We start from the raw sequence: 55,541 nt of genomic DNA, 5'->3' as shown, positions 1-55,541 counted from the left end.
ATCTGCAGGGCAAAGACAAAAATGAACGCTGATTCCCGGCCACGGAAGTTGCCCCACGCGAAGATGTAGGCAGCCATGGACGCCAGCACCAGGACGAACACGGTGACTGGAATGACGATTGCCAGCGAGTTCACGAAGTATTGCGAGAGGTTGGCCGATTGTGATCCGGCCGCAGCCGTGACATCCACGTAGTGCTTGAACGTGAACTGCCAGTCAGTGAAGAAATTCCACCAGCCGTCGGCGCGGGGACCCACCTGCTTGGTTGCGGGCCTGATGGAGGAAATGAACAGGCCAAAGGTGGGGATGGTCCAGACAACGGCGATGACCAGGGCGGCTGCCGTCGCCCAACGGGAGGTCAGGCGTTGCTTGACACGGCGCGCCATGGGGGCTGAATCGTCCGGACCCCCGGGGACCCTGCGTGACTTGATCTTGGTACCGGTATTGTTCGCTGCCGCATCCGGCGCTGGCATGACGGTCATCGGATTTCCTTTTGCTGACGAAGGACGCGGGCGTTGTAGACAACGATGGGCAGGACCATCAGGAAGAGAATCAGTGCCAGTGCCGCACCCCGGCCGGGCTCACCGGCGCGGAACGCCTGCGTATACATCTCGTTGGCCACAACCGAGGTCTCGTAGTTTCCGGCTGTCATGGTCCTGACGATGTCGAAGACCTTGAGCGTGGCGATGGTTATGGTGGTCAGGACCACCACCAGCGAGCCGCGGATGCCGGGGATGGTGACGTTGCGAAACTGCTCCCAGGCGTTGGCGCCGTCCAGCCGGGCCGCCTCTACCAGTTCCACAGGCACCCCCTTGATGGCTGCGGACAGGATCACCATGGCAAAACCAGTCTGGATCCAGACCATCACGATGATGAGGAAGATGGTGTTTTCCGGTGCGTCTAGCAGGAACTGCTTGGGTTCCATTCCGAACATCACCCGCAAAGCGTTCAGCACGCCCGTTTGTTCAATACCCGAACCGCGGAAGTCGTACACCAGCTTCCAGATGATGCCCGCGCCGACGAAGGATATGGCCATTGGCATGAAGACCAAGGCTTTGAGGACCCGCTCACCACGGGCCTTATCGATGAACACCGCGTAGGCCAATCCGAACACCGTGGAGAGCAGGGGCACCAGGACGGTCCAGATGAGGGTGTTCCGCAGGGTGATCAGGGCCTCCGGCTGCGTGAACATCCAGACGAAGTTGTCGAATCCGATGAGCTTGCCGCTGGGGTCCGTGAAGGCCAGGTATGAGGTACTGACGGCCGGATAGACGAGCCCGACGATAAGTAGGATTGCTGCCGGTGCCAAAAACCCGGCGATAGTTACTTTGTCTTTGGCGGACTTGGGAGCCTTGTCCACCAGCAACATGATGAGTCCGATAATCGCGGCAAAGACTGCCAAGGCGATGAGGACCTGAAGGAATTTTCCTCCGATAAACTCCATTGCCCAACCTCCGTGGTGTGCGTGGATCCGTATGGTCGCGGTACGTCACACCCCCGGGACGGAAGGCCCCGGGGGTGTGACGTGGAGGCGGGTCAGCTAGCGGGCCAGCTGCCTTCGATGCTGTCGGTTACCTGCTCTGCCGGGGTCCCGTTGATCCAGGCAACGATTCCCTTCCAGAAGGAGTTGGAACCAACGGCGCCGGGCATCAGGTCAGAGCCGTCAAACCGGAAGACGGTATCGGGATTCTGAAGCAGCTCGATCGAGAGCTTGTCCAGCTCGGTCTGGGCGTTCGCCGGGTCGAGACCCTTGTTTGCACTGATCACGCCGCCGAGCTTGACGCGATCATTGGCGAACTCGGGGCTGGCCATGTAGGCCTGGAAAGCCTGGACCTCAGGGGTGTCCTTGTAGGCGCCGACCATTTCGCCGCCACCGGTGATGGTCTGGCCAAGGCTCTCGTCGATGGGCGGAGTCATGAAGGCCCAGACGTCGCCGTCGGGAGCGACAACAGTTCCTTCAGGCCAGTTGGAGGCCTGGAAGTTGGCCTGGTGGTGCATGGCGCACTGGCCGTCCAGCACCGGCTGGCCCGCCTGTGCGAAGCCGGTGGTGAGGATGGAGCGGACGTCGCCGAAGCCACCGTTAACCATCTTGTCGTCCAGCAGGATCTCGCCGGTGGTGTTGAACGCTTCAACGATTTTCGGATCATTGAACGGGATCTCGTGGCTGACCCACTGGTCGTAGACCTCGGGACCGTGGGCGCGAAGCACAACGTCCTCGACCCAGTCAGTGCCCGGCCATCCGGTAGCTTCACCGGATTCGAAACCCGCACACCAGGGCTTCATGGCACCGGCATCGGCGATCGTGTTGGACAGTTCGATCATCTCGTCCCACGTGGCAGGAACTTCCCAGCCGTTGTCCTCGAACGTCTTGGGCGCGTACCAGACGAAGCCCTTGACGTTGGCGAGCATGGGGGCGGCGTAGAAGGTTCCGTCGACCGTGCCGTACTTCTTCCAGTCTTCTGACCAGTTCTCGTCTACCGCGTCGGAGACAGTCTGCGGCGCTGGCTTCAGGTTGCCGGCGCGGGCCTGGTCTGCCATCAGACCGGGCTGCGGGAAGATGGCGATGTCCGGGGCATTACCGGACTGGGCGCGGACGCCGATCTGGGTTTCGAATTCCTTGCTGCCCTCATATTTGACGGTAGCGCCGGTGCATTCCTCGAACGCGGCCCAGGTCTGCTCCAGGTTGGTGGCCTCAACGTCCACGATGGTGGAGTAGACGGTAATGGTCTTGTCTTCGTGTTTACCGTAGGACTCGTAGGCCGTGCAGTCGACCTCGGTGGTTGTTTCGGTTCCGCCCTCGGAACTGCACGCAGAGAGCGTGAGCGCAAGGATGCCGGTAGCCGCTATGGGCAACAGGTACTTTCGGTTTTTCATGCTTCTGACTCCTCGATGAGTACAAGAAAAATTGGCCCGCATTGATGTGGTGACCATCACCCTAGTAAGGTTATTGGAAGAAATGCAAGCGTTTACACAGAATTGTTCCCTGAAGGAGACCTATGCCGCAAGCGACGATCCCCACCCCCGGTTCAGAGCTCGACACCTGGTGGGCTGACGCCGTCGTCTACCAGATTTACCCGCGTTCATTTTCTGATGCCAACGGTGATGGCCTGGGCGATCTCCGAGGTGTGACGGAACGGCTCGTGCACCTCAAACGTTTGGGCGTTGACGCTATCTGGCTGTCCCCCTTCTACCGGTCTCCGCAGGCCGATGCCGGCTACGACGTCGCTGACTACCGGGCCGTCGACCCGATCTTCGGCACCTTGGACGACTTCGATGTGATGCTGGAACAGGCTCACGGTCTGGGCCTTAAGGTCATTGTTGACCTGGTTCCCAATCACACTTCTGACGAGCACGCCTGGTTCCGGGAAGCCCTCGCCGCACCGCCCGGATCCCCGGCGCGGAGCAGGTACATCTTCCGGCCCGGCAAGGATCAGGTACCGGGTTCGGGCGACGGCCTCCTGCCGCCCAACAACTGGCAGTCGATTTTCGGCGGTAAGGCGTGGACCCGGATCACCGAGGCCGATGGCACCCCGGGTGAGTGGTACCTCCACCTTTTCGACACCAAGCAGCCGGACCTCAACTGGGACAATCCCGAGATCCATGACGAGATGCGCTCCGTGCTGCGGTTCTGGCTGGACCGCGGGGTAGACGGCTTCCGCGTCGATGTGGCCCACGGCCTGGTCAAGGCGGAAGGGTTGCCCGACTGGGCGGGTGCGGCCGCCATGGTGGAAGGCGGCCGGACTGAGGAGATCGAGCCCGGCGACGCCCCTGGTGCCCACTCTGATGCAGAAGAACCACACCGTGCCGGCTCACCCCAGATGCCGCCCTCGCCGTATCTTGACCAGGACGGCGTCCATGAAATTTACCGTGCATGGCACCAGGTACTGGCGGATTACGACGGCGATCGAATGATGGTCGCCGAAGCCTGGGTTGAACCGGCCGAAAGGCTGGCGCGCTACATCCGGAAGGACGAATTCCAGCAGGCCTTCAACTTCGATTTCCTGCTGTCCGGATGGGATGCCTCCAGGATGTCAGCGGCCATCGAGGCCTCGCTCGTGTCCGCTGCCACGGTGGGCGCCTCCTCCACCTGGGTTCTCAGCAACCATGACACTGTCCGGCACACCAGCCGCTTCGGCTTGAAGAATCCAACGACGTTTCCCAAGGGAATCGGCGAAGGAGACGAACAGCCGGACCCGGAACTCGGACTCGCCCGGGCGCGCGCCGCCACCTTGGTTTCGCTGGCACTGCCGGGTTCCGCCTACCTTTACCAAGGCGAAGAACTGGGGCTGCCCGAGCACGCCACCCTGCCAGACACCGCCCGCCAGGATCCGTCTTTCTTCCGTACCCTGGGCGCTGAAAGGGGACGGGATGGCTGCCGGGTTCCACTCCCCTGGCAGGCCGCAGCCCCGGGTTATGGTTTTTCCTCAGCGCCGCAGCCTGCCGCCCCATGGCTGCCCCAGCCGGAATCCTTCGGCGAGCTGGCAGCGGATCTCCAGGACGGCGTCGAAAGCTCCACCCTGGAGCTTTACCGCGCGGCGCTGAATTTCCGGCGCAGTCATTCTCTGGGATCCGGCGACTTCCGCTGGGCCGATGCCCATGATCCCGAGCGCGGCGTCCTGGCCTTCCATAACCGCGACATCCTGGTCCTGGCGAACATGGGCGCCGCTCCGGTAGAACTCCCGGAGGGTTACACCGCGCTGCTTTCCAGCACTTCCGACGCCGGTACAACTGCTGCGGTGCCGACTGCCTGCACCGTCTACCTCACAGTTGCCGCGGATGCCCAAATGAAGTGAAAGTCCGGTAGGAGGACACGTGGTGCCATCAAAAGCCGCCAAGCTCCAGGGAAGTTTCAACGTGGCCAGCGGGATCTGGCCGCTGGCCCACATGCGCAGTTTCGAGGCGGTAACGGGCCCCAAGACGGACAAGTGGCTGGTCCGCACGGTAGCCGGCCTGTTGATCACCGTAGGCGTGGCCCAGCTTCGGGCGGCCAACCAACCCGGTGGTGTGGGCTACGCGAAATTTCTGGGGATCGGGACTGCCGCCACGTTGGCAGCAATCGACATTACCTATGCGGCACGGGGGCGGATCAGCAAGATCTACCTCGTGGACGCCGCCGTCGAACTCCTGATAATCCGAAGCTGGCTCCGGAAGAGGTAGCGGCGGATTTATCCACAGGCTTGTCGGGGTGACTGGCAGAGCCAGCCTGCAATGGGGACGATGTAGCAGTGAGCAACCCGATCCATGTTGACCCTCTGGCCATCCAGCCCCTTGCCTGGACGCTGGAGCGCAATGCGACGAGCCTCCGTTCAGCGTCTGCCTGGAGCGCCGATAACTGCGGCTCGCCGCATACCGCCGCCATCCTGCGGGAAAGCGGTGACGCGGCCAAGGCGGTTCTGGGTTGTTTCGCAGCGGAGTTGGACGAGCTGGCCAAGGACATCCGGCTGGCAGGGAGGGAGTACCAGTTCGTCGACGACGCCACGGCTGCGGGTTTGCTTGGCAGGCTGCTCCCCGACCGGCTCGGATAAACCGCCGGAAGATGCCAATGGCGCCGGCATTCCCTTTTAGCGCACTCGTTCGGCCCGGCTCAACCGCGTGCGCGCGCCGGTACTGATGTGGATGAGGACGGGTATCCGCTGGCCCACCAGGTCCTCCAGCGCCTGTACCAGTTCGGCGACCTCGGCTGCCAGCAGTTGCGGAGCAACCCCCTGCCTGGGGTGCAGCCGGACCCGCAGCGCCGGGCTGCCCTTAATGCTGTACGTGGCGACGGAAGACCCGGCAAGGTCAGCACGCCCGGCCAATGCCCCTCTGATGGCCTGTTCGGCAACACTTCCGGCAATCCGGATGGTTCCCGGGACATCGCCGTCATCCCGCGGGGCGACCAGGAGATCAGCCCTGCCCTTGCCCTGCTGCGCCACCCAGGCGATGAGGAGACCAATAACAAGGGCAAGGACTGCCGCCACGACCATCCACAGCCAGCTCTCGCGGCGACCCGGCAGGGGCGTCCGCTCGAAGGCTTGCAAAGCCGCCCCCCATGCCTCGGCCGACCACGCCTGCCACCAGTCGGCGACAGCAGGAACGGCGGCGAGCAGCAGTAACAGGACGCCAATGGCCAACAATTTCACGCCAAGGATGCCGATCAGGACGCGGTTCAGGACCCGCGGTGTGCTGTTCATGCGCCAATCACCCCGGAACTGGCCACGAGCACGCGGACGTCAGGGAGCGGCAGCGGAGCCATGTCTTCCAGTTCATCGCGGACAGCGGCCAGGATTACGTCTGCGCTGACAGGCGCCCCGGAAGTGGGCCGCACGTTGACCAGCACCTGCTTCTGCGAGACCACCACCATCACCTGTTCCGGTGTGACGTTGGCAGCAAGTCTGGCGCGCCGGGCAAGGGCCGAAGCGATGGTTTCGTCGTCAACCACAACGGCAACGGACTCGGTGGGAATGCCCAACCGCCCTCCGTCCAATACGTGGCGCGCGCGACGGCCGGGGAGCACTGCCTGCAGCAGGAAAAAGAGGCCCGCCATGGCAATTACGGCGCCTGCAGCGCCCAGCAGCGCAGGGGAAATCCCGTCGGGAAGCGCTGTGATGCGCTGGGCGGCCAGATGCGGTTCGATCAGCCATGCGGGCTGGCCGATTGCATGAACGCCTGCTTCCAGCAGCCCGTAAGTGGCCGCCAGTCCGACCAGAACGGCAGCCAGGATAGCAGCGAAGGCGCGGGTGGGACGCATCTCCCGGCGCACCACCCTGTCGAGGTCAACGGCCAAGCCATTGGAGGTCTGCGCGTTCCTTTCCGAGGCGGCTTCCGCGGGCAACTGCTCGTGATCCAGGCTCAACGTACCCTCCCGCCATTGGTAATCTTTACTCCGCTGATCCGGATATCCACCCTGCTAAGCTGAGCACCGCTCAGTGCTGTGACGTTGCCCAGGATGTCAGATTTTGCCGCCACAACGCGGTCCAGAATAGACCCGCCGAATCCGCGGAGCCGGCCACTATCCCGGGCGACGGCTGCCAGCGGCGGGACCAGCACAGGCGAGACAAGGGACAGGGCCAGCAGGCCGTCGTCGTCCGCCCAGTCCACGCGGATCTCGTGGGCAGGCACCCCAAGTGCCTTGGAAGCTGAGGCCTTCGCGAGGCTGCTCAGCGCCTGGGTGCTGATTCGGTTGTGGCCGTTCAGCCGGCGGCCGGTGCCGGGGGTGTCCGGGCCGCCTGGCTGCGTTACCGGCCCAGCTGCCATGCTCATGAGGAAGAGCGGCGGCCGGTGATGGCGTCCAGGACCCCTCGCAGGTCCAGTTTCCCTTCGGCTGCACGGCCCAGCAGGGCGCCGATGGCCATAAACAGCACCGATGCCAGGAAACCCCAGGGCCCGAAGGCGAAGGACATGAAGGCAAGGAAGGCGCCGGCGGCAATACCCACTACTGTCAGGCTCACGCGAGTACCTCCCGGTCAGCGCCGGGCCTTGCCGGCGCGGCAATGTAGACATCGTTAATTTCTACGTTCACTTCGATGACCTGCAGGCCCACAAGTTCCTCAACGGCGCGGTACACGGCGGCGCGGACCCCGTTGGCCAAGGAGTGCAAGGGTGTGCCGTAGTCGGCGACGAGGTTGATGTCCACGGCAACCTGGGTTTCACCGACCTCGGCATGGACGCCGGCAGCATGGTCCGAACTGCCCACGGCTTCACGGATGGCGCCAAGCGCACGGGTGGATCCGGTGCCAAGCGAGTGGACACCCGGCACGGCACGGGCGGCAATGCCGGCAACCTTTTCCACTGCAGTCTCGGAAATAACAGTGCGTCCGCGGGCCCCCGGCACCTCCGCGGCAGCAACTGTGCCGGCAGCGACAGAACGTGTGGCACTGGCTGGTGCGGCCGTGCTGCCGGAAGTTTCAGTACGGCCGGGATTAACAAGCACACCGGGTTCGGATTGCGGGTCCGGATATTCCATGAGGCACTCCCCCTTCTATTGCTTCAACCCTATCCCTTGGCCAGGACATCGTGTCTAGGGCCGCGGCAGGGGCCTGAACCGATTTTGGTTGGGAGCTGGCCGACACTGCCGGGATAGGCTTCTTCGGGACCGGAACAAGCATCATGGAACTGTAAAGGCACGGGAATCCCTTGGATCTACTGGGCGGCATAAGCCACGACCAACTCCGCATCTTTCCCTGGGTTGCCGCCCTGGCCTTCGGGTTGGTTGCCGGTATCTGGCGTCCCCGGCGCCTCCATTGGACTGTGGTTGGTTCCGTCCTGCTCTTCGCAGCCCTCAACGCAGGTGCCGGGGTCTACGTCCTGAACCACATCGGAGATCCGCGTTGGTCTCCAGAGGGGGATGCTCAGCTGACCGTTCCGTCGTTAGCCGAGACGCCCCTCGTGGGGCAGTTCCTGGGTCCCCTGGACTCTGCTTTGGCCGGAATGGCGGGCGGCGTGAACGACTTCCTGACATTCAAGGCCGCACTTCCCGTGGCGCTTGATTTCTTTGCGGCGTCTGGCTGGGCCCTGCTGGTGTCGTTCCCGTTTGCCATCATCGCCGCTGTCATCAGCTTCTCCGTGGCAAGACGCCGCATGGCGGAGTTCGAAAAATACCGTGCCACCGTTGACGTGCTGAAAGAGGAACTCGAGCAGGTCAAGCGGCAGATTTCGTCAGGGAATTTTGTTGCTGGCCGACGGCCAGAAGAGGACGGCGGCCCCTCCTAGCGCCGAAGTTCCAGCGCGCGCTTCTGCCTGCCGGAGATGCTGGAAGCGTAGCCACAGTTAGCACACGTGATGAGGTAGGACCGTGACGTGGTGAAGACCGGGATGAAGAAGAGCGTGAATTTGGTGGCCCGCTCCTCAAGGTGGTGGTGGCCGAAGAAGCGGCAGCGCTGGCAGGTTGCAGACTTGCCGGCCAGCGCCTTAACGGCTGTCTTGAAACCAAAAAGAAGGATCATCGGTTTTGCCTTCCGGAGTCGTGCTGTCAGCTGTTGGCAACTCGGTTTTCTAGTCCTCTGTGGGAGTGGTACGGCTTGGCTGGTAGTCACGCCAGGTGTGCTCCGGCTCAAAGCCCAGCAGACGCCGCGCCTTATCGATTGACAGCATGGTCTCATGCTCGCCCAGCTCCTTTGTCACCCTGACGTCGGGGAAGACGGCAGCGGCCAGGCTGGCGCTGGAACGGGTCATGACGGTGTCCGCGTTGGCGATGATGAACACCTCGAAGCCGGGCTTGCCCTTGTCCAAAGCGCGTGCCACCGCCTGGGCGCCATCGCGGCCGTCGATGTACCCCCACAGGTTCCATTTCCGCAGCAGCGCATCGGAATCAAAGGACGGGAACCGTTCGTAATCCTCTGCATCCATCACATTGGAAAAGCGCAGGGCGGTGATACTCAATTCCGGGTCCCAGCGCGTGAGTTCAATGGCCATTTGCTCTTCCAGATGCTTCACCAGCGAATAGGTACTTTCCGGCCTGGCAGGGTATTCCTCGTCCACCGGGATGTAGGGAGGGTCGGCGTCGAACGGCAGGCCCAGCACCGTCTCACTGGAGGCATACACCACCTTTTTGATCCCGGCCCTGCGCGCGGCCTGGAAGACGTTATAGGTGGAAAGCATGTTGTTCTCGAAGGTAGCGGCGTCCGGAACGATGCCAGGGGCAGGGACCGCTCCCAGGTGGACGACGGCGTCGAAGCCCTGATGCCGGTCTTCCAGCCCGAGGAGTACATCCAGGACCTGGCCATACTCACGGAGGTCCACTATTGCCACAGTGGAGCTTCTTTCCCCGGCCCGGTCCAGGTTTAGCACCTCGTGGCCGTCATTGTTCAGCCTGCGCACTACGTGGCGGCCAAGTTTTCCACTGCCACCGGTTACTGCAATTCTCATATTGATCCTTACCTCATTCCAAAGGCTACGCTGACAACTCCAGCTAAGGCTAAGGGCACCGGCGTGCGTCTGGTAAACCGAGGGACGACAACCCGACAAAGGACTGCACCGTTAGGTGCGGCCCCTTCCGTTTGTGCATGCTCCAGGTCGACCAACTCAATTGTCGGCGTTGACGTCCGTATCCGCTATCTGACCTGACGCGATGCTGGCGGCCACCTCATAAGGCAGCTTTGTGCATCAGCTGATGGACGGAGAATTGATCCGCCTTGGTCCTAATTTGCAGTACTGCAAAAATTTTTCACTCTGCGAGAGAGTGAGCGCCATCCTTACGGTATGACAAGCAAACAGGTATGGGACGTGATCGTTGTCGGTGGCGGATCGGCGGGATTGAGCGGGGCGCTGACTCTCGTGCGGGCTCGTCGCCAGGTACTTGTTCTTGATACAGGGCAACCACGGAACAGGTTCACGCATCACATGCACGCCGTTCTCGGTCGGGATGGTACTGCTCCTGCCGTCTTGATGTCCGACGGGCGCCGCGAGGTCGAGCAATACGGTGGTGTGATCCGTACCGGCGTGGTTCAAAGCATTAGGGGCACTGCCGGTGAATTCGAGGTCAGCACCGATAGCGGTGTGGAGACGGCTCGACGGGTACTCGTGGCCACGGGCGGACGAGATGAACTTCCTGCCGTGGAGGGCCTCGAGCGGTTTTGGGGTCGCGGCGTGGCGGTGTGCCCTTACTGCGATGCCTATGAAGTGCGTGATCAGGCGATCGGCATCCTCGCTACCGGGCCGGGGAGTGTCTTTCAAGCTCAGCTGCTCAGACAGTGGAGCGAGAAGATCGTCTACCTCACTGATCATGTAGAGGCGCCGATCGACGAGGACCGCAAGAACTTCGAGGCACGTGGCATCGAGGTCGTTGAAGGGGCCGTCGCGCAGGTGAGTGCCGGCAGTGATGGAACGCTATCCGGGGTGGACATGGCGGACGGTCGACACGTCAGTCTGGCGGCGATCTTCACCGCCCCCCGACTCGTTCCCGCCGATCACTTCCTGCAGGCACTTGAGCCGAAGAAGGTTCCCATGCCCGGCGGGGAGTTCCTGCAGCTCGACGGCACTGGGCAAACGAGCATCCCGGGGATCTGGGCGGCAGGCAACGTTGCCAACCCTTATGCGAATGTACCGATCTCGATCGGGGCTGCTGCCGCTGCAGCCGGGGCAATCAATCATAGTCTTGTCCTCGACGATGTCGCGGCCGCGCGGCAGTCCTGGGACGTTCGGGTATGAACACCACGGACGGGTCCGAGAGTGAACGCTTCTGGGAAACGCACTATGCCGGAAGTGCCCCACCTTCGGGGATTCCTGACCCCAACGACGCTTTCGTCACGATCGTCGGTGAGCTTGCGCCTCATCATGAGCAGTCCCACGCATTGGAGTTAGGGTCCGGACGCGGAGGCGATGCGCTGTGGCTCGCCCGCGGAGGGTGGTCCGTAACAGCGGCCGACGCGTCCGCCACCGCTGCCCGCCGACTCAATGATCTTGCCCGGCGGACGCTAACCGCCGGTCGCGTGAATGCGGTCCAGGCTGACCTGGCTTCGGTCATTCCAGACGGGGAGTTCGATCTTGTCTTTGGCTGCTATTTCCAATCACCGGTGAGCGTTGACCGCAGCGCGATTATCCATCGCGCAGCGCGGCAGATCCGCAGCGGCGGACTGCTCATCATCATCGACCACGCCTCAACGGCGCCCTGGTCATGGAATACGGACGCAACATACCCCACCGCAGAGCAGACTCGCGCTGGGATAGGCCTTGATCAAGGCTGGGAGGCCCTGACCGTCACTGCCCGGACCCGAACAGCACTGTCACCAGTTGATGGAGTGACCCTGGCAGTAGTCACGGATAACATCGTCGTTCTCCGCCGCGAACCCTGAGGCGCGGGCCTTGTCAGAAATGATAAAGCGGAATGTCAGAGCGGGCGCGTCGATGTGATGACCGACCAACGTCCATCCGGTTCTGCCGTTAGCCGCATGTATCACCGGCTTCAGGGTCACTTTGACGTGACGGCCAGATGGGTGCGTTCTCCCTGTGTACCCATGAGGGTGATAACTTCGGCCGGCTGCTCCGTCGCGCTACCGATCCAATGCGGGGTACGTGTATCGAACTGCGCCGCCTCGCCGGGCCCCAACAGGAACTCCTCGGCACCAAGAAACAATCTGACCTTCCCATTGAGGACATACAACCATTCGTACCCCTCGTGGGTCTGACGCTTCAGTGTCGATTCCTTGCCTAACGGCGGGTACACGATCTTGTATGCCTGAATTCCGCCGGGCCGGCGGGCCAGAGGAATGAAGGTTAGCCCGGAGTGCCGCATTGGACGCAGATGGATCCGCGGATCACCCGTCAGGGGAGCGGCGACAAGATCATCCAACGGCAGATTGAACACCCTCGCCAAAGGAAGTAACTGTTCCAACGTCGGCCGCAACTTCCCGTTCTCAAGCCGGGACAAAGTGCTCGTCGCAAGCCCTGACTCTGCCGCCAGCGCAACCAGAGTGAATCGTTGCGCCTTCCGCAACTCTCGCAGCCTCGGTCCGACTGCTGACAGTACGTCCATCTCCTCGATGCTCATCACACCATAATGCGGATCTGCAAATAAATTTGCAAGGACGCATACTTTCAGCCGACGCTGTGTCACGGAGGTAAACATGACCAAATCGGTTCCATCATCAGCGATCGCTTCCTACCGCACATGGAAGGTCCAGGCGTCGCTTGTTGCCCTTGCTCTCACAGCTGCAGGATGCTCAAGTACCGATACATCACCCGAATTCACCACTACATCCACATCCCAATCGACGAACTCAATCGAGTCTTCACCAGCAGGATCTGACTCTGCGGTGGATGACGATGAAGCGTTCAACCAGACCTTCCGTCACGGAACAGCTCAGGTTGACGACGTGAACATGCACTACGTGACCGGCGGTACTGGGGAACCGCTGGTTTTGTTACACGGGTGGCCGCAGTCCTGGTACGCGTGGTACACGATCATGCCGGCGCTGGCGGAGCATTACACCGTGTACGCCGTTGACCTACCAGGGCTCGGTGACAGCGAGGGATCACCACCGAGCTACGACAAGGCAACACTCGCGAAGTACGTTCACGGCCTCATCGCAGATGAGCTCGGCCTGGACAAGGTCAACTTGGCAGGCCACGACCTCGGCGCCGGCGTTGGATTCCAGTACGCCACCCAGTTCCCCGAAGACGTCATGCGATACGCACACCTGGACTACCCGCTACCCGGACCAGCCCTCAGCGCACAGGATTTCCTGTCCTTCAGCTGGCACTTGTCCTTCCACAATCAAAAAGAGATTCCGGAAGCTGTCGTCGGCAACGACGTGCGTGACTACATCGAACTCTTCACCGGATACGTGGCCTACGGCGGAGAGAGTTTCGGCGGCACGGGAGCACCGTCGCCCTTCACCGATCAGCAGCTGGACGAGTTCGCCCGGACCTACACCACGCCCGAAGCGCTCACCGGCGGCTTCGAGCTGTACAGGACCCTGGAACAGGACGAGCGCGACAACAGAGCCTCAGCACCAATTGCCATGCCCACGCTGCTCCTCACAGCTGAAGGGATCTTGCCCTCCACCCGCACGACCGTGGAGCCGCTCATGACACAGCTCGTCCGAGCCGTCGAAGTACCCGGATCCGGCCACTGGCTTCCCGATGAGAACCCGGACTTCGTCACAGAGGAACTACTGACCTTCTTCGGAGCATCAGGCACCCAGAACGACACCCAGCAGTAAGGGCGCCTGACAATAGAGGTTCTCGACGATCGCCGCGGTCTATAACGGCGCTCATGGACGCGAAGCCTTGGCTGGCGCGCCGCCACGAAACGCCGTACACATCGCTCCGTGGTCCAGGGACCAGGGCCACGGAGCGCCTTCCATACCAGCGGATTTCCCATCACGGGGCGGCCGCTCATCCGGAGCGGGCTTCCGCAATGACCCGCTGCTCTATCGCTGATCGCGACAATATCCACCAACCGGCGAGAACTGGCCAAAGCATTCGGCGTCTACGGAGCAGGGGTCTGCGTCAAAACATGGCCAATAAGAGCTGAGTCATACAAAATCGCTCTGTTATGAAATAACGAAAGAACCCCGCCGTTCCCAGGTAAACACTGGGGACAGCGGGGTTCCAGCTGCTTGCGTTGAGCTTGCCGAAATGTGGCTCCGACCGGCGTCGATCCGGTGACCTTTCGATTTTCAGTCGAACGCTCTACCAACTGAGCTACAGAGCCTAGGTGACATGTCACCATGAAGGCCGGAATCTCTTCCGGCAATCAAAGCGACCCTGACGGGACTTGAACCCGCGACCTCCGCCGTGACAGGGCGGCGCGCTAACCAACTGCGCTACAGGGCCTTGCATTTGCTGCATTTTTACTGCTCCGCGGCATCGCTACCGCTTTTTTTCAAGGGCTCCAGCCTACCAGACTTTTCCAGCCTGCCGGACCAGTTCCTTGCGTACCCCCAACGGGATTCGAACCCGTGCCGCCGCCGTGAAAGGGCGGTGTCCTAGGCCGCTAGACGATGGGGGCCTGAACTCAGTACGGAGGCAAAAATAAAAGGCTTCGAGCCGGGGCTCTCCGTCTTCATCCATGCAATTTCTCCGAACTGGACTCTAAAACTATAGGGCCTTCACCGGGATTATCCAAAATCCGCCCGGGCTCCCTTGTAAGCGGCCCCGGAAGTGGCTCTGGAAGCGGCCGTGGAGGCCGCTCTAAATGAACCGCCTCCACGGACCTGGGTAAGGGCCGGGCCTGCGCAGCTTCGGACGGGCTGCGCACGAAGGGTGCAAAATGGTCAGATGGATGCTGTCGCCGCACTCAACGAAATCGCCTTCTGGCTTGAACGGGGGCGCGCCGCTACGTTCAAGGTCCAGGCCTTCCGCAAGGCCGCCGCCGCCATCGCGACGCTGGACCAGGCAGAGCTTGAGGCCCGGGTCCGGAACGGCAGGCTGAAGTCCATGAAGGGGATTGGCGACCGGACGTACACCGTGATCCGCGAGGCCGTTGACGGCAAGGTTCCTGACTACCTTGCCGAGCTTCGCGAGAGGACCGCCCAGCCCCTGGCTACCGGCGGCGGCACAATCAGCGGGTCGCTTCGTGGCGACCTCCACAGCCACAGCGACTGGTCCGACGGCGGCTCACCCATCCCCCTGATGGTTGATGCCGCGCGGCTCCTGGGCCGCGAGTACCTCGCCCTGACGGACCATTCCCCCAACCTCACCATCGCGAACGGCCTCACCGCCGAGCGCCTGACCGCCCAACTCAAAGAGGTGAAGAGAATCAACGCGGCCATCACCAAGGAGGTTGAGAACGACGGCGGTGCCGACTTCCGCCTCCTCGCCGGCATCGAGGTGGACATCCTGGAGAACGGGGAACTGGACCAGTCTCCGGACATGCTGGAGCAGTTGGACGTAGTGGTGGCCAGTGTGCACTCCAAGCTCCGGGCAGATCGCGGCACCATGACCAGGCGCATGTTGGGTGGCATCACGCATCCGCGCACCAATGTGCTGGGCCATTGCACAGGCCGGCTTGTGGAGGGCTCGCGGGGCACAAGGCCGCAGTCTGAATTTGATGCCGCCAAGGTTTTTGCCGCCTGCGTGGACAACGATGTGGCGGTGGAAATCAACTCGCGCCCCGAACGCCAGGATCCTCCTGACAACCTCCTCCAGCAGGCAGTCGAGGCAGGCTGCCTGTTCAGCATCGACAGCGACGCGCATGCTCCCGGACAGCTCGACTTCCTGCAGTACGGGGCTGAACGCGCTGAACGCAACGGGGTTCCGGCGGAACGTATCGTGAACACGTGGCCTTTGGACCGCCTGCTTGAGTGGGCCGGGAAGGGTAAAGGGCAGGGCAACCGGTAGGGCACAAGCCGGGCCTTGGAGCGGGGACGCGGGGCAGTCTGCGGCATTGGCAGTAATTTGTGCTGACCTGTCCGATTTCCGCCGGATCAGTATGGCCGCCAGGAACTACATTGGATTCATGAGCAGCACCCCCGGGCGCAACATCAACGCCTCCCCCGCAAATCCGCCCACCGCCGAACCAGTGACTACGGCAACGGCCCCCGAAAATGTCCCGGCACCTGCCCTCACGCCTGAGAAGGTGCCGCCGCTGGCCATCGCGGCCATGATCACCACGGTTGTACTGTGGGCCTCAGCCTTCGTCGGCATCCGGGCGGTAGGACCAACCTTCTCACCGGGGTCCCTGACCTTGGGACGGCTGGCGGTCGCCGCCGTCGTGCTCGGCTTGGTGGTGCTGCCCACGCTGCGTACCCTGCCAAAGGGCCGTGAGTGGTGGCCCATCCTGGCGTACGGCGTGATGTGGTTCGGCGGCTACAACGTGGCGCTTAACGCCGCGGAACACATGCTCGACGCCGGCACCAGCGCATTGCTGATCAATGTCAGCCCGATCGTGGTGGCTATCCTCGCCGCGCTCTTCCTCAAGGAGGGCTTCCCGCGCTGGCTGTTGATCGGGAGCGTGGTGGCCTTCAGCGGCGTCGCCCTCATCGCGCTGGGTTCCGGACAACGTTCGACGGCGGACGTTACGGGTGTGTTGTTGTGCCTGCTCGCCGCCGTGCTCGCCTCTGTCAGCGTCATCGTCCAAAAGCCGGTACTGAAGAAGTTTCCCGCGGGCCAGGCGACGTGGTTCGGGATCATGGTGGGCACCATCTGCTGCCTGCCTTTCACGGGCCAGCTGATTGGCGAGCTCCAGCAGGCGGAACTGCCGGCCACGCTGGGCCTGCTCTACCTTGGAGTCTTCCCCACCGCCATAGCATTCACCACGTGGGCGTACACACTGTCCCTGATCGACGCCGGGAAACTGGCCGCCACCACCTACCTGGTTCCCGGCACCACCATCCTCATTTCCTGGCTGCTGCTGGGCGAAGTACCCACCATCTGGGGGCTGGCCGGTGGCGTTCTCTGCCTGATCGGGGTGGCACTGACCCGGCGGCGCTCCCGTACCCGCAGCTAGCATCGCGCGGCTAGAGTCATCAGTATGTCCAGCCACCTTCCGCCCGGCCTGCCCATCGATCCCGGCCCGGCGCAGCCTTTCGAGCTGAGCTCTGACGACTTTGAGGCTGCCGTCACCGAGGCCCTGGAAAGAATCCCGCCCGAAGTAGCCCAGGCCATGAATAACGTGGCCGTCTTTGTCGAGGACGACTACGAGCCCGGCCCCGACGAGGATCCGGACACCGTTTTGCTGGGGCTGTACGAAGGCACGCCGCTCACTGACAGGGACTCGTCCTGGGATACCGGCTCGCTGCCGGACCGCATCACCATTTTCCGCAAGCCCATCCTGGAAATCTGCAGTTCCCGCGAGCAGGTCATCGAGGAAGTGGGAGTCACCGTGGTCCACGAAGTCGCCCACCATTTTGGTATTGATGACGAGCGGCTGCACCAGTTGGGCTGGGGCTAAAGGACACACATTGCTGGGCTCCAGCGCCCTTCCGGCAGCGATAACCTAGGCACATGGGACATGATCACAGCCACACCCACGGACTGACCGGCACCGGAAGGCACCGGAAGCGCCTGGTCATCGTGCTGGCGATCACGCTGGCCGTGGTGTTGATCCAGATTATCGGCGCCGTTCTTTCGGGGTCGCTGGCCCTCCTCGCCGACGCCGGCCACATGCTCTCCGATGCCGCCGGCGTTTTCATCGCGCTGCTGGCTTCTTGGATCGCTACCCGGCCGGCCAGTGAACTGCGCACCTACGGTTACCAGCGCGCCGAGGTGCTGGCGGCCATGGCCAATGCGCTGATCCTGATCGTCATAGCCGTGGTGATCGTCATTGAGGCCATCCGTAGATTCGGGGAGGCTCCCGGGGTCCGGACGGACATCATGCTCGGGGCTGCGGTGCTCGGTGCCCTGGCCAACCTGGTGTCGCTGCTGATCCTCCGTGGCGGCCAGAAGGAGAGCCTGAACATCCGCGGTGCTTACCTGGAGGTGCTCGGGGACCTGCTGGGATCGGTGGCGGTCATCGTCGCCGCGATCGTCATTATGACCACCGGATTCCAGGCAGCGGACACCATCGCCTCACTGGTGATCGCAGTCATGATCCTTCCCCGGGCCTGGAGCCTGCTGCGGGATGTGGTGGATGTTCTGCTGGAGGCAACGCCCAAGGGTGTAGAAGTCCAGATGATCCGCGAGCACATTCTGACTGTTCCGGGCGTAGTGGACGTGCACGATATCCACATCTGGACCATCACCTCCGGTGTGCCGGTGTTCTCGGCCCACATCGTGGTGGAAGATGCCATGCTCAACGCGCACGGAACGGACCAGATACTGGACCATCTGGGCACTTGCCTGGGCTCGCACTTTGATACGGAGCACTGCACCTTCCAACTGGAACCGGCCAGCCATTCAGAACACGAGTCGCACCAGCACGCCTAGCCGGACACGCCGGGCGCAAAATCCCGCGGAATGACACCGGTGTTGTTTATGTTATTGATGTGACCAATGTTGCCAAAGTGGCTTTTGGGCACGTAGCCTCTTGTGAGCCGGGATGATCCGCCGAGGGGCAATGCCAATGTGCCAACCCAACCTCGCTGTTCCCGGCCCGATCCAGCGAGGTTCAGCGTATGGTTTTGGCCAAAGGTGCCGGCACGGCCAAATTCGGCAGTGCAGTAGTGAGGACGGCAGCGGTCAGCTCGGCAAAGAAGGCAGCCGTGCTCTGCACCGTCATCGCCCTCCTCGGCGCGTTCGGCCTTCCTGCACAGGCGGCACCCGCTTCCCCGGTAGCTCAACAGCCGATCCTGGTACCTGCCGCCCCGGATGTCCCCTCCGCTGAAGAGATTGCCGCCGCCAAGTCCGATGAGGACGCCAGCGCCCGGCAGGTCAGCAAGATCGAGCAGATCCTGGAAGCCGCGGTCGCCTCCCAACAAGCTACTTTCACCCTCTCGCTGCAGGCAAACAATGCCTACAGCGAAGCCTTGGTTGAACTTCAGAACCGCCGGGCTGCCGCTGATCTTGCCGCCACCAAAGCCGAAGCAGCCCAATCCCGGCAGCAGCTCACCCGCAAAGAGGTGGGCCAGCTGGCCGGTGACCTGTACCGCAATGGCGGACTGAACCCATCCCTGGGGACTTTCATGTCAGGCAATGGTGATGCCCTGCAGCAGGCCGCCACCCTGGAAGCCATTTCCGCCAACCGCAGCCGTGCTTTCCAATCCGCGGAAACAGCCGCCTCTGCCGCTGAATCGCTCACCGCCACAGCAGCCGAAACCCGCAGGGCAGCGGATGAGGCAGCCACCACGGCCGAGATCCGCAAGACCCAGGCTGAAGAGGCCAACGCAGCCCAGGCGAAGACCGTCGCCGACGCGCAGGCGCAACGCACCGTGCTGATCAGCCAACTGGCAACTCTGAGAAATACGACGGCGGAACTCGAGTCTGAGCGCATCGCCGGCCTGGAGCAACAACGGGCGGAGTTGCGGCTGGCAAAGCAGCATGCGGACGCGGAACGGGCCGCCGCCGAACAGGCAGGGCGGAGTGCAGATCGTAGCAACAGCATCGGCGGCAACAGCGGCAATACCAACAGCGGGAACAGGCCTGGCCCGGCGCTTCCTCCGGCACCGGCCCCACCAGCGCCCGCGCCGCCGGCGCCGGTTGCACCCGGGCCACCGCCGCCGGCCGCACCTGCGCCGCCGGCGCCGGTTGCACCTGCGCCTCCCGCAGCGCCCGTACCCCCTCATGTATCGGACCCAGCTCCTCCACCCGCTCCGGCACCTCCGCAGGCGCCCGCTCCCGGAGGTTCCAACCAGACGGCCGTCTCCGTTGCCCTGAGCAAAGTCGGCGCACCGCATTACTACCAGTGGGGCGGAACCGGGCCCTACGGCTTTGACTGCTCCGGGCTGGTCTACACCTCGTTCGCCGCAGCCGGCAAGTTGTTGCCCAGGACGGCAACACCCCAGTACACCCATGCCCCGGTGAAGGTGCCTATGTCGCAGGCCCAGCCGGGAGACCTGCTCTTTTGGGGCAGTGAAGGGAACTTCTACCACGTGGCCATCTACCTTGGCGGCGGGCGTGTGGTGCAGGCATTGAACCCGACTGAAGGCATCGACGTCACGGAACTGCGGTCGATGGAGCCTGCCTACGGCTACGCCGCCCGCTACTAAGCGACGCGACAGCTCTAAACAGCCGGGATGGGACCAAACTGTTCACGGTCCGCGAGGCGATGGTCCTCGCGGTCCGGCACCACCATCACCGGGCACTTGGCATGATGCAGCACGCCGTCCGAGGTTGAGCCGAGCAGCATGCCGGCGAAGCCACCACGGCCCCGGGTTCCGAGCACCACCAACTCAACGTGACGGCTCTGGTCCACCAGCACGTCCACCGGTGAGCCGTCCAGGAGCTCATACTCCATGGGCAGGTCCGGGTAGTGGGACTTCAACCAGCGGCCGCCGGCATCCAGCTGGGTCCTGATGTCCGCGAACAGTGCCGTGCGGTCCATGGGCGCAGGGACCCAGGCGAGCGAGCCGGTGTACTGCGGAACTGCACAGATGACCCGGAGCTTTGCTCCAAGCCGTTCGGCCTGGCTTGCGGCCTCGAGAACCGCCACCCGGGCCTGCTCGGAACCGTCCACACCCACCACTACAACGTTCTCAACGGGCCGTAACCCCTCCTTCGCGACGTCTGCCTTGGCACGTTTGTCCGTAACTTCCTCGCCCAGGCGTGGAGCACAACTGAGCGGGACCGTCACCGTGGGGCATTTCGCGTGGGCAGGCAGGGCGCTGCTCACGGAGCCCAGCAGCCTGCCCACAAAGCCGCCGCGTCCGCGGGTTCCCACCACCAGCAGTTCCGCCGATTCGGAAATATCCAGCAGTACCCCCGCCGCGTCGCCATTTTCAACGGTGGCATCGGCGTCGACGTTGTAGCCGGAAATCTTGTCCACTGCATGGCGCAGGACGGATTCAGCACCCTCCCGGATTACCGAATCATCGACGGTCGCGTAACCGCCGTCGAGCCCGGAAGCTGCGAAGATGGGCACGGAGTAGGCCGTAACGATGTGAAGGGGACGACGACGGCGTTCAGCCTCCCGCGCAGCCCAGATGAGGGCGCACTGGCCGTGCTCCGAGCCGTCAACACCCACGACGATGCCGGTAGGTCCCGCTGGATCCCGGTGGTCGTCCCTGGCCGGGTCCGGATGGATCTCCTGTGCTCCCATGGGGCCGCCTCCTTGCGATACTGCCTGATGTTGCCGCTATTCTGCCAGACGCCGGCTGATCCGTTGCCAACCGCCTCGCTTCTTCCTATTCTCCCACTTTCAAGCTCCTGCGAGGCGGCCAACCGAAGGATCTCCGGGGCGGTGCCCGCCGGTCCAGCACACGTTTTCCCAGTTGAAGAAGTGGGGCTACCCAGGCCCCGTTTTGTTCTGTATTGTTCGTTGCACTGTTGGTTCGGAACATCGCAAGATGTCCGGGCCAGGAACTGCAGCCGAACCTTGGGGGTATCCCGGCGCGTGCAGGGTAAAGATGCCTGTACTTCCGATTCTCTTGAGAGGAACTGTGTGGTGGCGAGCATGCCTGTAAGCGGAACCGAACGTACTACGACCGTGGTCATCGGCGCCGGGTTTTCCGGGCTGGCGGTGGCCTCGGAACTGTGCCGGCGTGGCGTGGAAGCGATCGTCGTGGACGGGCTGGATACCCCCGGAGCCCAACCGGGCCCCATTACAGCGTCATTGCCCCGCTGCGATTCATCAGCTTCGGCGACCCTTATTGAACGAAATGAGATTTTCCGGCACTTGCGCAAATATGCCGCCAGCCACCGGCTGGATATCCGCAGTGCCACCCGCGCCTCGCGCCTGTTCCTGGCCGACGTTGTCCCGGGCGCCACAACGCCGCCGCAATGGGAAGTCCACACCGCCACGGGCATCCTGCTGGCGGACAACATCGTGCTCACCCGCTGCGCGCAGAGCCAGCTCCGGCGCATGCTGGCGGAGCTGGGCATGGCAGTGGGCCAGAACGTGGCCGCGGCACTCCGCGCGATCGGCCTTTACCTGGTGGGCGTGGGCGAGCTGATCGTTCCATCCCCTAAAGAAGTGCTCCGCCAAGCCAAGACCGTCAGCAAGGCAATCTCTGCCACCGTGGCCTCCGATTCCGGCTACAGCCAAGGCGGGCTCGCTGCCCTGCCGGCACCGGCCTGACCGAGCCCCCCCGCTAAGCCTTACTCGGAATCCTCGTCGCCGGCCTGGAGCCGGCGGCGGGCCATGACGCCCAAAGCCACCAGCAGGCCTAGCGCCACGACGGCAAACCCCACAATGCTCCAGGGGAACGGCTCGGAAGAGGTGGCCACCGGTTCAGGGGTAGAAGTGGCTCCCGGCGGAGCGGTACCCAGGGTGGGAACCGTGCCTGCGGTGGGAACAGCGGACGACGCCGGACCGGTAGCCGAGGGCGCAGCCGTAACTGCCGCCGTCGTACTTCCCTCGCTGCTTGCGGCCGCGGTAAAGGCGAAAGTCCCCTCGATGGGGTGCGAATCCGAACTGACCACCCGCCAGCTCACGGTGTAGGCACCTGCGGGGGCGCCAGGCCGCAGCGGCTGCGAGGCCACATTGTCTGCGATCTGCACGCCGCCGTCCGCCCACTCGGTGCCGGAGGAATCCCTGACTGACATTGACGCGCCGAGCCCCAGCGGATTGTTGTTGAAGGTCACCGAGACCTTAGCCGGCACCGAGGCAACGACCTCACCGTTGGTGGGCGTTGATCCTTCGGCGGCATCGTGCGCAAATGCCGGCTCGGCAGTAAACAGTACGGCGCCGAACAATGCGCTGGTCAACAGTGCGCCGGCAAAGACCACGGCGGCAAGGACGACTGCCGGCAAGGCGGAAACTCCGGCTGACGGACGGCGGGTGGAAGGCATGAGGGTATAGCTCCCTTGTGTTGGCTTCCTTACAGACTAGGCGAATATGCCGGTTGCCCGGGCCCGGGAGCCATAGGATGCAGGTAATTCCAATCACTCTTCCGGAGGACTAATGCTCAAGCAGGGCTCTGCACTGGACCGGTATTTCATGATTTCCGAGAGGGGGTCCAACTTCTCCCGTGAGGTCCGCGGCGGCTTTGCCACCTTCTTTGCCATGAGCTACATCGTGGTCCTCAACCCATTGATCCTCTCCGGACCGGACTCCAGCGGCAATACCCTTGGCTTCACCGCCGTCGCTGCAGTGACCGCGTTCGTTGCCGGCATTCTGACCATCCTGATGGGCGCGTGGGCGAAGCACCCGTTCGCCCTCGCCACCGGCCTCGGGGTGAACGCCTTCGTCGCCGTCACCGTAGCCACCAACCCTGAGCTGACATGGCCGGACACCATGGGCCTGGTGGTCCTCGCCGGCGTGACCATGTTGATCCTGGTCCTCACCGGCTTCCGGACCGCAGTGTTCAAGGCCGTTCCTGACGGGCTGAAGAGGGCCATCGTGGTAGGCATCGGCCTCTTTATCGCACTGATCGGCTTGGTCAACGCGGGCTTTGTCCGCCGCCTCCCGGACGCGGCTGGCACCACGGTACCGGTGGGCCTGGGCTTTGACGGCAAGCTGCTGGGCTGGCCCACGGCGGTTTTCGTCTTCGGCCTGCTCCTGACCATCGTGCTGCTGGTCCGGAAGGTCAAAGGTGCGATCCTGATCGGGATCATCACCTCCACCATCATTTCCGTGATCCTCGAAGCAACGCTGCGCATCGGGCCCAGCGTTGGCGAAGGCACCTACAACCCCCAGGGCTGGTCCCTGGTGGCACCCACGTTCACCGGGTGGGCGGCTCCGGATCTCTCGCTGATCGGCAAGGCCAACCCGTTGGGCGCCTTTGAACACCTTGGCGTCGTAGCGGCCTCACTGCTGGCTTTCGTGATCCTCCTCAGTATCTTCTTCGACGCCATGGGCACCATGGTGGGCCTGGCACACGAGGCGGGCAGCGTAGACGAACATGGCAACATCCCCAATGTTGACCGCGTTCTTCAGGTTGATGCCCTGGGAGCGATTGTTGGCGGCGGTGCCTCCGTTTCCTCCAACCAGATCTACGTCGAAGCGGGCGCCGGCATTGGCGAAGGCGCCCGGACAGGCCTGGCCTCGATCGTCACAGGCCTATTGTTCCTGGTGGCCATGTTCTTCACCCCGCTGATCAATCTGGTGCCCTTCGAAGCCGTGGCCCCCGCCCTGGTGGTTGTGGGCTTCATGATGGTCCAGCAGGTGGGCAAGATCGACTGGCAGGACTGGGGCATCGCCATCCCGGCGTTCTTTACGTTCTCCCTGATGCCGTTCACGTACTCCATCGCCATTGGCCTGGGTGCAGGTTTCATCTCCTACGTGGTGATCCGCACGGCACAGGGCCGGACCCGCGACATCCACCCGCTCATGTGGGCCGTGGCTGCCGCATTTGTGCTCTTCTTCGCGATCGGCCCCATCGAGGCCGCGCTGGGCATGTAGTCCGCGCCTCTACAGGGGCGAACGGCCCCCAATGCTCCTGCTATACGGGCGTGTTGGGGGCCAGTCCTTCATCCCCGAATTCGGTCTTCGCTCTCCGGCTGCGGAGGTTGTCCAGGCGGTTCATCAGGGGCGATGCCGTGACGCCATGGATGACGATGGACAGCGCCACCACCAGCCCGATAAAAGACCACAGCCATTCGGCATGGTCCGCGAATTCTCCCTTCCCCAGCGCATAGGAGAGGTAATAGAGCGAGCCGATACCGCGGATGCCAAAGAAGGATAGGGCTATCCGCTCACGCGGGCCGGTTTTACCGCCCAGGAGCCCCAACCAGCCGGCCAGCGGCCTGATCAGCAGCAGGAAGACCAGGGCAACGGCAAGTTCCGTCCAGCCGACCTCCGCCAGCAGCCCACGTGCAATAGCGCCGCCCAGCAGCACCAGGATGACCACGGTCAGGAGCCGCTCCAGCTGTTCCACATAAGAATGCAGCACCTGGTGATACGCGTGGTGGCGTTCCGCGGAGCGAATGGTTACCGCGCAAACAAAAACAGCGATGAAACCGTACCCCTCAACCATTTCCGCGAGGCCATAAGCCAGAAAAGTAGCGGCCAGCGCCACAAAACCGTCTGCTGTATCCGACAAACGCAGACTTTCCCTACCCGTGGTGAAGAGCAGCCGTGACAGGGCCTTTCCGATGAGCCAGCCGAACAACAGACCGATGGACAACCGCCACAACACGTCAATGCCAAACCATTCAGGAAACCAGTTCGATGGCGACGAGCCCACAATGCTGATGGCGATGGCAAGATACACGAAAGGGAAGGCAAGCCCATCGTTAAGCCCGGCCTCCGAAGTCAGGCCGAACCGCACCTCGTCCTCGCGCTCAGGACTTTCGGTCTCATCCGCAGGCTCACCCACCTGCACCTCACTGGCGAGCACCGGGTCTGTTGGCGCCAGCGCCGCAGCCGCCAACAACGCCACACCCAGCCCAACACCCAGCAGCCACATCCCCAGCAGGGTCAAAGCGATGATGCATGCTGGCATGGCGATCCCCAGGAGCCGCCAGGTTGTTGCCCAACTTTTCCGGCCCACAGGCCGGTCCAGCGCAAGACCGGCGCCCATCAGTGAAATGATCACGCAGACCTCAGCGAGGTGTGTGGTGAGGTCCGGGTATTGGAGGGGATCCGGGTCCGGGAGCGTAGGAATGAGTGAGAAGGCGGCCAGCCCGCCGCCAAGAAAGACCATGGGCACGGATAGGGGCGCATCGCGCAGGAGCCTTGGCATAATGCTGGCCACGAGTACCGCGACCCCGGCTGCTGCGAACACAAGGCTGGGGACTTCGAGCATGGTGCGGCACTCCGATCGGTAGGGACCGCCTTCAAGCAGTTCATTTACGATATCCCCCACCGGTGTGCTGAAGCATCCGGGGATCCCCTTGTTACGCCTTTAGCCCGCATCGAATCCGGGATTCCGGACAGATCTGCGGCGATGCCGCTCGCTTCTGTTCGACGGTTTTGATCAGCTGGGACTATGCCTGCCGTGACTCCCGAACCTTCCGCCCGCCCCGTCGAATCCACCGAAGCTGTTGAATCCATGGAGTCCCATCAATCCAGCGCGCCGGACCCGCTGCCTGCCGTTGATGAAGCCCCGCAGCCCTGGACCGGGCGCTTCGACGGCGACGGCGACGAACACCGCCGGTGGTGGCAGGCCATCCGGCCGGTTGAACCTGGATCACTCACCGACGCCAGAAGCCCCGCCGTCCTGCTCGGTTTTGCCAGCGACGAGGGTGTCCGCCGGAACCAGGGCCGCCTGGGTGCGGCCAAGGCACCTGCCGCGCTCCGGAAGGCACTCTCTCCCCTGGCCTTCCACCTGGACAGGGACGTATTCGACGCCGGCGACGTCACCGTAGAGGACGGAAACCTCGAGGACGGCCAGCTCCGCGCAGGCAACGCCATCACAGCCCTGATCGACGCCGGAAAGCTTCCCGTGGTCCTGGGTGGCGGCCACGAAACGGCCTTTGCCAGCTATCTTGGCGTGGCTGGCTCGGCCGTTGTGGGCAATGGAAAGCGGCTCGGCGTCCTCAACCTCGACGCGCACTTCGATCTTCGCGACGAACCAGTAGCAACTTCCGGCACCCCGTTCCTCCAGATGGCCCGCGCGGAAGCTGCCGCCGGGCGCGAACTCCGGTACGCCGTCGTCGGCATTTCCGAACCAAGCAACACCGCAGCGCTGTTTACGACGGCGGAGCGGTTGGGGGTGCGGTTCCTCACGGATGAGGATTGCTCGCCGGAGCGGGTCCGGGACTTTGTGGGCGGCTTCCTGGTCGGCGTCGACGTGCTCTATTTGACCATCGACCTGGACGTGCTGTCCGCGGCCGTGGCACCAGGGGTGAGCGCACCGGCGTCGTACGGGGTTCCACTGCCGGTGATCGTGGAAGTCTGCAGGCAGGTGGCAGCCAGCGGCAAGCTGCTCCACCTGGACATCGCGGAACTCAACCCGGAATTCGATATCGACTCCCGGACCGCCAGGGTGGCTGCCCGGCTGATTAACACACTGCTGCGCTAGGCGAAACCGGTTCCCGGCCAGCTGGCCGGCCTCCTCAACCGCCCTTAAGGACGTAGCGCCGCTCCGGCCTGCCCACGCCGTATTTGAGGCGCACTTCCAGCAGGCCTTCGTCGTTAAGGTACTCCAGATACCGCCTCGCGCTGACCCGGGAGGTGCCCAGCTGGACGGCCAGCTCGGCGGCGGAGAGGTCGCCGTCGGCCGTTTGCAGCGCCGCTTCCACCATCTTCAGTGTTTCGATGCTGCAGCCCTTGGGCAGCGGCCTGTCTGTACGGTCCAGGCCGAACACCCGGTTGACGTCCGACTGCTCCGCCACATCCTTTGACGAGGCCAGGCTCTGGTAGGCGCTGCGGTAATGCTCCAGCCGCTCCTGCAGGTCCGTCTGCGAGAAGGGTTTGATGAGGTAGTGCACGATCCCGCCGCGCAGCGCTTTCCGGACTGTCTCCACCTCGCGGGCCGCGCTGATCACCAGCACATCCAGCTCAGGTGCCACTTTGCGCAGGCCCTGCATCAGGTCCAGGCCATTAACGTCCGGCAGGTGAATATCCAGCAGGACCAGGTCCGGCTGGAGCCTGGCAGTTTCCGCAAGCGCCTGGGCGCCGGAATGGGCAACACCGACGACGGCAAACCCCGGGGTGCGCTGGATGAAGCCCGCATGGACTTTGGCCACCATAAAGTCATCATCAATAATCAGGACCTTGATCATGGCGCCCCTTCACTCTCCACATCCTGGACCTCGTGCCTCTTCAACCGTGCAGTAAAGACCGCGCCGTGATCATTCGCCACCCCCAGGTCCCCGCCGCTCCTGCGGCACACCACCCGTGAAAGTGCCAGGCCGAAACCCCTGCTGCCCTGGGGACCGGGCTGTTTGGTGGTGAAACCCTGCCGGAAGATCTCCTCCGGATCGCTGACGCCGATGCCGGGTCCGTTATCCCTGACCGTGACCGTGACGGCGTCCTCCTCCTCTTCCACGAGGACCCGGACGGCCGCCCCGGGAAGCCCGGTCACGGCGTCGAACGCGTTATCCACCAGGTTTCCGACGACAGTGGTGAGGTCGCGGGACAGGTCCTCGTCCACGCGGTCCAACGCCGAATCCGGTTCCAGCTGCAGGGCGACGCCGCGCTCGGCAGCCAGGCTGGATTTGGCAATCAGGAGGGCAGCGAGCGCCGGATCGTGGATGCGGCCGGTGACCTCATCGTTGAGCCGGGTGCGGTCCATCGTGGCACCGTTGACAAACTGCACTACGGAATCGTATTCACCGATCTGGATCAGCCCGGAGATCACGTGGAGCTGATTGGCAAACTCATGGGCCTGGGCACGGAGCGTGTCAGTTGCCGTGCGGGTGGCTCCCAGTTCGCGCTCCAATGAGGACAGCTCGGTCCGGTCACGCAGCGTGGTGACGGAACCGATTTCCCGGCCGCGCGAGCGGATTGGGACCCGGTTCAGCACCACCAGACGCTCGTCCACCAAGACCAGTTGGTCCGCGGCCGGCTGGTCCCGGGTGAGCACGTCTTTGAGCGCCGGTTCAACCGGCAGGCTTGCCAACTGCTTCCCCACACAGTCCTCGGGCAGCCTCAACAACTCGCGGGCGCTGCCGTTGGCCACGGTAATCCGGCCGTGCGGGTCCAGCGCCACGACGCCTTCCTTCAACCCCTGCAGCATTGCTTCACGGTTCTCCACCAGGCCCGTGATCTCGCTCGGCTCCATGCCCAGAGTCTGCCGCTTCACCCTGCGCGACAGAAGGAATGATCCCGCCACCCCCAGCACGCTGGCAACGCCCAGATAGGTAAGGAGGTTGGGCACGGCGTCGCCGAGCCGTTCCAGGGTAGAGGGGTAGTTCCGGCTGATGGAAGCGATGCCGATCATGGTGCCGGAGTCATCCAGCACGGGAACGTGGGCCGACAGCAGTTCGGCTCCGGAACCGGCGACAGTACCGGTCCAGGCCCGGCCTTCCAGCACCCGGCTCTCGCCAAGTTCCAACGTCCTGCCCAGCATGCCGGGATCGCTGGAGGCGACGACGGTCCGATCCATTTTGGCCAGGGCCACCCGTTCCGAACCGGACACCAGGCGGATGGACTCGGCCACTGCCGGAAGGGCAGCGCCGATCCGGGGCTGGGCGTCGGGGAGAAGTTCACGCACGGTCGGGTTGCTGCCCAGCGCCTCCGCGGCCGACAAGGCCCTGCGGCCTTCGGTCCGTTCAAAAGCCGCTGCCGATTGCGCCAGTGAGATGGCCACCACCGCCACCAGGACTGCCAGGACGATCAGCAGCTGAAGCACCAGGTACTGCCCCGCAAGGGACATTCCTCTTCGTCGAGTCACTGGCGCTGTTTCCTCTGGTGGTTCTGCGGGAGCGGTGCACTGCCGGCGCACCCCCCACGCACGGTACCGGAACTATACCCCAACACCATCGCACCGCGCCTAGCCTCGACCCCTCCGGCACAGACAGTCGAATCAGGGGCAACCAGGGATACGCGCCCTTTTACCGCACCTTCTGCGCAGAGGGGGACGGCGTGTCACTTCGCCTCCTCCTGGTGTACGAAGTCAGATTCCCAGTTGTCCTTGACTGACTGATCCTCGGCGACGGCCGTGTTGCCCGGCAGCGCCCGGTTAAGGTGCAGGAATTCGAGGTGGGTTTCGTAATGGTCCAGGACATCGGTGATGACCTGCTCCTTGCTGTAACCGGCGAGGTCGTAGCTGTGGCTTCCCTCGAGGGAAAAGACCTCCATCCGGTAGTAGGTCCGCTCCATCGCAGCATCTCCGGGCGCGTAGGACGGGGTGTCGTACTGCACGGGGTAGATCTGGTACTTGAACGGGCGCTCGTCGCAGAGCCTCACCAGCAGGTCCACGTGACGTATGCCGCAGTTCTCAACGATCCCCGTCGCCAGGCTCACGTCGGCGCCCCGCGCCTTCAGCTCGTCGTGCACCTCCTGCAGCGCGGGCAGCGCCACGCTGTCCACGAAACGGTTCGACTGCTTCGGCCCCGGGTAGGTCATGGCGCGGTTGAGGCGCTGGCGCCAGGTGCGCGACGAAGATCCGTCCCCGCTGTGGCCGGAGATGATCCCCGGCAGGCTCGCACGATAGCTGTCGGCCAGTGAGTTCTCCACGCGAAGGGCCTTGTAAAGGCCCAACATGATGAACAGCAGCAGGATCGAGAGCGGTAGGCCCATAATGATCGTGGCGTTCTGCAGCGTCGCCACACCGCCGACGGTCAGCATGGCGAGCGTCAGGAGTCCGGTCACCAGGGCCCAAAAGACACGCAGCCACTTGGGTCCGTCGGCGTTGGCGTCCTTCAGGTGGCTCGTGAAGTTTGCCATGACCAGGGCGCCTGAATCGGCAGACGTAACGTAGAAGAGCAGTCCGGTGAAGGTGGCCACGCCAATGACCAGCGGCGCTGCGGGGTACTGCTCGAGGAGGCCGTAGAAAGCCCTCTCCGGCTGGGCCATTGCCGTCTCCCCGAAGGCCGCATTGCCGTTCATGACGATGTCGAGGGCGCTGTTCCCGAAGATCGAGATGAACAGCAGGATGAACGCGAAGGGGACCAAGAGGGTGCCCAGCACGAATTGTCGGATGGTGCGGCCGCGGGAGATACGGGCGAGGAAGAGCCCGACGAACGGTGCCCAGGCAATCCACCATGCCCAGAAGAAGAGCGTCCAGCCCTGCATCCAGTCCCCGGGCCGGTCATAGGCGAAGGTGTCCAGCGACATGGCCGGGAACCGGCTGAGCACGTCGCCGGTGTTCTGCATAAGCCCGTCCAGCAGGAAGCTGGTCTTGCCGGACAGGAGGATAAACACCATGAGTCCGAGGGCGAGGACTACATTCAGTTCGGCGAGCCGACGGATTCCCTTCTCGACGCCGGAGAGCACGGAAGCGGTGGCCATGACGACGGCTACGACGATCAGTCCGATCTGCACGGCGATGTTCTCGGGGAGGCCGAACATTAGGCTGAGTCCGTAATTAAGCTGCACGACACCGATGCCGAGCGAGGTGGCGATGCCAAAGATGGTACCGAGGAGGGCCGCGATGTCCACACCGTGGCCGAGCGGACCGTCGATTTTCTTGCCGAAGATGGGGTACAGCGCGCTGCGGATGCTCAGGGGCAGATTGTGCCGGTAGGCGAAGTAGCCGAGGGCCAGTCCCATGAGCGCGTACAGGGCCCAACCGGTGATGCCGTAGTGGAACAAGGTAAGGACCATGGCATGCCGCGCGGCCTCGACGGTGCTGCCATCACCCTGTGGGGGAGCCAGGTATTGGGTCACGGGCTCGGACACTGAAAAGAACATCAGGTCGATGCCGATGCCCGCGGCAAAGAGCATCGACGCCCAGGTGAACATGCTGAACTGCGGCTTCGAATGGTCCGGGCCGAGCTTCGTCTTGCCCACCCGCGTCAGGGCAAGAACCAGGACGAACACCACCACGAGGGTGACGATCAGGAAGTAATACCACCCCATGTTCGTAGAGACCCATGCGACCATGGAGCCGATTAGGGCCTCGGCGCCTGCGGCGTCGCTTATGGCCCAGATAGCGATCGCGAGAATCCCGGTGGCAGATCCGATGAAGACAGTCCAGTTGACGCGGGTTCGAGCACCGGGAATCCTGTTCCCGCCTTCGGCAGCCACTCCAGGCGGAGCGTCGATTGTTTGACTCATGTGGTCCCTCTCATTGGGCTCCGCACATCACGGCGGCGTGATGTGCGGGCGGAAAGTCGTGGGGCAGGCCCCGGTCCGGGCCGCCAGATATGATGTGTGTCACATGGGGAGCGTAGTTCACATTGAACATGTGTTCAAGACCTGAAGTGAACAAATGTTCAAAAATGCTTTTCCTCGCCCGATCAAAGCTTGGGCTGACACGGAAAAACCCGGCAGAGAGGGCATGGGGCACTCCTTCCACCGGGTTCGTCCACCCAGCTTCCGAGCCCGCCGCGGGCACGGAGACGGTCAGGCCACGGCCGCGCTGAGTTCCGCCTCCACCGCCGTTGCTTCGCCGGTTCGGCTGCCGCGGATGAGGTCGGCGCACCGCTCCCCGATCATCATGACGGTGATGTTGGGGTTCACGGTGACATGTTCAGGCATGACAGAGGCGTCGGCGACGCGCAGGCCGGTGACACCCTTGACCTTCAACTCGGGATCGAGCGGCGACATCCCGTCGTCGGCCGGCCCCATACGGACGGTCCCGACCGGGTGGTAGACGGTGTTGTGCGTCTTCCGGATGTAGTCCTGCAGTTCCTCGTCGGTCTGCGCTTCGATGCCCGGTGAGAGCTCCCGGCCGGTCCATTCGGCCATGGCAGGCTGGGCGGCAATTTCACGGGCCTTGCGGATACCTGCGACCATAACGCGCATGTCGTGGCCCTCGGGATCAGTGAAGTACCGCGGATCCACCATCGGCTTGTCGCGGAAGTCCCTGCTGCGCAGCCGGACGGTTCCGCGGGAGCGGGCGTGCGTAACGTTCGGGGTCAGGCTGAAGCCGTTCTCCGTGGTCGGGTAGCCGTACCGCAGGGTGTTCATGTCAAAGGGGACGGAGCCGTAGTGCATCATCAGGTCCGGGCGGTCCAGGCCCTCCTCGGTGGGCGTGAAGATGCCAATCTCCCACCACTGCGTCGACGTTTGCACCATGGGCTGCCTCGCCTCGAACTGCACGACGCCTTCAGGGTGGTCCTGCAGGTGCTCGCCCACGCCCGGCGAGTCAACCAGGACCTCGATGCCGTGGGCGGAGAGGTGCGCGGCGGGGCCGATGCCGGAGAGCATCAGCAGCTTGGGCGAGTCGATGGCACCGGCGGAGAGGACGATTTCGCAGCGCGCCGAGAGCCGATGCGTCCGGCCGAATGCCGAATCCACGACGTCGACGCCGGTGCACCGCTTGTCCGTGTCGAACACCAGTTGGCGGGCGCGCAGGCCAGTCAGCAGTGTGAAGTTCCCGCGCTCGATGATCGGGTGAATATAGGAGACCGAACTGGAGGAGCGGGTGCCGTCTGCGCGGCGGTTGATCTGGAAGAAGTTCGCACCATTGATCACCGTGGTGCCGGAATTGAACTTCGCAGGGGGAATTCCGGCCTGCTCGCAGGCGTTCAGGAGCGCGACGCCGGCGGGGTCCGCCGGGGGCACGTTCATCAGGTGCACGGGTCCTGAGTCTCCGTGGTGCGGCGCGTCGGGGCCGGCGTCGGCGTTGGTCTCCAGCCGCTGGTACAGCGGCCAGGCTGCCTCGGCATTCCAGCCGGTGGCGCCGTACTTGGACTCCCACTCGTCCAGGTCCTCGCGCGGTGCCCAGAAGGCGATGCAGGAGTTGTGGCTGGAGCAGCCACCCATGACCTTGGCACGGGAGTGGCGCATGAAGGAGTTGCCATTCTCCTGCGGTTCTATCGGGTAGTCCCAGTCATAGCCGGATTCGAGCAGCTCCATCCAGCGGTCAAGCTGCAATACCTCGGGCACGCCGCGGTCGTCCGGGCCTGCCTCCACCAGCGCCACGGACACGGTAGGGTCCTCACTCAGGCGGGCGGCTACTGCGGCTCCGGCGGATCCACCGCCGATGACGATGTAGTCGAACCCGCGGTCGTTGAGGTCCTCCACGTTGTCGATGTGCATCTAGTTCTCCTTGCCGTGGTCAGCGAACCAGCCCGTTACCTGCGGGTTGGTGTTCTGGTAGATGTGCTTGGACTCCTGGTATTCAGCCAGGCCGGTGGGCCCGAGCTCGCGGCCGACGCCGGACTGGCCGAAGCCGCCCCACTCGGCCTGCGGAAGGTAGGGATGGTAGTCGTTGATCCAGATGGTGCCGTGCCGCAACCGGCCCGCCACGCGCTGGGCCTTGCCGGCATCCTGGGTCCAGACCGCGCCGGCCAGCCCATAGATGGTGTCGTTGGCGGTCGCGACCGCTTCATCCTCGGTGCGGAAGGTCTCGACGGTCACTACCGGGCCGAAGGCTTCATCCACGACGACGGACATCCCCTTCTGCACGCGGTCCAGGACGGTTGGCCGGTAGTAGAAACCGGCGTCGTACTGTTCTCCCTCAGGCACCGCGCCACCGCACCGCAGCCGCGCGCCCTCCGCCATCCCGCGCTGGACATAGTTGTGTACCTTTTCCCGGTGGGCCGCCGAAATCAGCGGTCCGGTCTCGGCAGCTCCATCGAACGGGCCGCCAATGCGGATGTCCTGGGCACGGCGGACCAGCTCATCGACGAAGCGCTCGGCGATCGATTCCTCGACCACCAGCCGCGCCCCGGCGGAGCAGACCTGTCCGGAGTGCACGAACGCCCCGTTCAGCGCATTGTCCACGGCGGCGTCGAAGTCCGCGTCGGCGAATATCACGTTGGGGTTCTTGCCGCCGAGCTCCAGCGCCACCTTCTTCACGGTGCCGGCAGCAGCCGCGGCAATACGCTTGCCGGTCTCCAGCCCGCCGGTGAAGGACACAAGGTCGACGTCGGGGTGGTCCGAGAGCGGTGCGCCCGCCTCCGCCCCTGCGCCGGTCACCAGATTCGCGACGCCGTCCGGCAGGCCCAGGTCCTGCAGCAGCTGCATGGCCAGGATCGCGGTGGACGGGGTCAGCTCGGAGGGCTTGAGGACGAAGGTACAACCGGCGGCCAACGCAGGCGCGATCTTCCACGCGGCTTGCAGCAGGGGGTAGTTCCAGGGCGTGATCAGGCCGCAGACGCCTACCGGCTCGTAGACGATTTTGCTGACGACGCCAGGGTCGCCGGGGTCTACCACGCGGCCCGGCTGTTGGCCCGCCAGCCTTCCGAAATATTCGAAGCAGGCAGCAATGTCGTCGATGTCGATCCGGCTTTCGATGATCCTTTTCCCGGTGTCCAGCGATTCGGCGCGGGCGAACTTCTCGCGGCGGTCACGCAGTTCCGCGGCGACCTTAAGCAAAAACACGCCGCGCTCAGGGGCCGGGACGGAGGACCAGACGCCGGAGTCGAAGGCTGCACGGGCCGCAGCGATGGCGCGCTCAGCATCTTCCCGCCCGGCCTCGGACACCGTGGCGACCAATTGGCCGTCGGCCGGGTTGCGAATTTCACGCACCGCGCTGGACGCAGCCGGCTCCCACGAGCCGTTGATGAACAGAGTTGATGCGGTATCCGTGGATTGTATAGCGTAGCTCATATACGCAGGTTAGTGCATCCTGAACAAACGTTCAAGAAAAATCTGAACGCTTGTTCAATGAGCTCCGTAAAGCTGCTTCCGCTGAATGAGTTGGGCTTAGGAATCCTTGGAGTCGCCGGACTCGCGCTCGTTTTTTCGCGAAGGGGCGAAGGCTATGTGCTCCGTGTGGGCGATGTTCCGCTGAATTGATGCCTTGTCGACGCCCAGGAGTGCAGTTAGCCACATGCCATTCTGTACGACGACGATATCCGCTGCCCGCTCCCTGCACTCATCATGGGAAAGCTCGGGCCTGGCATTCCCTATCAGCGTGGCGAGCCCGTCGAGATACCGCTCGAATGCCTCTGCATTGATCTGTGCAAAATCTTCACTGGCCTGCGCCAAAGCCCAAAGGTGGAGACGCAAAGACAAATATCGTGTGGTCAGGAGTTCCGCGCCCGCAACGCGCCGCAGAGCTTTGCGAAGCTGATCCTCCGGAAGCGAATCAGGGTCGGGCTTGACCAGCATGAGGTCGTGTTCGTCGATTCGATGCAACGCGGCACGGATCAGGCAGGATTTGTCTTCGAAGTAGTAGTTGACGAGCCCCAGTGCTACGCCGGCTTCGCGGGCCACAGCGCGCATGTTCACACCTGAAATGCCGTGACGCGACAGCAGATCCATCGCCGCCTCGAGAATGCGCGACTGCCTATCCATCTGTTCGCCGGATCTAACGGTGCTTGTACTCACTTGGCCAGACTATGGTGAAATGCCGATGAGTGCATCTCGCCAGCCGAGCAGAGAAGGGTTACGGTCCGGCAAGACTGCCTCCGGGTCCTGGCTCTTCCCCGGGGACAGAGCAATGGAGCGTCCTGTTACAGCTACGGACAGTGTCCCGGCCGACGTCAACTTCCAGCCGCACCTGGCGAAGGTCCCCCTGCCGGCCGCGCTATTTGTCGAGCCGACGGATGGTTGGAGGATTCCCGGGGAAATCAGCGACGAAGAAGCGCCGGTAGGCAAGCTGCACGTTCCTCGGTGCGGCTCCGGAAACGTGAACGCAATGAACTTAACTTTCTCTGCGTACACAAGAGTGATGCCGGTCACTTCCACCCCTAGCATCGAATCACCAGTCAGTTTTGTACAGGTTTTAGTGAGAAGAGGAACACCATGCGCCAGATCCGCGCATTGCGCATTGCCGCCGTCGCCGCCGGCATCGCCCTGATGGCCACCGGTTGCGGTGCCACCGGAAGCAACTCCCCCCAGACCTCCGGCGCCGGCGCTGCTGCCGGACCACTAACCGGGCTCCAGATCATGGTCCCCAACACTCCCGGCGGCGGATACGACACCACTGCACGTGCGGCCGCCAAGGTCCTGGACGACGAAAAGATCAGCACCAACACCGAGGTCTTCAACCTCGCTGGTGCCGGCGGCACCGTGGGCCTGGCCCGCGTCGTCAACGAAAAGGGCAATGGCGACCTGGCCATGCTGATGGGCCTTGGCGTGGTCGGCGCAAGCTACACCAACAAATCCGAGGCCAAGCTGACGGATACCACACCACTGGCCCGCCTCATCGAAGAGCCCGGTGCCATCATGGTCAGCAAGGATTCTCCTTACAAGACCATCGATGACCTTGTTGCAGCCTGGAAGGCCGATCCCGGTTCCATCGCCGTTGGCGGCGGCTCCTCCCCCGGCGGTCCCGACCACCTGCTGCCCATGCAGCTTGCTGGAGCCGTCGGCATCGACGCCACCAAAGTGAACTTCGTTTCCTACGACGGCGGCGGAGACCTGCTGCCGGCGATCCTTGGCAACAAGCTGGGTTTCGCGGCCTCCGGTGCGGGCGAATTCCTCCAGCAAATCGAGTCCGGGGACGTCCGCGTCCTCGCAACCAGTGGCGAAGAGCGCCTCGAAGGCGTTGACGCTCCCACGTTGAAGGAATCCGGCATCGACCTGGTCTTCACCAACTGGCGCGGCATTGTGGCTCCTCCCGGCATCAGTGACGAGGACAAAGCCAAGCTGATTGGTGCACTCGAGGAGATGCACGCCAGCGACGCCTGGAAGGAAACCCTCAAGAAGAACAGCTGGACCGATGCGTTCATCACCGGTGACGAGTACTCCTCCTTCCTCTCCGAGCAGGACAAGCGGGTGGCGGACGTCCTGACCAAGCTTGGGTTGGCGTGAAAACCCTTGCCTCAGGCTTGAAAGGCCGCGCCGAGCTGGGGGTAGCCCTCCTGCTCGGCGCGGTCGGCGTCATCGTCTTTGTGGACGCCAGCCGCCTGAACATCACGTACTCCCAGACTGACCCGGTAGGGCCCAAGACGCTGCCGTACATCGTTGCCGGCCTGCTGATTGTCTGCGCAGTATTCCTCGCTATCGACGTGCTGCGTGGCGGCAGGGGTGAGGCGGAGGGCGGCGAAGACGTGGATCTGGCCCACCCGGCAGACTGGAAGACCGTGCTGCCGTTGGTGGGTGCCTTCGTGGCCAACATCCTGCTGATCGATTGGGCAGGCTGGGTCATCTCCGGAACCATCCTGTTCTGGGGCAGCGCCTGGGCCCTGGGCAGCCGGCACTATGTCCGCGACGCCCTCATCGCCATAGCTATCTCCGTTGCCTCCTTTTACGGCTTCTACCTGGGCCTGGGCATTCCGCTGCCTGCCGGTCTCCTGGAAGGGATTCTCTGATGGATGTCTTTTCCTCCCTGATGGACGGCTTCGCCACCGCCCTGACCCCCATGAATCTCCTCTACGCGGTGATTGGTGTCCTCCTGGGCTCCGCCGTCGGCGTCCTGCCGGGCCTTGGCCCAGCCATGACCATTGCCCTGCTGCTTCCGGTCACCTACGCCTTGGAACCCACCAGTGCGTTCATTATGTTTGCCGGCATCTATTACGGCGGCATGTACGGCGGATCCACCACCTCGATCCTGCTCAACACTCCCGGGGAATCGTCGTCCGTCATCACGGCCATTGAGGGCAACAAGATGGCCAAAGCCGGCAGGGCCGCCCAAGCCCTGGCCACGGCCGCCATCGGTTCCTTCGTCGCCGGCACCATAGGCACAGCGCTGCTGGCAGTTTTCGCCCCGATCGTGGTGCAGTTCGCGGTCAGCCTGGGTTCGCCCAGCTACTTCGCGATCATGGTGCTGGCACTTGTGGCGGTTACCGCCGTCCTCGGATCGTCCCGACTCCGTGGCTTCGCCGCCCTTGGCCTCGGCCTGGCCATTGGCCTGGTCGGTATGGGCTCGGGGCAAGCGCGCCTTACCTTCGGCCAGCCTCTGCTCGCTGACGGCCTGGATATTGTGGTGGTGGCAGTGGCCATCTTTGCTATGGGTGAGGCATTGTGGGTGGCCGCGCACATGCGGCGCACCCCCTTGCATGTCATACCGGTAGGCCGGCCCTGGATGGGCAAATCGGATTGGAAGAGGTCCTGGAAGCCGTGGCTGCGCGGTACGGCGTTCGGGTTCCCGTTCGGGGCTCTCCCCGCGGGCGGTGCCGAGATCCCGACGTTCCTCTCCTATGTCACAGAGAAACGCCTCAGTAAACATCCAGAGGAATTCGGTAAAGGCGCCATCGAAGGCGTGGCCGGGCCGGAGGCCGCCAACAATGCGGCCGCTGCCGGGACACTCACGCCGATGCTTGCCTTGGGACTGCCTACCAACGCCACAGCCGCAGTGATGCTCGCTGCGTTTGTCCAGTTCGGCATTCAGCCAGGACCCCTGCTCTTCCAGAACGAAGGTCCGCTGGTTTGGGCGCTGATCGCCAGCCTCTTCATCGGGAATTTCCTGCTGCTGGTCATCAACCTTCCCCTGGCACCCATGTGGGCAAAAATCCTGCGACTTCCCAGGCCTTACCTGTACGCGGGCATCTTGTTCTTTGCCACTCTGGGCGCCTATTCCGTGAACCTGCAGGCGTTCGACCTTATCTTGCTGCTTGTACTTGGCGCCTTGGGATTTATGATGCGCCGCTTTGGCCTTCCCGTCCTGCCGCTGATCCTCGGGGTCATCCTGGGGCCACGGCTGGAGGACCAGCTCCGCAAGACCCTGAAGCTCGCCAGCGGCGATCCAACCGGGCTGTTCAACGAGCCGGTGGCCGTCGTGGTTTACATCATCATGGCGATCATCCTGCTGTTCCCGCTGCTGCTCAAGCTGATCCGCCGTAACCGTCCGGACGCCGGCCTCCTGGCGACCAACACCAACCCGGGAAACGAGCCCGCAGATGCGGCAAGCGAACCGATCCCGCACCACATGCCGCCCACCAGCAGAAACAAGGAGCAACCATGACAATCGTAGTGGGATACGTCCCCACACCGGAGGGCGAAGCGGCCCTGGCGCAGGCCATCGCGGAAGCCCGGCAGCGCAGTACCCGGCTGCTGGTGATCAACTCCTCCAAGGGTGATGCCCTGGTAGACAACAGGTACGCCCAGGAGCAAGAGATCCAGAGCATCGAGGACCGACTGGCCAGCCAGGGAATAGACCACGTGATCAAGCAGCCGGTCCGTGGACACGATGCGGCAGTGGAGGTCCTCGATGCCGCGGAGGAGCACAACGCCGAGTTGATTGTGATCGGCCTGCGCCGCCGAAGTCCGGTGGGCAAGCTGATTATGGGCAGCACATCGCAACGGATCCTGCTCGAAGCCGATTGCCCGGTGTTGGCGGTTAAGGCCGGTTAGCCCCGATGCCCCGAAGGGTCCAGGGTTTGTCCGCAGCGTCCCCCGGATCCTGCGGACAGGCCCTGGACTCTTTCCGTCTGGCGCTGCCTGGGCGAACATGAACTTGGCTGTTGCCTCTTGTGCGGTCGGTGTGCTGGTGTAATCATTATCGGTGAAAAGTGTTGAATCGTTTCGCCGTTTCCGGCCGGAGCGCCTAAACTATCCCAGGCCCTCCGGCCCGCATCACTGAAAGGCGACAACATGACTACAACTATTTTGGAACGTCCTTTGCCGTCCGGCGAACGGACAAGCGCTTCCATCGAGCTTGAATTTTCTTCTGCCCACGAGGTCCACGAAGGCCTCGACCGCGCGGTTAAGTCCCTGATCGAACCGGCCCGCCAGGCGAGCTGTGGAATCCTGGTGACCCGGACCCTGCCCGGCCGGTACATCGTGGCGGTGGATCAGTCCGTTCCCTGCGGCGAGACCTACGAGACCATCGCGGCCTAAGCCCCAGGACTCAGCATAAAGTCCCCGTCACCAGCCGCACGAGTCAGCGGCCGGTGACGGGGACTTTTTGCTGTTCTGGAACCGGTTCAGGCTCCCACTGGACGCACGATACCTGACGCCCCTCCCGTGACGATGGCGGCCAGTCCTTGCAGCTCACTCACTACCTGACGCCGGTTTCCGCTGGCTGCCCCGCTGCTTCACCGGCTGCCTGACCGGGCCGCAGTGCCCCGGCCGCCCGGAAGAACTCCTGCCTCTGGCGGCCGAGCCCTTCGATCTCCAACTCCAGAACGTCCCCGGGCTGGAGGTACGGGAACCGGCCACTGAGCGCCACGCCTGCGGGCGTGCCGGTGAGGATCACATCTCCCGGTTCCAGCAGCATGTACTGGCTCAGGTGGTGGACCACAGTGACAGGATCGAAAATGAGGTCTGTCGTGGTGGAATCCTGCCTGGCCTCACCGTTGACCCAGCTACGGAGCCGGAGGCTGCCGGCGTCGACGTCATCGGCCGGAACCAGCCAGGGCCCCAACGGCGTGGATCCCGGCAGGGACTTGCCCTTGGTCCACTGGCCCGCTGCACCCGGCAACTGGTATTCACGCTCTGACAGGTCGTTGGCAGTCACGTAGCCGGCGATGCACTCCCGGGCGTCGGCCACGGCGCCGAGGTAGCTGGCCTCCTTACCGATGACAATTCCCAGTTCCACTTCCCAGTCATACTTTGCGGACAGCGGTGGGATCGGGGCGGCGTCGTAGGGCCCGGCCACGGTATTTGCCGGCTTAAGGAAAACCACAGGGATTTCCGGCGGGGCTGCTCCTGATTCGGCCGCATGCGCGGCGTAGTTCATGCCGATGCACACCACGGCTCCCGGCCGGGCTACCGGCGGGCCTACCCGCAACTCCCCGGCACCGTCCAGGACCGGAAGGGTGCCGGCCGCCAGCGCCTCGCGGACCTTTGCCACCCCGCCGCCAGCGAGGAACGCGCCGTCCACGTCAGCGGTCAGCGGCTTGAGGCTGAAGTACTTTTCCGAGCCGTCTTCCGCGGCCACCACAACGGCCGGCTGCTCTTTGCCGGCTTCACCCAATCGCACTAATTTCATACTGGATCTCCTATGATCTGAGGTTCTGCGTCGTTCAAGATGTTGGCCGGTCAGCCGTGGTGGAACACTTCCGGAAGCGTCCGCCACCAGTCTCCTGGCGCCGTTCCTTCCAGTGGTTGCTGCATTGGTTCGCACAGCTTCCACCATTCCTGGGTGGCCGGGTCAGCGGCGATGGCGGCCATGTCGGCGTCATAATCGTTGCCCCGGTACTCAAAATAGGAAAACAGGAGGTTGTCCATCCGGTAAATCGAGTAGTTTGTGACCGCGCTTCGTGACAATCGTTCGAGGACCGCCGGCCACACTGCCGCATGGACCCGTTCATAGTCATCGATTCGGTCCGGCCTGATCCCGATCACCTGGGCAACACGTTTCATGGCCTGGCCTCCGAAGGAACAGCGAGCGCAGCTGATGCAGCCTCTGCCTGCGCCAGCAGCCCGGCGTCCATGCGGTAGAAGCGCTCGGCCGTACCACCCAGGATCAGGTCGCGGTCCCGGGCCGCCAGTTCCGCGAGGATTCCGGATACGGCATCCCAGATCCTGTCATAGCCGCCCGCAGTCACCGAGATGGGCCAATCTCCGCCATACATCAACCGTTCCGGCCCGAAGACTTCCACGGCGTGTTCAATGAACGGCCGGATCGATTCGGTCGTCCACGACGCCGGGTCCGCTGTTGAGGAGTACAGCCCGGAAATCTTGGCGTGGACCAGCGGATTCTCCGCCGCCCGGGCCAACAGGGTCCGCCATGTTCTGTCACCAGGCTGCCCCACCGGCGGCTTGGACAGGTGGTCGATCACCAAGCGCAGGGCAGGATGCCGGGCGGAAAGCTCGGGCACCAGTTCCAGGTGCCGCGGAAGCACGGACACCAGGTCGAATGCCAGAGCCTCTTTTTCAAGCACCTCCAGGCCGGCACGGACATCCGGCCGAAGCAGCCAGTCCGGATCGGGCTGGTTGTGGATGAGGTTCCGGACGCCCACCACCAGCGGATCATCCCGGAAACCCTCCGCGAGCTCCGCCGTCCGGCCTGCGTCTGCCAACGGTGCAAAGGCCACCACGGCTGCGATCTGCGGAAACTTCCCGGCAGTGCGCAGCATCAGGTGCGTGTCGTCGTCGTTATCAGCTGACTGGACCAGGACGGTGGCTTGCACACCTGCCCTGTTCAGCGACGACTGCAGTTCATCAAAGGCAACAGCCCTGTTTATGGGGGCGAGTTCCGGACCCAACCACGGATACTCGGCCTGCGCAGGATCCCACACATGCTGGTGGGCATCGATGACGGTCATGGTGTTCCTCCTACAATGAAGCTATGCCTTCCACTATGAGCCCAGCCGCCGGGGGCGCCGGCGCGCGCTCGCAGACTGACGTTGTTGTCCAGGGCATCAAGGAGATGATCACCAGTGGAATGCTCGACGCCGGCGCGCGCCTTCCGATCGAAAAGGAACTGGCCGCCTCGCTTGGCGTCTCCCGCGGGTCGCTCCGTGAAGGAGTCCGGGCCCTGGCGATCATGGGCGTGCTGGAAACCCGGCAGGGTGACGGAACCTACGTAACGTCGCTGTCCCCGGACCGCCTCCTGGCTCCCATGGAATTCATGGTCGACCTCCAGGATGCCGCGGGAATCGCGCACGTCCAGAACGTCCGGCGGATCCTGGAGTCCGAGGCAGCTGCCCTGGCCGCACCCCGGATCGGGCCGGACGAACTCAATGACGCGGCCGCCATCCTGGATCGGGCGGGCGCACTCATCTCTGCAGGTGGACAACTGGACCACGAGGCCCTCCTGCAGGCAGACCTGGACTTCCACCGGGTGATTGCCGGGGCCTCCGGAAACCCTGCCCTTGAAGCCCTGATCGAGGCACTGGCCAACCGCACCTTGCGGGGGCGGCTGTGGCGGGCCATCGCAGAGCAGGGCGTGCACCAGCGAACCCACGTCGAGCACCTTGACGTCCTGGAAGCCCTCCGGGCCGGGAGCGTGGAAGGTGCCAGGATCCGGATGGCAAACCATCTGCTGGGTGTCCAAAATTTCCTCGAAGCTCAGGCGCCCGGGAGCAGCGGGGACAGCGCCGGCTCGGCTGCAGTGCCTGCCGGGCTGCTGGCTGCCGCCGACGCAGACGCCCAGTAATTGCCGCCTGGAACGTGTCGTCCGCCACTGACCGTTCAAGCATCCGGGCGCTGTCTGGCCCGTTACCGATTGCTGGTCCATAACCAACACTCCCGAATCATAAGATGAATAGCCCTGAAGTCTGAGCCGCCGTCGCATTCAGGACGACAGCACATCCAGAACGAGGGCACATCCAAGACAACAGCAGGCCACAGCTCGAGACCTCACGCACCGTACGGAGAAAAACTAGCACATTGATCCGATGAATAACCGCAGCGGGAAGCAAAAAGTCCCCGCCATCCGGTCCTCTCCATAACAGGGGAAGCGCCGGGTGGCGGGGACCCTTTGGTTCTGAACCAATTCAAGTGATTAGGTCTTTCGCACCTGCACACCATCAGATTTCAGGAAAACCTGCTTTTCGGTGGGGGTGGAAGGAACCAGCCACAGGACGTTTCCGCTCTGCGACACCTCCTCCACAACACCCTCCGCAACGATATGCGCGTGCTGGAGGATTTCCACTCGGGTCCCCGGCTGGAGGGTACCCCAGTCCGGAACGGTGGCTGAATGGGCGTTGCGCCTGGATAAGACTGCCCCACGTGCTTTCATCTGAACTTCTACCCCTTTGTATTCATTCAACTGCATATGTTCATGCGACTAACTGCTGCCGCGACGATCAATCTAGCGTCACAGCATCCTTGGTGTGACCTTCACTACACCTTCAGTTCTACTACACTTCGCAGGCCCATCTGGGCGCGTCGCCTTATATTTCGACGGGCCCGCAAAGCGCAGCTGTTTCCCGAAGGATATTCCGCATCAGGCAAGTATCCCGATGGCGGATTCGACGGCGGCGCGCACCTGACCGGAGGCAACCAGGCGGTCTGCCGCTTCCAGTTCCGGAGACAGGAACCTGTCCGTCCCGGGACCGTCAACCACGCCGCGCAGGGCAGCAATAACGGCAGCACCGGCAGGTCCGGGCGTCAGCCCGCCACCGGAAAGCTGCATCCTGATGTCGATGGCCCGGGCACTGGCCACCAGCTCGATGGCCAGGACCCGCCGCAGGTTCTCTACAGCCTTGCGCAGCTTCCGGGCTGCGTGCCAGCCCATGGACACGTGGTCCTCCTGCATGGCGGAGCTGGGAATGGAGTCCACCGATGCCGGGACGGCGAGGCGCTTGTTGTCCGAAACCAGGCCGGCCTGCGTGTACTGGGCGATCATCAGGCCCGAGTCCACCCCGGGATCGTTAGCCAGGAAGGCCGGCAGCCCGTGCGAGCGGGCAGGGTCCAGCATCCGGTCCGTGCGGCGCTCGGCAATAGAGGACAGGTCCGCCACGGCGATGGCAAGGAAGTCCAGCACGTAGGCCACGGGGGCGCCGTGGAAGTTGCCGTTGGAAGATACCCGGCCGTCCGGAAGGACCACTGGGTTGTCGATCGCGGCGGCCAGTTCGCGGGAAGCCACCAGCTCGGCATGGGTGACAGTGTCCCGGACGGCACCTGCCACCTGCGGAGCACAGCGCAACGAGTAGGCGTCCTGGACCTTCGTGTCATTGATCCGGTGCGAGGCCACGATGGGCGAGTTGGCCAACACACGCAGCATGTTGTCAGCGCTGGCAGCCTGGCCCGGATGCGGGCGCAACGCTGCATGCAGTTCCCGCAGGAACACCTGGTCAGTACCCAGGAGCGCCTCGACACTGAGCGCAGCGGTGATGTCCGCCGTCGTCAGCAGCATTCGAAGATCCGCGATGGCCATCAGCAGCATGCCCAGCATGCCCTCGGTGCCGTTGACCAGCGCCAGGCCTTCCTTTTCCGCAAGGATGACCGGCTCGATGCCGTGTGCGGCAAGCAGCTCAGCGACAGGTGCCTCGCCGCGCCCGCCGTACGTCACGCCGTCGGGACCGGCCGCTTCGCCTTCACCCATCAGCACCAGCGCGCAGTGCGAGAGCGGGGCAAGGTCCCCGGAACAGCCCAGCGAACCAAACTCGCGGACTACCGGAGTGATCCCGGCGTTGAGCACGTCCACCATGGTCTGGAGGACCACGGGACGGACGCCGGTGCGGCCTGAGGCGAGGGTCTTGGCGCGCAGGAACATGATGCCGCGGACCACTTCGCGTTCCACGGCCGGTCCCATGCCGGCGGCGTGGCTGCGGATGAGGCTCTTCTGCAGCTGGGTGCGCAGTTCGTTCGGGATGTGGCGGTTGGCCAGTGCGCCGAAACCAGTGGAAATGCCGTACGCCGGGGTCTCGCTGTGGGCGAGGTCATCGATGTGGGCGCGGACCTTAGCCACCGTGTCCAGGGCTTCCTGGCTGATGGTGACCTTGGCACCGTGGCGTGCGACATTGAGAACGTCTTCGGGGGTAACGCCACTGGAGCCGAGGACGACTGTGGTCTCTGCGGTGGTGATGGTCATGTTCTTACTTGCCTTCATTCATGGGGATGCGGACACCGCGTTCGGCGGCTACTTCGAGGGCGCGGTCGTAGCCGGCGTCGGCGTGGCGGATGACGCCCATGCCGGGGTCGTTGGTGAGGAGGCGTTCGAGTTTCTGCGCTGCGAGATCGGTGCCGTCCGCGACGGAGACCTGGCCTGCGTGGATGGACCGCCCAATGCCGACTCCGCCGCCGTGGTGCAGGGAAACCCAGGTGGCGCCGGAAGCGGTATTCAGCAGGGCGTTGAGCATGGGCCAGTCGGCGATCGCGTCGGAGCCGTCCGCCATGGATTCGGTCTCCCGGTACGGGGAAGCCACGGAGCCGGAGTCCAGATGGTCACGGCCGATCACGATCGGGGCCTTGACCTTGCCGTCTTTGACGAGTTGGTTGAACAGCAGGCCGGCTTTGGCGCGTTCGCCGTAGCCGAGCCAGCAGATCCGCGCCGGCAGGCCCTCAAACTCCACGCGTTCTGCGGCTGCGTCGAGCCACTTGTGCAGGTGGGTGTTCTCCGGGAACAGTTCCTTGATTGCTGCGTCGGTTACTGCGATGTCTTCCGGGTCTCCGGAGAGCGCCACCCAGCGGAACGGACCCAGGCCCTCGCAGAAAAGCGGGCGGATGTAGGCCGGGACGAAGCCGGGGAACTCGAAGGCGCGGGTGTAGCCGCCCTTGCGGGCTTCATCGCGGATGGAGTTTCCGTAGTCAAAGACCTCGGCGCCGGCGTCCTGGAATTCCACCATCGCCTGGACGTGCCTGGCCATGGAAGCCTGGGCCTTCTTGGTGAAGCCTTCCGCGTCCGCGGCCGCTTCCGTGTGCCAGTCTTGGACCGTGATGCCCTCAGGCAGGTAGGACAGCGGGTCGTGGGCGCTGGTCTGGTCGGTGACCACGTCAATGTGCAGTTCGCCGGCCTTGTGGCGGCGCAACAGCTCAGGGAAAACCTCGGCGGCGTTACCGACGTAACCCACGGACCAGCCACGGCGCTCTTCCTTGGCCTTGTTCACCTTGGCGATCGCGGCGTCGAGGTTGGTTTCGACCTCGTCAAGGTAGCGCTTGCCGACGCGGCGGCGCAGGCGGGTCTCGTCGACGTCGACAATCAGGCAGGCACCGTCATTCAGCGTGACGGCGAGCGGCTGCGCGCCGCCCATGCCGCCGCAACCGCCGGTAAGGGTCAGTGTCCCGGCAAGCGGGCCTTCAATGCTGGCGCCTGTACCTGCGGCGATGCGTCCTTCTGCCTGCAGCTTGCGCCCGACGGCGGCGAAGGTCTCGTAGGTGCCCTGCAGGATGCCCTGGGTGCCAATGTAAATCCACGAACCGGCAGTCATCTGCCCGTACATCATCAGGCCCTCGGCCTCCAGACGGCGGAACTCGGGCCAGTTCGCCCAGTCACCCACGAGGTTGGAGTTGGCCAGCAGCACCCGCGGCGCCCATTCGTTCGTCCGGAATACGCCCACCGGCTTGCCGGACTGGACGAGCAGGGTTTCGTCCTTCTCCATGGTTTCCAGAGTTCGCGTGATGGCGTCGAAGGCAGCCCAGGAGCGCACGGCACGGCCAGTGCCGCCGTAAACCACCAGGTCATCCGGGCGTTCGGCGACCTCCGGATCCAGGTTGTTCATCAGCATGCGCAACGGTGCTTCGGTCTGCCACGACTTGGCCGTGAGTTCGGTGCCGCGGGCAGCTTTGACCGGGCGGGCTCCGGTAGTGAAATCGGCGGGTGCCATGGGGCGCTCCTTCGTTGGATCAGCGGTTGCAAGAGGTCTACTTCCACTAAAGCCCCGACGGCGCCACGCGAACAGTCATTTTGCCCACCTGCTGTCCGGGATTCCAGACCCATCACCCACCTGACTCGCACTTAAAGCACTCAGAACGCGTTTTGGGAGCGTTAAATGCGAGTCAGTTGGGAAAGGGGGCGCAGGTCAGCGGGCAGGCCGGCCGTGGATGCGGACCGAGAGGTCATCGGCCACTTTCTGCACCCGGGCGGCCAGTGACGGCCACTGGTCCCCCGGCAGTTTTTCCTCGAGAAAGGTCACAGCGACTGCCGCAGTCGGCCAGCCAACGTGATCCGTGACGGCGGCGGCGATGGACCCGAAGCCCGGCGTCACCTCGCCGTGTTCGGTGGCATAGCCACGCTGCCGCACCTGGTCCAGGTGCGAGGACAACGCTGAGTATTTCATGATGGCGCCTTCCACCTCGTGCCGGGCGGTGAAGGCGGCGGCGTTGGGATACAAGGCCCGGACCTGCGACTTAGGCAGCGCAGCCAGGATTGCCCTGCCGCTTGCCGTGAGGTGGCTGGGCAGCCTGACACCAACGTCCGTCACCAGCGAGGGCCTGTTTTTAGCCCGCTCCTCGACGATGTACAGCACGTCGCGTCCGTGCAGCACGGCCAGGTGTGCGCTCTCGCCGATGACATCCACCAGCGACGCCAGCAGCGGTCTCCCCAGCCGCGACAACGGTTCCTGCCTCGAGTACGCGGAGCTGAGCTCGAAGGCGCTGATCCCGAGCCCGTACCGCTGCTCCTCGTGCAGGTGCAGCACAAAGCCGTTCTCCTCCATCACGCCAAGGAGGTGGTAGACGCTGGAGCGTGGCAGTCCCAGGGACGTGGCAATTTGCGACGCCGCCATCGGACCCCGGCGTGAAGCCAGGAGTTTGAGGATACGCAGGGTGTTTTCGGCAGCAGGGACCTTCGAGGTCACTTTGGTGCCCGGGACGGTGTTGGCGGCTGGCATGGATTAAGCATGCTCCCGGCCCGCCCCTTACGGCGCGCACCACGCTGCAGCAGAGTCTGGTATTTGAGACATCACTATTCCCTTCACCGGTAACCATGCATTCCCGCGTGGTGCTTGCGCTGCGGCTAGTTGATTACCTCCACGAAGATGGGGTTGGTGTAAAACCAGAGGTCCTCCCACGGGTCGGCATTGCCGATTTCATCCAGGGCCGGGCCCGCCGGGTCGATTTCTGCGCCGAGGAAACCGGGCTGGGATTTCTTCCCGTCGGTACCGCGAAGGCGGATGTAGTAGTGCCCGGCAGGTGTGTCGAGTTCCTGCGTCCAGGTCAGATTGCCGTCCCGAAGAGTCAGGTCCTGAACGGGCAGCTGGGTAATAACGCGCGTGTCCGGAGCCTTCATGGCGTCCGCATCCGCGACCGGGCCGGTCACGCTGCCCAGGATGACGTCAACCCGGGCAAGCTCAGGAACGAATCCGGCGAAGTTCGGTTTTGACGCCGGGTCGATGGAGGCCGTAAGCGTGACTTTCCTGCCGCGTTTGGTCTTAAGTTTCCCTCCCAGGGTGACGGACTTTGCCTGGTCCGAAACAGTCACGTCGATGGAATCGATCAGGCATCCGTGGTCCACCCAGACGCGGCCCTCACGCAGTCCCTGCATGACGGAGGTGTGGCTGACTTTTTCCGCTCCTACATGGGTCCTGCTGTAGTAGCCGGGCCAGAAGTCATTTTCGGTCAGGTCCACCGTGCCGCTGTAGACCGGATCTTCGGTGCGGCCTTTGGCATCAAAGTTGCTTCCGGGTCCGCGGGTGGTGGTGTCGAGGTAGACGTTGTGGCTGTCCGAGGTGGCGGTGATGGAGAAGAGCCGGCCTTCGGCGAGCAAGCTGTCCCATACTCCACCGACGGTGGCCGTCATCCAGTCGAAACCACCCCAGGTACGGTACGCCTCGGCAGGGTAGCCCTTGAAGGAGAAAGCCCCTGGTGCGCCGTCGTAGAGGCCGCGGGCACGGTTTCCGCTGTGCGGGGCGGACAGTCCGCCGGCCTGATGCCCCGGGGCACCCTCCATACCGATGACTACCTCCGGTGCTGCGTCGATCCACGCCCGGATCTCGTGCGGGGAGTCGATGCCCTGGCGTGACGGGTGGTTCGGGATCATGAGGATGTCCTCGACCCTGCGCGTGGCGCGGACCTGGCCCATGAAGCGGATTCCGTCAAGTGCCAGCGCCTCGTTCGCAGCAGTTCCGTCACGGGTGCCTTTGACCCGGGCATCCCACCGTGATTCAACTTCCTTCATGACGGCGACGTCGTCGCGGCCCGGCGCGACAAAGACCGTGGCATGCTCGGCCCCTGGAATGTTCCATTCCAGGCCGTGATAGATCAGGATCGAATCCCCGAACTCCTGACGTACCTCGTCGATGAGCGGCACAATCTGGTCCGTGCTGAGCTGGGAGTGAGCGACGTTGCCGTGATCAGTGAGCACAAGCCAGTCGACGCCGTGACGCATGGCCTGACGCACATGGTCCACCACGCGGTACTTGCCATCGTTGCTGAACAGGGTGTGGACGTGATGGTCCCCGTTCAGCCAGAAGTACTGCCCCTTCTTTGTGCGCCGGGGAGCGTCAGCGAGGGCAGGAGTTGGAGTGATGGCTGCTACTGAAGCGCCGAGTCCTAGAGCCGAGCCAGTTTTCAACAATCCGCGGCGGGACATACCGTTTGTCATCGGGGCCTTACTGCTTTCAGGGTGGAAGAAGAAGAGACCGCCGCCTGATCACCAGGAGACCGCCTCTCCAACGGGCTTCCCCATGCAACACACAAGACATGAACAGCCGGGTGGCCGCACTTATCCCAGCGGTGAACAAGTCGTTACCGGCAAGAACGACCTCCCCTGGGCGCGTGCGGTGCGGCCACGCTTCGGAAGGATCTTTAGATGCTCAGCACCACTTTGCCGCCAACCTTTCCGGAACGCAGCTGGTCAATGGCCGCACGAGCTCCGGCTAAAGGGTAAACGGCATCGATATGCGGCGTCACGTGGCCGGCGTCGATCATGGCCGCCAGATCCTCAAGGCTCTGCGCTTTCTCCAGCGAGATCAGGGCCTTCAGGTTGTGCCGGACGAAGGGGTTCAGCGCCGCTGCCCGGAGAGAGCGGTCGAATCCGCCACCGATCTTCCCGCCGCCCTCGCCGCCGATCACCACCAGGGTTCCGCGCGGGGTGAGTATCCTCCGCAACGCCCTTAGGGGACGGTTGCCGGCGGTATCCAGTACGACGTCGTATTTCGCAGCTGCCGCCGTCGGGTCTTCCGCGGCGTAGTCGATGACGCGATCAGCGCCGAGTGAGAGCACCAGCTCCGCCTTAGCTGCGCTGCACACGCCGGTCACGTGCGCCCCGGCCGCCTTGGTCAGCTGAACGGCGAAGGAGCCGACACCACCGCCTGCCCCGAGAACCAGCACCTTCTGGCCGGCAGCCACCTGGCCGGCATCCCGAACCGCCTGCATCGCGGTCACCCCTGAGATGGCCGCGGCTGCAGCCTGTTCAAACGTGAGGACTGCGGGCTTCAGCGCCAGTTTGTCCTCCTTGGCGCACACGTATTCGGCGAAGGAACCTTCGCACGTGCCGTACACCTCGTCACCCTGCTGCCAACGGCTGACGCCCTCCCCCACCGATTCCACCACGCCCGCAACCTCGCGGCCCCGCACCGCCGTCGTGGGTTTCCGGAGGCCGAAGCCCAGCCTGGTGAGGTAGGGCAGGCCTGTCATCAGGTGCCAGACGCCCTGGTCCACGCCGGCCGCCCGTACCCGCAGGAGCACCTGCCCGGCGCCGGGCACCGGCTTGTCGATATCCCGCACCTCGAGAACTTCCGAGGACCCGTATTTATCCTGCATAACAGCCTTCACGATCAGTCTCCTTGCTCGTATTGGAAGACGTCGTCCAGCGGAACGCGGAAGACGTTGGCAATCTGGAACGCCATCTCCAGTGACGGCGAGTAGCGGCCCTGTTCGATGGCGATGATGGTTTGACGGGTGACACCGACCTGCTCGGCCAGTTCGGCCTGGGTCATACTGCCCGCCTCGAAACGCAGCCGACGGATGGAATTGTTGACGCGCGTTGGCTTCACCACGTCTGGAACCCCCGGCGGTAGGCAACGATCTTGGCCACCGACCCGAGGATCGCCGAGAGGACAAAAGCCAGATAGATCGTGTTGGCGATCCAAAAATGGTCCAGTTCGGCCATGGCCATCAGCAGGGCTGCCACGGCGCCGATTACCAGGAAGGACTGCCCCACGTGTTCGCCGAACTGGTATATTTCCCCGTCGCGCTGGTCCTTGGTGCGTTCACCTTTGGACGAAAACATGCCCATCACCATATGCAGCAGGATGGACACCACTATGGCGCCGCCAACGCACCAGAGCAGCGGCGCCACATAGGCAACGTCCACCAGCGCAGCACCGCCTGCCTGGCCCAGCACAACCACCAGGTAGACAGCGTAGGCCGCCACAGCAATGACGCCGAACAGCCAGGCGCTCTTTTCCTCGTAAGACATTTCCCAACCTCATGTAAAGCAAAGCTGACATGAGTAAATGTAAAGAAAGTCCGACACCGTGTCAAGAGTTTTTTACTTTAGGGGCGCAGGGCAGCGCCGCGATCGCGCCCTACGGTGATTGTGCCGCCGTCTTCCTTAGTGCCGTCCCGTAGCGGCCTTGGCCAGCGCCCGTCCTGCCAGCACGGCCGCTCCGCCTGCGGCCACCCACGGCCCGAAGACGATAATGGGGTCCATCCATACGTGCCCAAGGTCCGCCTTCCTGCCCCTACGGGAAACAATGGGGTGGTTCCGGAACTCAGCCAGCACTCCGCTCTCCGTCACCGGATTGTCCGGACGGGCGGTGGCGAAGGAGCGGAGGTGGCTTTCCCAGGCATCCACCCTGTCCCCGAGGATCAGCAACAGCCAATGGGCCGCACGGGCCTCGCTGTAGGCGTACGCGCGTTTACGGATTGCCCCGGAGAGCCCTCTGGGCGGGCAGGTGGTACCAAAAACAGGCGGCAGCATGCTGTGCTCGATGGAGCGTTCGCGCGGCACCTTCTCCACCTGCCGCTCGGGGAACTCCCAGCGGGCGCCGGTGGGCAGATCCGTTCTTTCGCGTGGCACTGACGGCCTGTCCAGCGGGTCAAGGTCGACGCCCCAGCCGGGTATCCGTGCCTTCAATTCTTCGGTAATCAGGACCTTCGGGGGCTGGTTTGCGGTGTACGGCATGGCGTCCTCCTCAGGCTCCGCTGGGGATCAGCAGCGGCTTGATGCAGTTGTCCAGCTTGTTGGAAAAGAGGTGGTAGCCCTCCCCAATGTGTTCCAGCGGGATCCTGTGCGTGATCAATTCGGCGGGCTTAAGGTACCCGTTGCGGACGTGCTCGAACAGCCTCGGCCATTGCCGTTTCACCGGGCACTGGTTCATCCTCAACGTCAGGCCCTTCTGCATGGCGTCGCCGAACTTCACGGCGCTGAAGATCGGGCCGTAAGCACCCATGACGGACACGGTCCCGGCCTTGCGGACTGAATCAATAGCCCAGTTCAACGCCACCGGCGAGCCGCCCTGCAGCTTCAGCTTTGCCGCCGTCACGTGTTGGGTCAGGTTGCCCACGGCCTCCGCGCCTACCGCTTCTATAACGACGTCGGCGCCCAGCCCTTCAGTGATCTTTTTCAGGTGCACCACAATGTCGTCGTACTCAACAAAGTTGTACGTTTCCGCATGGGCAAAGGTGCGGGCCTTTTCCAGGCGGTACTCCAGGTGGTCGATAACAATAACGCGTCCGGCACCCATCAGCCAGGCCGACTGTGCGGCCACCAGGCCTACGGGGCCGGCGCCGAAGACCACCACGGTGTCGCCTTCGCCGATGTCACCAAGCTGGGCACCAAAGTATCCTGTGGGCACCGCATCGGTCAGCATCACGGCATCTTCCTCGCTCATCCACTCAGGAATGAGCGAAGGCCCTACGTCCGCGAACGGGACCCGGACGTATTCCGCCTGGCCGCCGTCGTACCCTCCGCAAGTGTGCGAGTAACCATAGATCGCACCCACGGCAGTGGCGTTGGGGTTGACGTTGTGGCAGTTGGAGTACAGGCCACGGGCACAGAAGTAGCAGGTGCCGCAGAAAATATTGAAAGGAACCATCACCCGGTCCCCCGGCATCAGGTGCTGCACCGACGGCCCAACCTCGTGCACCACACCAACAAACTCGTGTCCGAAAGTGCTCCCCACCCGGGTGTCCGGCATCATGCCGTGATACAGATGCAGGTCGGAGCCGCAAATGGCCGCCTGCGTCACCCGCACAATGGCATCGTTGGGATGCTCTATCCGCGGAATGTCCTTTTCCTCTACGCGGATCTTGTAGGGCCCGCGGTACACCATGGCCTTCATTCCGGCCGCCTTCCATTCGGGAGTTGTTAAATAGTAACCATGCTTACTATTTAACAACAGGCCCACTGTCGAAAGGGGCTTGGTAGAGTCCGGCCATGGACCAGAAGGAAACACTGCACAAGTACCTCCGCACCCGCCGCCAAAGCCTCTTGGGCAAACTCGACGGCCTGGACGAATACAGCATCCGCAAACCCATGACTCCCACAGGCACCAATCTGCTTGGCCTGGTGAAGCATGTGGCCAGCGTAGAGCTGGGTTACTTCACGGACGTTTTTGGCAGGCCCAACGGCCGCGCCCTGCCATGGTTTGACGATGGCGCCGAACCCGATGCCGATTTTTGGGCCACGCCTGATGAGTCCCGGCAATCCATCATCGAGTTGCATCATTACTCCGCCGCGGCCACAGACGCCACCATCAACGAACTGGACCTCGACTCCCCCGGCGAAGTGCCCTGGTGGGCGGAGGAGCGGCGCAACGTCACCCTTCACCAGATCCTGGTCCACATGTGCGTGGAGACCGCACATCACCTGGGCCACGCGGACATTCTGCGGGAAATGATCGACGGAGCACTGGGCCAAGGCGCTGCGGATCTCAACGTGACACCGCGCTCCGCCCAGGACTGGCTGGCCCACCGGGAACGCATCGAGGCTGCGGCCAGGAAGGCCGCGGAAACAGCAACGGCCTGAAACCACCCTTGCAGGGCAGCTTCAGGCCGTGCTGATATTCGGTTAGGCGGGCTGGTGCTTAAACGGCCTGCAGTGATTCCACGGCTGCGCGGATTGCCTGCTCCATGGTGGTGGCGGGCCGGCCCAGAAGGGTGCTGAGATCGTTCCCGTTCACCAGGAGGTCGTCGCGGGCAATCCCCAGTTCGGAATCGGCCAGAATGTCCGCGAAGGCTGCAGGTACGCCGGAGCCCGCAAGGAGCTTGGCAAACTCAGCGGCGGGCAGGTCCTGGTAGCTGATCTCCTTGCCCGCTGCGGCACCGACTTCGGCGGCCAGTTCGGCCAGGGTGAACGGCTGGTCATTGCCCAGTTCGTAGGTCTTTCCTGCATGGCCATCAGCAACCAGTACAGCTGCTGCTGCCTCGGCGTAGTCCGCGCGGGTGGCGGCGCTGACCCGGCCGCTGCCTGCACTGCCGGTAACAACTCCATACTCAAAGTAGGTGGGGATCTGCGCCGTGTAGTTCTCGATGTACCAGCTGTTGCGGAGGATGGCCACCGGCAGCCCGGATTCCTTCAGCAGCTCTTCAGTGGCAATGTGCTCGGCGGCAAGCTTCATCTTCGTCGTCCCGGCATTCGCGATGCTGGTGTAGGCCAGCAGCTCCACGCCCTCAGCCTTGGCGGCGTCAATGACCACCCGGTGCTGCTCCAGGCGCTTGCCCACCTCACTGGCGGAGATCAGCAGTACCTTGTCCGCGCCCTGCAAGGCCTCCGCAACCGAGGCGGCGTCGTCGTAATCCATCGCCTTGACCTGCACGCCTCGAACGGCAAAGCCTGCCAGCTTTTCCGTGGAACGGCCGACGGCGACGATCGACTCAGCCGGAACGCCGCGGTTCAGGAGGGCTTCCAAGACGAGGTTTCCGAGGTGTCCGGTTGCTCCGGTGATAACGATGCTCATGTGTTTCCCTTTCGGTGGCTTGCGCTGTCACTATGGCTAACGGGGCCTCCCGGCGGATACTTCCCGTAGGAGAGTACGCACTTTGAAGTAAGGTACTGACATGGAAGTTAGTTTTGAGCCGTCCCGGGCTTCAGCGGCTC

The 55,541-nt window shown here is 63.6% G+C and carries 57 protein-coding genes and 3 tRNA genes (2 of these 60 running past the window's edge); 23 read left to right on the top strand and 37 right to left on the bottom strand.

The window, feature by feature from the left end:
• The 3 genes from ACWA13_RS02990 to ACWA13_RS02980 all read right to left on the bottom strand — a co-directional run.
• Positions 1-479, bottom strand: the beginning of a protein-coding gene (locus ACWA13_RS02990; protein WP_463936702.1) for a carbohydrate ABC transporter permease. 496 nt of this gene lie to the left of the window's left edge; the window shows 479 of its 975 coding nt (coding positions 1-479); the start codon lies at positions 477-479; its stop codon lies off the left edge, out of view.
• On the bottom strand, positions 476-1,441 hold the full coding sequence (locus tag ACWA13_RS02985) for a carbohydrate ABC transporter permease (RefSeq protein ID WP_463936701.1): 966 nt from the start codon (positions 1,439-1,441) through the stop codon (positions 476-478). The genes ACWA13_RS02990 and ACWA13_RS02985 overlap by 4 nt, the downstream gene beginning before the upstream one ends.
• A gap of 92 nt (positions 1,442-1,533) precedes the next feature.
• Positions 1,534-2,871 (bottom strand): ABC transporter substrate-binding protein, encoded by a 1,338-nt coding sequence (locus ACWA13_RS02980; RefSeq protein WP_463936700.1) that lies wholly within the window; start codon positions 2,869-2,871, stop codon positions 1,534-1,536.
• Between the two features lie 122 nt (positions 2,872-2,993).
• Between ACWA13_RS02980 and ACWA13_RS02975 the strand changes: the two genes are divergently transcribed.
• The 3 genes from ACWA13_RS02975 (at position 2,994) to ACWA13_RS02965 (ending at position 5,522) form a co-directional block, all read left to right on the top strand.
• Entirely contained in the window at positions 2,994-4,790 is a 1,797-nt protein-coding gene (locus ACWA13_RS02975) for a glycoside hydrolase family 13 protein (RefSeq protein WP_463936699.1), read from the top strand.
• A gap of 19 nt (positions 4,791-4,809) precedes the next feature.
• Entirely contained in the window at positions 4,810-5,154 is a 345-nt protein-coding gene (locus tag ACWA13_RS02970; protein ID WP_463936698.1) for a hypothetical protein, read from the top strand.
• Between the two features lie 68 nt (positions 5,155-5,222).
• Positions 5,223-5,522 carry a hypothetical protein gene (locus ACWA13_RS02965; RefSeq protein WP_463936697.1) on the top strand — a complete coding sequence of 100 codons (300 nt, stop codon included), beginning with the start codon at positions 5,223-5,225 and terminating at the stop codon, positions 5,520-5,522.
• Between the two features lie 36 nt (positions 5,523-5,558).
• Here the strand turns inward: ACWA13_RS02965 and ACWA13_RS02960 are convergent, their stop codons facing one another.
• The 5 genes from ACWA13_RS02960 to ACWA13_RS02940 all read right to left on the bottom strand — a co-directional run bounded on the left by ACWA13_RS02960 (position 5,559) and on the right by ACWA13_RS02940 (position 7,942).
• Positions 5,559-6,170, bottom strand: a complete 612-nt coding sequence (locus tag ACWA13_RS02960) for a hypothetical protein (protein ID WP_463936696.1) — start codon at positions 6,168-6,170, stop codon at positions 5,559-5,561.
• A complete protein-coding gene (locus ACWA13_RS02955) occupies positions 6,167-6,763 on the bottom strand; it encodes a hypothetical protein (protein WP_463938001.1) in 597 nt (198 codons plus the stop codon). Before ACWA13_RS02955 ends, ACWA13_RS02960 begins: the two co-directional genes overlap by 4 nt.
• A gap of 65 nt (positions 6,764-6,828) precedes the next feature.
• On the bottom strand, positions 6,829-7,233 hold the full coding sequence (locus ACWA13_RS02950) for a hypothetical protein (protein ID WP_463938000.1): 405 nt from the start codon (positions 7,231-7,233) through the stop codon (positions 6,829-6,831).
• Between the two features lie 2 nt (positions 7,234-7,235).
• The gene (locus tag ACWA13_RS02945; protein ID WP_463936695.1) at positions 7,236-7,427 is read right to left on the bottom strand and encodes a hypothetical protein; all 192 of its coding nucleotides are present in this window, start codon (positions 7,425-7,427) and stop codon (positions 7,236-7,238) included.
• Positions 7,424-7,942: an Asp23/Gls24 family envelope stress response protein gene (locus tag ACWA13_RS02940; protein ID WP_463936694.1), complete on the bottom strand. Its 519-nt coding sequence runs from the start codon at positions 7,940-7,942 to the stop codon at positions 7,424-7,426. Before ACWA13_RS02940 ends, ACWA13_RS02945 begins: the two co-directional genes overlap by 4 nt.
• A 170-nt stretch (positions 7,943-8,112) precedes the next feature.
• Here ACWA13_RS02940 and ACWA13_RS02935 point away from each other — a divergent pair, with 170 nt between their 5' ends.
• Entirely contained in the window at positions 8,113-8,688 is a 576-nt protein-coding gene (locus tag ACWA13_RS02935) for a hypothetical protein (protein WP_463936693.1), read from the top strand.
• Here the strand turns inward: ACWA13_RS02935 and ACWA13_RS02930 are convergent.
• Positions 8,685-8,921 (bottom strand): zinc-ribbon domain-containing protein, encoded by a 237-nt coding sequence (locus tag ACWA13_RS02930; RefSeq protein WP_463936692.1) that lies wholly within the window; start codon positions 8,919-8,921, stop codon positions 8,685-8,687. The two genes, ACWA13_RS02935 and ACWA13_RS02930, sit on opposite strands and share 4 nt — an antisense overlap.
• A gap of 49 nt (positions 8,922-8,970) precedes the next feature.
• Positions 8,971-9,843, bottom strand: a complete 873-nt coding sequence (locus tag ACWA13_RS02925; protein WP_463936691.1) for an NAD-dependent epimerase/dehydratase family protein — start codon at positions 9,841-9,843, stop codon at positions 8,971-8,973.
• A 333-nt stretch (positions 9,844-10,176) separates the two neighbouring features.
• On the opposite strand from ACWA13_RS02925, the gene ACWA13_RS02920 reads away from it, so the two are divergent.
• Both ACWA13_RS02920 and ACWA13_RS02915 read left to right on the top strand, forming a co-directional pair.
• The gene (locus ACWA13_RS02920; RefSeq protein ID WP_463936690.1) at positions 10,177-11,124 is read left to right on the top strand and encodes an NAD(P)/FAD-dependent oxidoreductase; all 948 of its coding nucleotides are present in this window, start codon (positions 10,177-10,179) and stop codon (positions 11,122-11,124) included.
• On the top strand, positions 11,121-11,768 hold the full coding sequence (locus ACWA13_RS02915) for a class I SAM-dependent methyltransferase (RefSeq protein ID WP_463936689.1): 648 nt from the start codon (positions 11,121-11,123) through the stop codon (positions 11,766-11,768). Before ACWA13_RS02920 ends, ACWA13_RS02915 begins: the two co-directional genes overlap by 4 nt.
• Before the next feature lie 116 nt (positions 11,769-11,884).
• On the opposite strand, the gene ACWA13_RS02910 is transcribed toward ACWA13_RS02915, so the two are convergent.
• On the bottom strand, positions 11,885-12,541 hold the full coding sequence (locus ACWA13_RS02910; RefSeq protein ID WP_463936688.1) for a helix-turn-helix domain-containing protein: 657 nt from the start codon (positions 12,539-12,541) through the stop codon (positions 11,885-11,887).
• 187 nt (positions 12,542-12,728) lie between these two features.
• On the opposite strand from ACWA13_RS02910, the gene ACWA13_RS02905 reads away from it, so the two are divergent.
• Positions 12,729-13,637 (top strand): alpha/beta fold hydrolase, encoded by a 909-nt coding sequence (locus ACWA13_RS02905; RefSeq protein ID WP_463936687.1) that lies wholly within the window; start codon positions 12,729-12,731, stop codon positions 13,635-13,637.
• 421 nt (positions 13,638-14,058) lie between these two features.
• On the opposite strand, the gene ACWA13_RS02900 is transcribed toward ACWA13_RS02905, so the two are convergent.
• The 3 genes from ACWA13_RS02900 to ACWA13_RS02890 form a co-directional block, all read right to left on the bottom strand.
• Positions 14,059-14,131: transfer RNA gene (locus ACWA13_RS02900), tRNA-Phe, on the bottom strand.
• Positions 14,132-14,179: 48 nt separating this feature from the next.
• Positions 14,180-14,253 (bottom strand) — tRNA-Asp (locus ACWA13_RS02895).
• Positions 14,254-14,355: 102 nt separating this feature from the next.
• Positions 14,356-14,428 (bottom strand) — tRNA-Glu (locus ACWA13_RS02890).
• A gap of 269 nt (positions 14,429-14,697) precedes the next feature.
• Here ACWA13_RS02890 and ACWA13_RS02885 point away from each other — a divergent pair.
• From ACWA13_RS02885 to ACWA13_RS02865, 5 genes are all read left to right on the top strand, one after another.
• Positions 14,698-15,759 carry a PHP domain-containing protein gene (locus tag ACWA13_RS02885; RefSeq protein WP_463936686.1) on the top strand — a complete coding sequence of 354 codons (1,062 nt, stop codon included), beginning with the start codon at positions 14,698-14,700 and terminating at the stop codon, positions 15,757-15,759.
• A 262-nt stretch (positions 15,760-16,021) separates the two neighbouring features.
• Positions 16,022-16,867 (top strand): DMT family transporter, encoded by an 846-nt coding sequence (locus tag ACWA13_RS02880; protein WP_463937999.1) that lies wholly within the window; start codon positions 16,022-16,024, stop codon positions 16,865-16,867.
• A gap of 24 nt (positions 16,868-16,891) precedes the next feature.
• Positions 16,892-17,311 carry a metallopeptidase family protein gene (locus tag ACWA13_RS02875; RefSeq protein WP_463936685.1) on the top strand — a complete coding sequence of 140 codons (420 nt, stop codon included), beginning with the start codon at positions 16,892-16,894 and terminating at the stop codon, positions 17,309-17,311.
• Between the two features lie 53 nt (positions 17,312-17,364).
• Positions 17,365-18,285 carry a cation diffusion facilitator family transporter gene (locus ACWA13_RS02870; RefSeq protein ID WP_463936684.1) on the top strand — a complete coding sequence of 307 codons (921 nt, stop codon included), beginning with the start codon at positions 17,365-17,367 and terminating at the stop codon, positions 18,283-18,285.
• 188 nt (positions 18,286-18,473) lie between these two features.
• Entirely contained in the window at positions 18,474-20,003 is a 1,530-nt protein-coding gene (locus ACWA13_RS02865) for a C40 family peptidase (RefSeq protein ID WP_463936683.1), read from the top strand.
• Positions 20,004-20,017: 14 nt separating this feature from the next.
• On the opposite strand, the gene ACWA13_RS02860 is transcribed toward ACWA13_RS02865, so the two are convergent.
• On the bottom strand, positions 20,018-21,052 hold the full coding sequence (locus tag ACWA13_RS02860) for a universal stress protein (protein ID WP_463936682.1): 1,035 nt from the start codon (positions 21,050-21,052) through the stop codon (positions 20,018-20,020).
• Between the two features lie 354 nt (positions 21,053-21,406).
• Here ACWA13_RS02860 and ACWA13_RS02855 point away from each other — a divergent pair, with 354 nt between their 5' ends.
• Positions 21,407-22,030 (top strand): NAD(P)-binding protein, encoded by a 624-nt coding sequence (locus ACWA13_RS02855; protein WP_463936681.1) that lies wholly within the window; start codon positions 21,407-21,409, stop codon positions 22,028-22,030.
• 20 nt (positions 22,031-22,050) lie between these two features.
• Here the strand turns inward: ACWA13_RS02855 and ACWA13_RS02850 are convergent, their stop codons facing one another.
• The gene (locus ACWA13_RS02850; protein WP_463936680.1) at positions 22,051-22,743 is read right to left on the bottom strand and encodes a copper resistance CopC family protein; all 693 of its coding nucleotides are present in this window, start codon (positions 22,741-22,743) and stop codon (positions 22,051-22,053) included.
• Positions 22,744-22,855: 112 nt separating this feature from the next.
• Here ACWA13_RS02850 and ACWA13_RS02845 point away from each other — a divergent pair, with 112 nt between their 5' ends.
• Positions 22,856-24,295, top strand: coding sequence for an NCS2 family permease (locus tag ACWA13_RS02845; protein WP_463936679.1), 1,440 nt, complete (start codon positions 22,856-22,858; stop codon positions 24,293-24,295).
• A gap of 40 nt (positions 24,296-24,335) precedes the next feature.
• On the opposite strand, the gene ACWA13_RS02840 is transcribed toward ACWA13_RS02845, so the two are convergent.
• Entirely contained in the window at positions 24,336-25,640 is a 1,305-nt protein-coding gene (locus ACWA13_RS02840; protein WP_463936678.1) for a cation:proton antiporter, read from the bottom strand.
• A gap of 246 nt (positions 25,641-25,886) precedes the next feature.
• On the opposite strand from ACWA13_RS02840, the gene hutG reads away from it, so the two are divergent.
• Positions 25,887-26,858: a formimidoylglutamase gene (gene hutG / locus ACWA13_RS02835; protein WP_463937998.1), complete on the top strand. Its 972-nt coding sequence runs from the start codon at positions 25,887-25,889 to the stop codon at positions 26,856-26,858.
• A 34-nt stretch (positions 26,859-26,892) separates the two neighbouring features.
• Here the strand turns inward: hutG and ACWA13_RS02830 are convergent, their stop codons facing one another.
• The 6 genes from ACWA13_RS02830 to ACWA13_RS02805 all read right to left on the bottom strand — a co-directional run bounded on the left by ACWA13_RS02830 (position 26,893) and on the right by ACWA13_RS02805 (position 35,668).
• Positions 26,893-27,561 carry a response regulator gene (locus ACWA13_RS02830; protein WP_463936677.1) on the bottom strand — a complete coding sequence of 223 codons (669 nt, stop codon included), beginning with the start codon at positions 27,559-27,561 and terminating at the stop codon, positions 26,893-26,895.
• Positions 27,558-29,156 (bottom strand): sensor histidine kinase, encoded by a 1,599-nt coding sequence (locus ACWA13_RS02825; protein ID WP_463937997.1) that lies wholly within the window; start codon positions 29,154-29,156, stop codon positions 27,558-27,560. The genes ACWA13_RS02830 and ACWA13_RS02825 overlap by 4 nt, the downstream gene beginning before the upstream one ends.
• A gap of 212 nt (positions 29,157-29,368) precedes the next feature.
• Positions 29,369-31,501, bottom strand: a complete 2,133-nt coding sequence (gene betT / locus ACWA13_RS02820) for a choline BCCT transporter BetT (RefSeq protein WP_463936676.1) — start codon at positions 31,499-31,501, stop codon at positions 29,369-29,371.
• Between the two features lie 288 nt (positions 31,502-31,789).
• Positions 31,790-33,430 (bottom strand): GMC family oxidoreductase, encoded by a 1,641-nt coding sequence (locus ACWA13_RS02815; protein WP_463936675.1) that lies wholly within the window; start codon positions 33,428-33,430, stop codon positions 31,790-31,792.
• Entirely contained in the window at positions 33,431-34,945 is a 1,515-nt protein-coding gene (locus ACWA13_RS02810; RefSeq protein ID WP_463936674.1) for an aldehyde dehydrogenase family protein, read from the bottom strand.
• Between the two features lie 96 nt (positions 34,946-35,041).
• Entirely contained in the window at positions 35,042-35,668 is a 627-nt protein-coding gene (locus ACWA13_RS02805) for a TetR/AcrR family transcriptional regulator (protein WP_463936673.1), read from the bottom strand.
• A 417-nt stretch (positions 35,669-36,085) separates the two neighbouring features.
• Here ACWA13_RS02805 and ACWA13_RS02800 point away from each other — a divergent pair, with 417 nt between their 5' ends.
• The 5 genes from ACWA13_RS02800 to ACWA13_RS02780 all read left to right on the top strand — a co-directional run bounded on the left by ACWA13_RS02800 (position 36,086) and on the right by ACWA13_RS02780 (position 40,063).
• The gene (locus ACWA13_RS02800) at positions 36,086-37,096 is read left to right on the top strand and encodes a Bug family tripartite tricarboxylate transporter substrate binding protein (RefSeq protein WP_463936672.1); all 1,011 of its coding nucleotides are present in this window, start codon (positions 36,086-36,088) and stop codon (positions 37,094-37,096) included.
• The gene (locus ACWA13_RS02795; protein ID WP_463936671.1) at positions 37,093-37,596 is read left to right on the top strand and encodes a tripartite tricarboxylate transporter TctB family protein; all 504 of its coding nucleotides are present in this window, start codon (positions 37,093-37,095) and stop codon (positions 37,594-37,596) included. Before ACWA13_RS02800 ends, ACWA13_RS02795 begins: the two co-directional genes overlap by 4 nt.
• Positions 37,596-39,188, top strand: a complete 1,593-nt coding sequence (locus ACWA13_RS02790) for a tripartite tricarboxylate transporter permease (protein WP_463936670.1) — start codon at positions 37,596-37,598, stop codon at positions 39,186-39,188. Before ACWA13_RS02795 ends, ACWA13_RS02790 begins: the two co-directional genes overlap by 1 nt.
• Positions 39,185-39,577, top strand: a complete 393-nt coding sequence (locus tag ACWA13_RS02785; RefSeq protein ID WP_463936669.1) for a universal stress protein — start codon at positions 39,185-39,187, stop codon at positions 39,575-39,577. Before ACWA13_RS02790 ends, ACWA13_RS02785 begins: the two co-directional genes overlap by 4 nt.
• Positions 39,578-39,817: 240 nt before the next feature.
• The gene (locus tag ACWA13_RS02780) at positions 39,818-40,063 is read left to right on the top strand and encodes a hypothetical protein (protein WP_463936668.1); all 246 of its coding nucleotides are present in this window, start codon (positions 39,818-39,820) and stop codon (positions 40,061-40,063) included.
• A gap of 160 nt (positions 40,064-40,223) precedes the next feature.
• On the opposite strand, the gene ACWA13_RS02775 is transcribed toward ACWA13_RS02780, so the two are convergent.
• From ACWA13_RS02775 to ACWA13_RS02765, 3 genes are read right to left on the bottom strand one after another with little or no spacing between them, the layout of a single operon-like run.
• Entirely contained in the window at positions 40,224-41,156 is a 933-nt protein-coding gene (locus ACWA13_RS02775; protein WP_463936667.1) for a fumarylacetoacetate hydrolase family protein, read from the bottom strand.
• 50 nt (positions 41,157-41,206) lie between these two features.
• A complete protein-coding gene (locus ACWA13_RS02770) occupies positions 41,207-41,530 on the bottom strand; it encodes an L-rhamnose mutarotase (RefSeq protein WP_463936666.1) in 324 nt (107 codons plus the stop codon).
• The gene (locus ACWA13_RS02765) at positions 41,527-42,435 is read right to left on the bottom strand and encodes an amidohydrolase family protein (RefSeq protein WP_463936665.1); all 909 of its coding nucleotides are present in this window, start codon (positions 42,433-42,435) and stop codon (positions 41,527-41,529) included. The genes ACWA13_RS02770 and ACWA13_RS02765 overlap by 4 nt, the downstream gene beginning before the upstream one ends.
• A 23-nt stretch (positions 42,436-42,458) precedes the next feature.
• On the opposite strand from ACWA13_RS02765, the gene ACWA13_RS02760 reads away from it, so the two are divergent.
• Positions 42,459-43,268 carry a FadR/GntR family transcriptional regulator gene (locus tag ACWA13_RS02760; protein ID WP_463936664.1) on the top strand — a complete coding sequence of 270 codons (810 nt, stop codon included), beginning with the start codon at positions 42,459-42,461 and terminating at the stop codon, positions 43,266-43,268.
• 348 nt (positions 43,269-43,616) lie between these two features.
• Here the strand turns inward: ACWA13_RS02760 and ACWA13_RS02755 are convergent, their stop codons facing one another.
• From ACWA13_RS02755 to ACWA13_RS02710, 10 genes are all read right to left on the bottom strand, one after another.
• Positions 43,617-43,853: a hypothetical protein gene (locus ACWA13_RS02755; RefSeq protein ID WP_463936663.1), complete on the bottom strand. Its 237-nt coding sequence runs from the start codon at positions 43,851-43,853 to the stop codon at positions 43,617-43,619.
• Between the two features lie 207 nt (positions 43,854-44,060).
• Entirely contained in the window at positions 44,061-45,650 is a 1,590-nt protein-coding gene (gene hutH / locus ACWA13_RS02750) for a histidine ammonia-lyase (protein WP_463936662.1), read from the bottom strand.
• 4 nt (positions 45,651-45,654) lie between these two features.
• On the bottom strand, positions 45,655-47,382 hold the full coding sequence (locus ACWA13_RS02745; protein ID WP_463936661.1) for a urocanate hydratase: 1,728 nt from the start codon (positions 47,380-47,382) through the stop codon (positions 45,655-45,657).
• A 195-nt stretch (positions 47,383-47,577) separates the two neighbouring features.
• Positions 47,578-48,387, bottom strand: a complete 810-nt coding sequence (locus ACWA13_RS02740) for an IclR family transcriptional regulator (RefSeq protein WP_463936660.1) — start codon at positions 48,385-48,387, stop codon at positions 47,578-47,580.
• A 125-nt stretch (positions 48,388-48,512) separates the two neighbouring features.
• Positions 48,513-50,099, bottom strand: coding sequence for a PHP domain-containing protein (locus tag ACWA13_RS02735; protein WP_463936659.1), 1,587 nt, complete (start codon positions 50,097-50,099; stop codon positions 48,513-48,515).
• A 203-nt stretch (positions 50,100-50,302) separates the two neighbouring features.
• Entirely contained in the window at positions 50,303-51,271 is a 969-nt protein-coding gene (locus ACWA13_RS02730; protein ID WP_463936658.1) for an NAD(P)-dependent alcohol dehydrogenase, read from the bottom strand.
• Between the two features lie 2 nt (positions 51,272-51,273).
• The gene (locus ACWA13_RS02725) at positions 51,274-51,495 is read right to left on the bottom strand and encodes a helix-turn-helix transcriptional regulator (protein WP_463936657.1); all 222 of its coding nucleotides are present in this window, start codon (positions 51,493-51,495) and stop codon (positions 51,274-51,276) included.
• Complete coding sequence (locus tag ACWA13_RS02720) at positions 51,489-51,917, bottom strand: hypothetical protein (RefSeq protein ID WP_463936656.1); 429 nt, start codon at positions 51,915-51,917, stop codon at positions 51,489-51,491. The genes ACWA13_RS02725 and ACWA13_RS02720 overlap by 7 nt, the downstream gene beginning before the upstream one ends.
• A gap of 135 nt (positions 51,918-52,052) precedes the next feature.
• Complete coding sequence (locus tag ACWA13_RS02715; protein WP_463936655.1) at positions 52,053-52,625, bottom strand: hypothetical protein; 573 nt, start codon at positions 52,623-52,625, stop codon at positions 52,053-52,055.
• Positions 52,626-52,635: 10 nt separating this feature from the next.
• Entirely contained in the window at positions 52,636-53,784 is a 1,149-nt protein-coding gene (locus ACWA13_RS02710) for a zinc-dependent alcohol dehydrogenase (RefSeq protein ID WP_463936654.1), read from the bottom strand.
• Positions 53,785-53,879: 95 nt separating this feature from the next.
• Between ACWA13_RS02710 and ACWA13_RS02705 the strand changes: the two genes are divergently transcribed.
• Entirely contained in the window at positions 53,880-54,470 is a 591-nt protein-coding gene (locus tag ACWA13_RS02705; RefSeq protein WP_463936653.1) for a DinB family protein, read from the top strand.
• Between the two features lie 58 nt (positions 54,471-54,528).
• Here the strand turns inward: ACWA13_RS02705 and ACWA13_RS02700 are convergent, their stop codons facing one another.
• Entirely contained in the window at positions 54,529-55,401 is an 873-nt protein-coding gene (locus tag ACWA13_RS02700; RefSeq protein ID WP_463936652.1) for an SDR family oxidoreductase, read from the bottom strand.
• Positions 55,402-55,501: 100 nt separating this feature from the next.
• Between ACWA13_RS02700 and ACWA13_RS02695 the strand changes: the two genes are divergently transcribed.
• Positions 55,502-55,541: the beginning of a winged helix-turn-helix transcriptional regulator gene (locus ACWA13_RS02695; protein ID WP_463936651.1), read on the top strand. The gene runs 338 nt beyond the window's last position; only the first 40 of its 378 coding nucleotides appear in the window; its start codon is at positions 55,502-55,504; the stop codon falls past the right edge of the window.

It is taken from the genome of Pseudarthrobacter sp. TRD_SC_9 (assembly GCF_055361265.1).
The sequence above is the reverse complement of the archived record's forward strand: the minus strand, read 5'-3'. Positions and strand labels throughout refer to the sequence as shown.

Coding starts and splice junctions, on each gene's coding strand:
- ACWA13_RS02825 (WP_463937997.1), bottom strand. CDS start 29,156: ATGTCCCTTGCGGGGCAGTACCTGGTGCTTCAGCTGCTGATCGTCCTG.
- ACWA13_RS02875 (WP_463936685.1), top strand. CDS start 16,892: ATGTCCAGCCACCTTCCGCCCGGCCTGCCCATCGATCCCGGCCCGGCG.
- ACWA13_RS02915 (WP_463936689.1), top strand. CDS start 11,121: ATGAACACCACGGACGGGTCCGAGAGTGAACGCTTCTGGGAAACGCAC.
- hutG (WP_463937998.1), top strand. CDS start 25,887: ATGGAGTCCCATCAATCCAGCGCGCCGGACCCGCTGCCTGCCGTTGAT.
- ACWA13_RS02775 (WP_463936667.1), bottom strand. CDS start 41,156: ATGAAATTAGTGCGATTGGGTGAAGCCGGCAAAGAGCAGCCGGCCGTT.
- ACWA13_RS02780 (WP_463936668.1), top strand. CDS start 39,818: ATGACTACAACTATTTTGGAACGTCCTTTGCCGTCCGGCGAACGGACA.
- betT (WP_463936676.1), bottom strand. CDS start 31,501: ATGAGTCAAACAATCGACGCTCCGCCTGGAGTGGCTGCCGAAGGCGGG.
- ACWA13_RS02985 (WP_463936701.1), bottom strand. CDS start 1,441: ATGGAGTTTATCGGAGGAAAATTCCTTCAGGTCCTCATCGCCTTGGCA.
- ACWA13_RS02925 (WP_463936691.1), bottom strand. CDS start 9,843: ATGAGAATTGCAGTAACCGGTGGCAGTGGAAAACTTGGCCGCCACGTA.
- ACWA13_RS02920 (WP_463936690.1), top strand. CDS start 10,177: ATGACAAGCAAACAGGTATGGGACGTGATCGTTGTCGGTGGCGGATCG.
- ACWA13_RS02720 (WP_463936656.1), bottom strand. CDS start 51,917: ATGTCTTACGAGGAAAAGAGCGCCTGGCTGTTCGGCGTCATTGCTGTG.
- ACWA13_RS02705 (WP_463936653.1), top strand. CDS start 53,880: ATGGACCAGAAGGAAACACTGCACAAGTACCTCCGCACCCGCCGCCAA.
- ACWA13_RS02815 (WP_463936675.1), bottom strand. CDS start 33,430: ATGCACATCGACAACGTGGAGGACCTCAACGACCGCGGGTTCGACTAC.
- ACWA13_RS02975 (WP_463936699.1), top strand. CDS start 2,994: ATGCCGCAAGCGACGATCCCCACCCCCGGTTCAGAGCTCGACACCTGG.
- ACWA13_RS02850 (WP_463936680.1), bottom strand. CDS start 22,743: ATGCCTTCCACCCGCCGTCCGTCAGCCGGAGTTTCCGCCTTGCCGGCA.
- ACWA13_RS02715 (WP_463936655.1), bottom strand. CDS start 52,625: ATGCCGTACACCGCAAACCAGCCCCCGAAGGTCCTGATTACCGAAGAA.
- ACWA13_RS02760 (WP_463936664.1), top strand. CDS start 42,459: ATGCCTTCCACTATGAGCCCAGCCGCCGGGGGCGCCGGCGCGCGCTCG.
- ACWA13_RS02745 (WP_463936661.1), bottom strand. CDS start 47,382: ATGGCACCCGCCGATTTCACTACCGGAGCCCGCCCGGTCAAAGCTGCC.
- ACWA13_RS02930 (WP_463936692.1), bottom strand. CDS start 8,921: ATGATCCTTCTTTTTGGTTTCAAGACAGCCGTTAAGGCGCTGGCCGGC.
- ACWA13_RS02860 (WP_463936682.1), bottom strand. CDS start 21,052: ATGGGAGCACAGGAGATCCATCCGGACCCGGCCAGGGACGACCACCGG.
- ACWA13_RS02980 (WP_463936700.1), bottom strand. CDS start 2,871: ATGAAAAACCGAAAGTACCTGTTGCCCATAGCGGCTACCGGCATCCTT.
- ACWA13_RS02740 (WP_463936660.1), bottom strand. CDS start 48,387: ATGCCAGCCGCCAACACCGTCCCGGGCACCAAAGTGACCTCGAAGGTC.
- ACWA13_RS02790 (WP_463936670.1), top strand. CDS start 37,596: ATGGATGTCTTTTCCTCCCTGATGGACGGCTTCGCCACCGCCCTGACC.
- ACWA13_RS02950 (WP_463938000.1), bottom strand. CDS start 7,233: ATGGCAGCTGGGCCGGTAACGCAGCCAGGCGGCCCGGACACCCCCGGC.
- ACWA13_RS02800 (WP_463936672.1), top strand. CDS start 36,086: ATGCGCCAGATCCGCGCATTGCGCATTGCCGCCGTCGCCGCCGGCATC.
- ACWA13_RS02885 (WP_463936686.1), top strand. CDS start 14,698: ATGGATGCTGTCGCCGCACTCAACGAAATCGCCTTCTGGCTTGAACGG.
- hutH (WP_463936662.1), bottom strand. CDS start 45,650: ATGACCATCACCACCGCAGAGACCACAGTCGTCCTCGGCTCCAGTGGC.
- ACWA13_RS02845 (WP_463936679.1), top strand. CDS start 22,856: ATGCTCAAGCAGGGCTCTGCACTGGACCGGTATTTCATGATTTCCGAG.
- ACWA13_RS02810 (WP_463936674.1), bottom strand. CDS start 34,945: ATGAGCTACGCTATACAATCCACGGATACCGCATCAACTCTGTTCATC.
- ACWA13_RS02735 (WP_463936659.1), bottom strand. CDS start 50,099: ATGACAAACGGTATGTCCCGCCGCGGATTGTTGAAAACTGGCTCGGCT.
- ACWA13_RS02830 (WP_463936677.1), bottom strand. CDS start 27,561: ATGATCAAGGTCCTGATTATTGATGATGACTTTATGGTGGCCAAAGTC.
- ACWA13_RS02755 (WP_463936663.1), bottom strand. CDS start 43,853: ATGAAAGCACGTGGGGCAGTCTTATCCAGGCGCAACGCCCATTCAGCC.
- ACWA13_RS02880 (WP_463937999.1), top strand. CDS start 16,022: ATGATCACCACGGTTGTACTGTGGGCCTCAGCCTTCGTCGGCATCCGG.
- ACWA13_RS02840 (WP_463936678.1), bottom strand. CDS start 25,640: ATGCTCGAAGTCCCCAGCCTTGTGTTCGCAGCAGCCGGGGTCGCGGTA.
- ACWA13_RS02765 (WP_463936665.1), bottom strand. CDS start 42,435: ATGACCGTCATCGATGCCCACCAGCATGTGTGGGATCCTGCGCAGGCC.
- ACWA13_RS02700 (WP_463936652.1), bottom strand. CDS start 55,401: ATGAGCATCGTTATCACCGGAGCAACCGGACACCTCGGAAACCTCGTC.
- ACWA13_RS02785 (WP_463936669.1), top strand. CDS start 39,185: ATGACAATCGTAGTGGGATACGTCCCCACACCGGAGGGCGAAGCGGCC.
- ACWA13_RS02940 (WP_463936694.1), bottom strand. CDS start 7,942: ATGGAATATCCGGACCCGCAATCCGAACCCGGTGTGCTTGTTAATCCC.
- ACWA13_RS02770 (WP_463936666.1), bottom strand. CDS start 41,530: ATGAAACGTGTTGCCCAGGTGATCGGGATCAGGCCGGACCGAATCGAT.
- ACWA13_RS02865 (WP_463936683.1), top strand. CDS start 18,474: ATGGTTTTGGCCAAAGGTGCCGGCACGGCCAAATTCGGCAGTGCAGTA.
- ACWA13_RS02910 (WP_463936688.1), bottom strand. CDS start 12,541: ATGTTTACCTCCGTGACACAGCGTCGGCTGAAAGTATGCGTCCTTGCA.
- ACWA13_RS02855 (WP_463936681.1), top strand. CDS start 21,407: ATGCCTGTAAGCGGAACCGAACGTACTACGACCGTGGTCATCGGCGCC.
- ACWA13_RS02870 (WP_463936684.1), top strand. CDS start 17,365: ATGGGACATGATCACAGCCACACCCACGGACTGACCGGCACCGGAAGG.
- ACWA13_RS02710 (WP_463936654.1), bottom strand. CDS start 53,784: ATGAAGGCCATGGTGTACCGCGGGCCCTACAAGATCCGCGTAGAGGAA.
- ACWA13_RS02960 (WP_463936696.1), bottom strand. CDS start 6,170: ATGAACAGCACACCGCGGGTCCTGAACCGCGTCCTGATCGGCATCCTT.